The sequence below is a fragment of the Leptospira bourretii genome (assembly GCF_004770145.1).
Classification (GTDB): Bacteria; Spirochaetota; Leptospiria; order Leptospirales; family Leptospiraceae; genus Leptospira_A; species Leptospira_A bourretii.
Window position 1 is genome coordinate 114,219 of record NZ_RQFW01000001.1, and the last position, 57,671, is coordinate 171,889.

The 57,671-nt window shown below is 38.2% G+C and carries 55 protein-coding genes (2 of these 55 cut by a window edge); 23 read left to right on the forward strand and 32 right to left on the reverse strand.

Annotated elements, in window-relative coordinates:
- Positions 1–954 carry the 5' portion of a methyl-accepting chemotaxis protein gene (locus EHQ47_RS00565; RefSeq protein WP_135749352.1) on the reverse strand. 627 nt of this gene lie to the left of the window's left edge, so only the first 954 of its 1,581 coding nucleotides appear in the window; its start codon is at positions 952–954; its stop codon lies off the left edge, out of view.
- Positions 955–1,061: 107 nt separating this feature from the next.
- On the opposite strand from EHQ47_RS00565, the gene EHQ47_RS00570 reads away from it, so the two are divergent.
- Entirely contained in the window at positions 1,062–1,799 is a 738-nt protein-coding gene (locus EHQ47_RS00570) for a pirin family protein (protein WP_135776316.1), read from the forward strand.
- Positions 1,800–1,932: 133 nt separating this feature from the next.
- On the forward strand, positions 1,933–3,633 hold the full coding sequence (locus EHQ47_RS00575; protein ID WP_135776317.1) for a S41 family peptidase: 1,701 nt from the start codon (positions 1,933–1,935) through the stop codon (positions 3,631–3,633).
- 112 nt (positions 3,634–3,745) lie between these two features.
- Here EHQ47_RS00575 and omp85 read toward each other — a convergent pair whose 3' ends face one another.
- From omp85 to EHQ47_RS00605, 6 genes are read right to left on the reverse strand one after another with little or no spacing between them, the layout of a single operon-like run.
- Positions 3,746–5,119, reverse strand: a complete 1,374-nt coding sequence (gene omp85, locus EHQ47_RS00580; RefSeq protein ID WP_244290159.1) for an Omp85 family outer membrane protein — start codon at positions 5,117–5,119, stop codon at positions 3,746–3,748.
- A gap of 59 nt (positions 5,120–5,178) precedes the next feature.
- A complete protein-coding gene (gene pyk / locus EHQ47_RS00585) occupies positions 5,179–6,612 on the reverse strand; it encodes a pyruvate kinase (RefSeq protein ID WP_135749356.1) in 1,434 nt (477 codons plus the stop codon).
- Between the two features lie 4 nt (positions 6,613–6,616).
- Positions 6,617–8,617, reverse strand: a complete 2,001-nt coding sequence (locus EHQ47_RS00590; RefSeq protein WP_135776318.1) for a hypothetical protein — start codon at positions 8,615–8,617, stop codon at positions 6,617–6,619.
- A gap of 16 nt (positions 8,618–8,633) precedes the next feature.
- On the reverse strand, positions 8,634–9,683 hold the full coding sequence (gene asd, locus EHQ47_RS00595) for an aspartate-semialdehyde dehydrogenase (RefSeq protein ID WP_135749358.1): 1,050 nt from the start codon (positions 9,681–9,683) through the stop codon (positions 8,634–8,636).
- A 36-nt stretch (positions 9,684–9,719) separates the two neighbouring features.
- Positions 9,720–11,240: a hypothetical protein gene (locus EHQ47_RS00600; protein WP_135749359.1), complete on the reverse strand. Its 1,521-nt coding sequence runs from the start codon at positions 11,238–11,240 to the stop codon at positions 9,720–9,722.
- A gap of 8 nt (positions 11,241–11,248) precedes the next feature.
- The gene (locus EHQ47_RS00605) at positions 11,249–12,274 is read right to left on the reverse strand and encodes an MBOAT family O-acyltransferase (RefSeq protein ID WP_279638196.1); all 1,026 of its coding nucleotides are present in this window, start codon (positions 12,272–12,274) and stop codon (positions 11,249–11,251) included.
- A 12-nt stretch (positions 12,275–12,286) separates the two neighbouring features.
- On the opposite strand from EHQ47_RS00605, the gene EHQ47_RS19900 reads away from it, so the two are divergent.
- On the forward strand, positions 12,287–12,568 hold the full coding sequence (locus tag EHQ47_RS19900) for a hypothetical protein (RefSeq protein ID WP_279638197.1): 282 nt from the start codon (positions 12,287–12,289) through the stop codon (positions 12,566–12,568).
- A gap of 181 nt (positions 12,569–12,749) precedes the next feature.
- On the opposite strand, the gene EHQ47_RS00610 is transcribed toward EHQ47_RS19900, so the two are convergent.
- Together EHQ47_RS00610 and EHQ47_RS19790 are read right to left on the reverse strand one after the other, a co-directional pair.
- Complete coding sequence (locus tag EHQ47_RS00610) at positions 12,750–12,965, reverse strand: hypothetical protein (protein WP_040917529.1); 216 nt, start codon at positions 12,963–12,965, stop codon at positions 12,750–12,752.
- Between the two features lie 878 nt (positions 12,966–13,843).
- The gene (locus EHQ47_RS19790) at positions 13,844–14,269 is read right to left on the reverse strand and encodes a phosphatidylinositol phospholipase (protein ID WP_135749361.1); all 426 of its coding nucleotides are present in this window, start codon (positions 14,267–14,269) and stop codon (positions 13,844–13,846) included.
- A gap of 138 nt (positions 14,270–14,407) precedes the next feature.
- Between EHQ47_RS19790 and EHQ47_RS19795 the strand changes: the two genes are divergently transcribed.
- Positions 14,408–14,554, forward strand: a complete 147-nt coding sequence (locus EHQ47_RS19795; protein ID WP_167483244.1) for a hypothetical protein — start codon at positions 14,408–14,410, stop codon at positions 14,552–14,554.
- Between the two features lie 244 nt (positions 14,555–14,798).
- On the opposite strand, the gene EHQ47_RS00620 is transcribed toward EHQ47_RS19795, so the two are convergent.
- Together EHQ47_RS00620 and EHQ47_RS00625 are read right to left on the reverse strand one after the other, a co-directional pair.
- Entirely contained in the window at positions 14,799–15,797 is a 999-nt protein-coding gene (locus EHQ47_RS00620; protein ID WP_135776320.1) for a hypothetical protein, read from the reverse strand.
- 2 nt (positions 15,798–15,799) lie between these two features.
- Positions 15,800–17,116 carry a helix-turn-helix domain-containing protein gene (locus EHQ47_RS00625; protein WP_135776389.1) on the reverse strand — a complete coding sequence of 439 codons (1,317 nt, stop codon included), beginning with the start codon at positions 17,114–17,116 and terminating at the stop codon, positions 15,800–15,802.
- A 228-nt stretch (positions 17,117–17,344) separates the two neighbouring features.
- On the opposite strand from EHQ47_RS00625, the gene EHQ47_RS00630 reads away from it, so the two are divergent.
- The 4 genes from EHQ47_RS00630 to EHQ47_RS00645 all read left to right on the forward strand — a co-directional run bounded on the left by EHQ47_RS00630 (position 17,345) and on the right by EHQ47_RS00645 (position 22,723).
- The gene (locus tag EHQ47_RS00630; RefSeq protein WP_004788002.1) at positions 17,345–18,097 is read left to right on the forward strand and encodes a ParA family protein; all 753 of its coding nucleotides are present in this window, start codon (positions 17,345–17,347) and stop codon (positions 18,095–18,097) included.
- On the forward strand, positions 18,081–18,899 hold the full coding sequence (locus tag EHQ47_RS00635; protein ID WP_135776321.1) for a ParB/RepB/Spo0J family partition protein: 819 nt from the start codon (positions 18,081–18,083) through the stop codon (positions 18,897–18,899). Before EHQ47_RS00630 ends, EHQ47_RS00635 begins: the two co-directional genes overlap by 17 nt.
- 375 nt (positions 18,900–19,274) lie before the next feature.
- Entirely contained in the window at positions 19,275–20,162 is an 888-nt protein-coding gene (locus tag EHQ47_RS00640) for a helix-turn-helix domain-containing protein (protein WP_167483245.1), read from the forward strand.
- A 50-nt stretch (positions 20,163–20,212) separates the two neighbouring features.
- Positions 20,213–22,723 (forward strand): discoidin domain-containing protein, encoded by a 2,511-nt coding sequence (locus tag EHQ47_RS00645; protein WP_135776324.1) that lies wholly within the window; start codon positions 20,213–20,215, stop codon positions 22,721–22,723.
- Here EHQ47_RS00645 and EHQ47_RS00650 read toward each other — a convergent pair.
- Positions 22,709–23,533 carry a 1,4-dihydroxy-6-naphtoate synthase gene (locus tag EHQ47_RS00650; protein ID WP_135776325.1) on the reverse strand — a complete coding sequence of 275 codons (825 nt, stop codon included), beginning with the start codon at positions 23,531–23,533 and terminating at the stop codon, positions 22,709–22,711. The genes EHQ47_RS00645 and EHQ47_RS00650 overlap by 15 nt on opposite strands.
- Positions 23,530–24,708, reverse strand: coding sequence for an AZOBR_p60025 family cell surface glycopolymer formation protein (locus EHQ47_RS00655; RefSeq protein ID WP_135776327.1), 1,179 nt, complete (start codon positions 24,706–24,708; stop codon positions 23,530–23,532). Before EHQ47_RS00655 ends, EHQ47_RS00650 begins: the two co-directional genes overlap by 4 nt.
- A 76-nt stretch (positions 24,709–24,784) precedes the next feature.
- On the opposite strand from EHQ47_RS00655, the gene EHQ47_RS00660 reads away from it, so the two are divergent.
- A complete protein-coding gene (locus EHQ47_RS00660) occupies positions 24,785–25,588 on the forward strand; it encodes a hypothetical protein (protein ID WP_244290161.1) in 804 nt (267 codons plus the stop codon).
- Here the strand turns inward: EHQ47_RS00660 and EHQ47_RS00665 are convergent.
- From EHQ47_RS00665 to EHQ47_RS00715, 11 genes are read right to left on the reverse strand one after another with little or no spacing between them, the layout of a single operon-like run.
- Positions 25,578–27,902, reverse strand: coding sequence for a sensor histidine kinase (locus tag EHQ47_RS00665; protein ID WP_135776331.1), 2,325 nt, complete (start codon positions 27,900–27,902; stop codon positions 25,578–25,580). The two genes, EHQ47_RS00660 and EHQ47_RS00665, sit on opposite strands and share 11 nt — an antisense overlap.
- 57 nt (positions 27,903–27,959) lie before the next feature.
- Positions 27,960–29,792: a molecular chaperone HtpG gene (gene htpG / locus EHQ47_RS00670; protein ID WP_135776332.1), complete on the reverse strand. Its 1,833-nt coding sequence runs from the start codon at positions 29,790–29,792 to the stop codon at positions 27,960–27,962.
- A 3-nt stretch (positions 29,793–29,795) separates the two neighbouring features.
- Positions 29,796–31,367: a BatD family protein gene (locus EHQ47_RS00675; protein ID WP_135776334.1), complete on the reverse strand. Its 1,572-nt coding sequence runs from the start codon at positions 31,365–31,367 to the stop codon at positions 29,796–29,798.
- Positions 31,351–32,979, reverse strand: a complete 1,629-nt coding sequence (gene batB / locus EHQ47_RS00680; RefSeq protein WP_135776336.1) for a VWA domain-containing protein BatB — start codon at positions 32,977–32,979, stop codon at positions 31,351–31,353. The genes EHQ47_RS00675 and batB overlap by 17 nt, the downstream gene beginning before the upstream one ends.
- A complete protein-coding gene (batA, locus tag EHQ47_RS00685; protein ID WP_135776338.1) occupies positions 32,976–33,932 on the reverse strand; it encodes a VWA domain-containing protein BatA in 957 nt (318 codons plus the stop codon). Before batA ends, batB begins: the two co-directional genes overlap by 4 nt.
- Positions 33,932–34,771, reverse strand: coding sequence for an LB_053 family protein (locus tag EHQ47_RS00690; RefSeq protein ID WP_135776339.1), 840 nt, complete (start codon positions 34,769–34,771; stop codon positions 33,932–33,934). The genes batA and EHQ47_RS00690 overlap by 1 nt, the downstream gene beginning before the upstream one ends.
- Complete coding sequence (locus EHQ47_RS00695) at positions 34,764–35,582, reverse strand: DUF58 domain-containing protein (RefSeq protein ID WP_135749376.1); 819 nt, start codon at positions 35,580–35,582, stop codon at positions 34,764–34,766. The genes EHQ47_RS00690 and EHQ47_RS00695 overlap by 8 nt, the downstream gene beginning before the upstream one ends.
- The gene (locus EHQ47_RS00700; RefSeq protein WP_135749377.1) at positions 35,583–36,563 is read right to left on the reverse strand and encodes an AAA family ATPase; all 981 of its coding nucleotides are present in this window, start codon (positions 36,561–36,563) and stop codon (positions 35,583–35,585) included.
- Positions 36,554–37,873 (reverse strand): LIC20035 family adhesin, encoded by a 1,320-nt coding sequence (locus EHQ47_RS00705; protein ID WP_135776341.1) that lies wholly within the window; start codon positions 37,871–37,873, stop codon positions 36,554–36,556. The genes EHQ47_RS00700 and EHQ47_RS00705 overlap by 10 nt, the downstream gene beginning before the upstream one ends.
- On the reverse strand, positions 37,870–38,412 hold the full coding sequence (locus tag EHQ47_RS00710) for a PaaI family thioesterase (RefSeq protein WP_135694262.1): 543 nt from the start codon (positions 38,410–38,412) through the stop codon (positions 37,870–37,872). The genes EHQ47_RS00705 and EHQ47_RS00710 overlap by 4 nt, the downstream gene beginning before the upstream one ends.
- A 17-nt stretch (positions 38,413–38,429) precedes the next feature.
- Entirely contained in the window at positions 38,430–39,290 is an 861-nt protein-coding gene (locus tag EHQ47_RS00715) for an alpha/beta fold hydrolase (protein WP_135776343.1), read from the reverse strand.
- A gap of 68 nt (positions 39,291–39,358) precedes the next feature.
- Between EHQ47_RS00715 and EHQ47_RS00720 the strand changes: the two genes are divergently transcribed.
- Together EHQ47_RS00720 and EHQ47_RS00725 are read left to right on the forward strand one after the other, a co-directional pair.
- Positions 39,359–39,787 carry a hypothetical protein gene (locus EHQ47_RS00720; protein ID WP_135749380.1) on the forward strand — a complete coding sequence of 143 codons (429 nt, stop codon included), beginning with the start codon at positions 39,359–39,361 and terminating at the stop codon, positions 39,785–39,787.
- Positions 39,788–40,042, forward strand: coding sequence for a hypothetical protein (locus EHQ47_RS00725; RefSeq protein WP_135776345.1), 255 nt, complete (start codon positions 39,788–39,790; stop codon positions 40,040–40,042).
- Here the strand turns inward: EHQ47_RS00725 and EHQ47_RS00730 are convergent.
- From EHQ47_RS00730 to EHQ47_RS00745, 4 genes are read right to left on the reverse strand one after another with little or no spacing between them, the layout of a single operon-like run.
- A complete protein-coding gene (locus EHQ47_RS00730; protein ID WP_135749382.1) occupies positions 40,028–41,299 on the reverse strand; it encodes an NAD(P)/FAD-dependent oxidoreductase in 1,272 nt (423 codons plus the stop codon). The two genes, EHQ47_RS00725 and EHQ47_RS00730, sit on opposite strands and share 15 nt — an antisense overlap.
- Positions 41,287–41,775, reverse strand: a complete 489-nt coding sequence (locus tag EHQ47_RS00735) for a low molecular weight protein-tyrosine-phosphatase (RefSeq protein WP_135749383.1) — start codon at positions 41,773–41,775, stop codon at positions 41,287–41,289. The genes EHQ47_RS00730 and EHQ47_RS00735 overlap by 13 nt, the downstream gene beginning before the upstream one ends.
- Entirely contained in the window at positions 41,776–42,450 is a 675-nt protein-coding gene (locus tag EHQ47_RS00740) for a M48 family metallopeptidase (protein WP_135776347.1), read from the reverse strand.
- 33 nt (positions 42,451–42,483) lie between these two features.
- The gene (locus tag EHQ47_RS00745; RefSeq protein WP_135749384.1) at positions 42,484–43,506 is read right to left on the reverse strand and encodes a putative porin; all 1,023 of its coding nucleotides are present in this window, start codon (positions 43,504–43,506) and stop codon (positions 42,484–42,486) included.
- Between the two features lie 185 nt (positions 43,507–43,691).
- On the opposite strand from EHQ47_RS00745, the gene EHQ47_RS00750 reads away from it, so the two are divergent.
- Genes EHQ47_RS00750 through EHQ47_RS00765 form a run of 4 tightly spaced genes read left to right on the forward strand, consistent with a single transcriptional unit; the run spans position 43,692 to position 46,557 of the window.
- A complete protein-coding gene (locus EHQ47_RS00750; RefSeq protein ID WP_135749450.1) occupies positions 43,692–44,618 on the forward strand; it encodes a ParA family protein in 927 nt (308 codons plus the stop codon).
- Positions 44,602–45,312, forward strand: coding sequence for a ParB/RepB/Spo0J family partition protein (locus EHQ47_RS00755; protein WP_135776349.1), 711 nt, complete (start codon positions 44,602–44,604; stop codon positions 45,310–45,312). The genes EHQ47_RS00750 and EHQ47_RS00755 overlap by 17 nt, the downstream gene beginning before the upstream one ends.
- Before the next feature lie 7 nt (positions 45,313–45,319).
- Positions 45,320–45,958, forward strand: coding sequence for a DUF1569 domain-containing protein (locus EHQ47_RS00760; RefSeq protein ID WP_135749385.1), 639 nt, complete (start codon positions 45,320–45,322; stop codon positions 45,956–45,958).
- On the forward strand, positions 45,955–46,557 hold the full coding sequence (locus EHQ47_RS00765; protein ID WP_135749386.1) for an NADPH-dependent FMN reductase: 603 nt from the start codon (positions 45,955–45,957) through the stop codon (positions 46,555–46,557). The genes EHQ47_RS00760 and EHQ47_RS00765 overlap by 4 nt, the downstream gene beginning before the upstream one ends.
- Here EHQ47_RS00765 and EHQ47_RS00770 read toward each other — a convergent pair.
- Positions 46,499–47,578, reverse strand: coding sequence for an acyltransferase family protein (locus tag EHQ47_RS00770; RefSeq protein ID WP_135776350.1), 1,080 nt, complete (start codon positions 47,576–47,578; stop codon positions 46,499–46,501). The genes EHQ47_RS00765 and EHQ47_RS00770 overlap by 59 nt on opposite strands.
- Positions 47,579–47,687: 109 nt before the next feature.
- Between EHQ47_RS00770 and EHQ47_RS00775 the strand changes: the two genes are divergently transcribed.
- Positions 47,688–48,128, forward strand: coding sequence for a Crp/Fnr family transcriptional regulator (locus EHQ47_RS00775; RefSeq protein ID WP_004787909.1), 441 nt, complete (start codon positions 47,688–47,690; stop codon positions 48,126–48,128).
- Here the strand turns inward: EHQ47_RS00775 and EHQ47_RS00780 are convergent, their stop codons facing one another.
- Together EHQ47_RS00780 and EHQ47_RS00785 are read right to left on the reverse strand one after the other, a co-directional pair.
- On the reverse strand, positions 48,129–48,380 hold the full coding sequence (locus EHQ47_RS00780; RefSeq protein ID WP_135776352.1) for a hypothetical protein: 252 nt from the start codon (positions 48,378–48,380) through the stop codon (positions 48,129–48,131). It abuts the gene before it with no gap.
- A 2-nt stretch (positions 48,381–48,382) separates the two neighbouring features.
- Complete coding sequence (locus EHQ47_RS00785; RefSeq protein WP_135749389.1) at positions 48,383–49,885, reverse strand: HDOD domain-containing protein; 1,503 nt, start codon at positions 49,883–49,885, stop codon at positions 48,383–48,385.
- Between the two features lie 87 nt (positions 49,886–49,972).
- On the opposite strand from EHQ47_RS00785, the gene EHQ47_RS00790 reads away from it, so the two are divergent.
- On the forward strand, positions 49,973–50,500 hold the full coding sequence (locus EHQ47_RS00790) for a hypothetical protein (RefSeq protein ID WP_238839179.1): 528 nt from the start codon (positions 49,973–49,975) through the stop codon (positions 50,498–50,500).
- A 457-nt stretch (positions 50,501–50,957) separates the two neighbouring features.
- Here EHQ47_RS00790 and EHQ47_RS00800 read toward each other — a convergent pair whose 3' ends face one another.
- Positions 50,958–52,235, reverse strand: coding sequence for an STAS domain-containing protein (locus EHQ47_RS00800; RefSeq protein ID WP_135749392.1), 1,278 nt, complete (start codon positions 52,233–52,235; stop codon positions 50,958–50,960).
- A 177-nt stretch (positions 52,236–52,412) separates the two neighbouring features.
- Between EHQ47_RS00800 and EHQ47_RS00805 the strand changes: the two genes are divergently transcribed.
- The 6 genes from EHQ47_RS00805 to EHQ47_RS00830 form a co-directional block, all read left to right on the forward strand.
- Positions 52,413–52,718 carry an HU family DNA-binding protein gene (locus EHQ47_RS00805; protein ID WP_004788037.1) on the forward strand — a complete coding sequence of 102 codons (306 nt, stop codon included), beginning with the start codon at positions 52,413–52,415 and terminating at the stop codon, positions 52,716–52,718.
- Between the two features lie 41 nt (positions 52,719–52,759).
- Complete coding sequence (locus tag EHQ47_RS00810; protein ID WP_135776356.1) at positions 52,760–53,212, forward strand: VanZ family protein; 453 nt, start codon at positions 52,760–52,762, stop codon at positions 53,210–53,212.
- 85 nt (positions 53,213–53,297) lie between these two features.
- Positions 53,298–54,914 carry an FAD-binding oxidoreductase gene (locus EHQ47_RS00815; RefSeq protein WP_135776358.1) on the forward strand — a complete coding sequence of 539 codons (1,617 nt, stop codon included), beginning with the start codon at positions 53,298–53,300 and terminating at the stop codon, positions 54,912–54,914.
- The gene (locus EHQ47_RS00820) at positions 54,914–55,552 is read left to right on the forward strand and encodes a TetR/AcrR family transcriptional regulator (protein ID WP_135749395.1); all 639 of its coding nucleotides are present in this window, start codon (positions 54,914–54,916) and stop codon (positions 55,550–55,552) included. The genes EHQ47_RS00815 and EHQ47_RS00820 overlap by 1 nt, the downstream gene beginning before the upstream one ends.
- The gene (locus EHQ47_RS00825) at positions 55,552–56,478 is read left to right on the forward strand and encodes a diacylglycerol/lipid kinase family protein (protein ID WP_135749396.1); all 927 of its coding nucleotides are present in this window, start codon (positions 55,552–55,554) and stop codon (positions 56,476–56,478) included. The genes EHQ47_RS00820 and EHQ47_RS00825 overlap by 1 nt, the downstream gene beginning before the upstream one ends.
- Positions 56,479–56,482: 4 nt before the next feature.
- Positions 56,483–57,671: the 5' portion of a glycerol-3-phosphate dehydrogenase/oxidase gene (locus EHQ47_RS00830; RefSeq protein ID WP_135776360.1), read on the forward strand. 452 nt of this gene lie beyond the right edge of the window; the window shows 1,189 of its 1,641 coding nt (coding positions 1–1,189); the start codon lies at positions 56,483–56,485; its stop codon lies off the right edge, out of view.

Consider the following 57,671-nt stretch of genomic DNA (forward strand, 5'->3'; position numbering starts at 1 on the left):
GTCACTCATATTCAAGTTCAATTCTTCAACAACTGTTCCAATTTCAGAAATGCTCAGTTTCAAAGTATCCGATTTATGATTCAACAAAGTGATTTGGTTGTGTTGTTTTCCAATATTATCTACGGAAGATTGAATGCTTTCCGAAAAAGAAGAAACAAAATCTGTTAGTTCATGGATCGATTTATCTTGTGATTCAATTTGAAAATTAAAATCTGTAGTGATTTCACGAATTGATTTTAAAGTTTTAAACAGTTCGGAACCAACTTGAACCAAGTCTCGATTTAGTTCGTCAGCGGTGGCCCGTTCCGACTCCGCAATTTTTTGTCTTTCTTCAGATTCATTTTTGATTTCGTTTAACAGATTCAAAACAGCAGAAGTTAAATATCCGAAACAAATCAAAAATAGTATCTTAAAAACTTCATTCGAAATACCAATTGTATCCTTTTGACTCTGAAATCCTTCTGTTTCTTTAAATTGGACGCCTTGTCCATAACCAATCACAAGAAGTAAGATCAAACAAAAGGCAGAATAAAAAGTACTCATAAGGAGAGTTCGTTTTGAAAACAAAAACGCTGAATACACTACATAAAAATAATATAACACATAAAGTGTAGGAGACTTGATTAAATCGGCAGCAACCCCACTTCCTCCGAGTAACCCTGAAGCTGTCACTGCAAACAATACCGTAATGTCCATAAGGATCAATACTTTCGGGAAGAACGAATTTAACTTTTCCTTCTTAAATAAATAAGCTTGAAGGCTCCCATACAGAAACATACAGGAGATCCCCACTAAATAACTTGTTGTTTGTAATGTAGTGGAGGTTTTATAAGAGCCAAGAGTTGCTATGATATAGAATCCAGCCAAAAGAAACCTGACTCGATTCACATACACAGGACCCAATTCCACCCAGTTTTTTTTTGTTTTTATAGATTCCAAACTAGTTCTCGACATAGGATGATGATCGGGAAACGAAAACGAATGGGAAGTGATTTTCTTTTTTTACTCGCTGAAAACAAAAGTCCGTTGACAAATTATAGTTTAATATTAAACTATTCAATATGGAAACAATAAAACCCAACAACAACTCCTTAGGAAAAAAAATCCATCCTGCGACAGAACGTGGGCATGTTAATTTCGGTTGGTTGGACAGCCATCACTCCTTTAGTTTTGGCCATTGGTACAATCCCGAAAAAACTAACTTTGGTGCCCTCCGTGTACTCAATGACGACATCGTAGAACCAAGTATGGGATTTGGCACACACCCTCATCAAAACATGGAGATCGTTTCGATCCCTCTCTTTGGAGAGTTGGCCCATAAAGATAGTACAGGTACGAATGGTATCATCCGTACGGGAGACGTACAAATCATGTCTGCAGGATCAGGAATCCAACATTCGGAATTCAATCATAGCAGCGAAAAGAAAGTAAATTTTTTACAAATCTGGATCCTTCCAAAAGTGGGTGGGATTGAACCAAGGTATGCGCAAAAAACTTTTTCGGAGGCAGGTCGTGTGAATCGATTTCAGACGGTCGTTTCCCCCATTGACGAAGAAGCGGTCTGGATCAATCAGGATGCTTATTTTTCTTTGGCAACACTTGATCCAGGAAAAGAACTCTCTTATTCCGTCCATGCACCAGGACAAGGGATCTTTACTTTTCTCATCAGTGGCAAATTAAGGGTGGAAGACAGTTTACTGGAACGACGAGATGCCGTTGGGTATTGGGGAAAGGAAGATTACAAATTTCATGCGGAAGTGAAATCGGAATTACTCGTGATTGAAGTTCCAATGAAATGATAAAGTGCCTTTGGCGAGCCGATTGAATGCAGTCGGCTCGTCTATTTCTTCCATTGACAACCATCTTTTTCTTTGTAGTCATAGTCAGAATCTTACAAACAAAACAATTTCACTAAGTTAGGGTTTGGTATCGATGAAAACTATTTTCACTTTCTTTCAAATTGTATTCTCATTTCTATTTTTATTCATCTTCTCATTTTGCCAAAGTCCAAAACAAAGCCCTAATCCAGAAATACTACCTGCGACAGTGGAAAAAAAATACCATTACTCCAAACAAATTTCTGAGATCAAAAAACAAATGGCAAAAACATATCTTTATCCAGAAGAATTAAACAAACCCAAAGCTTTTCAAAAAGCTGCCATCATAGCTACGGAGTCCTTTGGCCACCAGATCCTATTACCAAAATCTTTTTATACCAAATTCCAAGATTCCATCCAAGGGGATATCATTCACGACGGGGAGTTATCTGATTTAATCATCATTCGAAATCCAAATTTCGAAAACACAACAATGCAATCTGATTCTGTTGCCTCACAACTAGAGGAAGAATTTACAAAAATACCTTTTTCACAAGACCTTTTAGAATCCGTTATGGAAATTCTATATTTACAAAATGAAGCATTAAGCTTAACGAATACAGATACGATCAAATGGGAAGAAATTCAATTTGTTGCATCGGAAGGATATGTTTCTTCTTTTTTAGGTTCTAGTTTAATGATTTATGAGAAATACGAAGACCTATTACGACCAAAAACAGTGATATCGATTGAAATCCCACTCAAAGAGACAAAGTCCAAAAGAAAGATCATCACTACCTTACAAGAAACTTCTTTTTTGAAAAAGATTGGCCTTCAAAATGAAGACGAACTTATTACCATCAATGGGAACCCTATTCGCTACTTATCAACCGAAACTGTAAATCGAATGTTTAAAGGTAAAGTTGGCGAAAACATCGATATTTCCATACTACGAAATCAAAATGAAAAATATGGCTTCAAAGTTCCTTTAAAGGAAAACAAACCGTCAGATCAAAAAATAGCAGAAGGTCAAATCTTGACTGGGAAATATAACTTCATTTACATTAAAGTATCTGGATTTATTAAGAATAACCAATCCAGTGCCACTGAAATGATGAAAGAGAATTATTTCACCTTAATGGAAGATGCAAAAAATAAAAATATAGTCATTCATGGTTTCGTTTTAGACCTTCGCAATAATCCAGGAGGTTTTTTAGACCAAATCATTGAATGTATGAGGATGTTAATTCCAAATGGATTGTTGGTTACCACACAATCCTCTAGAACATCTCCAAGTATGGTTTATGCAAATCAATCGACGATTACAGAGTTACCGTTGGTTGTTCTGATTAATGAGAATACCGGGTCAGGTTCTGAGTTAATTGCAGGTGTAATCCAACATTACCATCGCGGAATTATACTTGGATCTAAATCTACGGGCCAAGGGCTTGTACATATTTTAAATAAAGTTTCTGGCGAAGAAAACTCACTTATCAAAATAGCTTCTAGTTTTTTATACCTTCCCAATGGTAAAAAATTTCATGAAACAGGAATTACGCCAAACGTTTGGGTTTCGGACCTAAAAGAAATGGACCTTAACCTATTTGATGCCAAGAACAATGAACAAATCAATTCAACGTCAGAATCGAAAGAAAAATATCAGAAATTAGATATCACATCCATCAGCCAATGGATCGAACAAAATGGCACATTTAGACAAAAAATCAGATCTGATAATGATAAAAATCTCCTTCCGGATTACCAATTGTATCGTTCCCTTGATTTTTTTTCAGGTTATCTCGCCACGCAAAAATAAATTTTTCTGTTGGGATCCTATGATAAACTTAATTAGTGATTTTGAAAATTCCAAACCGTGGTGGTTATGAATGGATCACTCGGCAATCTTCAACGAAACCTTGTAAGAAAATTTAAAACGTATGGCCTATATCAATATAAAACAATTGGTCTTCTCTGGAATAAGCATAGTCCAGTAAGATTACCGTTGCCTGATCCCAAATGAGTCGTAAACCAATCCCACGTGCATGTTTATAATTCAGTGTATTCACATCTCGAAGTTTGTCCCAGACTCGACCCACATCATAGAATGGAACGATACTTAGTTGGAAGAATTGATCCCAAAGAGAAAAACTTCCCACCCGGTACCGTAACTCAATATTGTAGAACCCAATCACTGGACCAAAAAAACGTTCCTGCCTATACCCACGAAGTGTGTTCTGTCCACCGAGTGCACCAAATGGACCATCGATAGAAAAAAGATAACGATATTCAAAAAAAGGGACTTCTCCTTCAATCTTTGTGAGTGCTACACGTTGGGCTATGACAAACTCTTCGAAAAGTTTCGGGAAGGGTTGGTAAAAATTTTTCGCCTGTGCAAAATGTCTGATGTAACCAAAATCAGATCCGATGACTCTTTCTGCTTTATTAATATTGTATTCAATGAGCCAACCACGATCGGGATCAGGTTCATAATCTCTCGTATCATAAGCAATCCCCGCACGAACGTAGTTTAAATTTCCACCTTGTAAACCTATGATTTTTCCAGAACTCGCATCCTCGGTGAGTTTCGAACTATCTTCAATGGCAGGAACTTTTACATTGGTTAGTGGTTCGCGTGCTTCCGTGGAAGTCCCATCATACCGCCTAACAGAATTTTTCGAAAACTCCACTCCCCCCCAAACTCGAAAAACTTGGAAAATTGTTTTGTCTAAAGAGAATTGCCCATAAGTAGTATCGAATTGATAATCGTGGTAGTGTTGATTCGATGTAAATTCTTTCCCTGGTCCACGGTTTCTTGCATACGAGTTTGCATTTTCGAAATCAGAAAAGGTGGCATTACGAGTGATGCGACTTCCGTCTACATTTCTATCTTTAAAATAAAGGGGTTCTAAACTTTCAGTTCCCACACCAAAATATTGATTATAGAAACTAGCATCATGACCTACATAAGCTTTGAGACGGTAGGCAGTATCCAAAAAGTATGGTGCGTCCCATGATAAATAATTGTTTTGGGTTCCCCGATTGGTACGATATATACCAACATTGAACATATGTTCGTAAGGAGTGTATTTAAAGGAAGAATCAGCTTTGGTACCGTTATAGAAAATATTGGCAAGGATTCCTAAACCTGATCCATTTACGGCATCATTCCCGAACAAAGGAAGACCAGTGGCATACCAACCTTCTCTTTTGTTGGTTAGTTCCTTCTCATCTAATTTTTTAAACTCGCCAATCCACTCAGGTACATCTGACTTCCTATCTTCTGCATTGAGGCTGATAGGCATCGAAATCCATGTTGATAGAATGACCAACACAGAAATCAGATTCCGAAAAAACATTAAGGTTATTTAACTTCGCGGACTTGGATGGTTTCGACTCGGTCTTCCCCAGCGATGATATCAGAAAGAATGACCACCTTTTCTCCCATTTGGAGGTATCCATTATTCACAAGAGTTTGGATGGCAAGTTTGATTGTCTTTTCTGGATCTGAAGAAAAATCCACACGATAAGGGATCACACCTCTTGTCAGCCAAAGCTTTCGTCTAACCGATGTCATATTTGTAAATGCATGGACAATCGGGTATTTAGGATGAAAGGATGCCAAATTATTGGCAGTGATTCCCCGACGAGTGATTGCAATGATAGCATGTGCTTGCATGGAATCAGCTAAATTTGCTGCCGAACGAGCCATCTCTTCTTTTTGGTCTTTTGGTTTTCGTTGGGCAGCAAGACCTAGATTAATCGACATCTCCATACGACGCGCAATTTTATCCAACATCTCCACACATCTGACAGGAAATTTTCCCATAGCGGTTTCACCGGATAACATAATGGCATCAGCTTCTTCGTACACTGCATTGGCAACATCAGTGACTTCCGCTCTAGTAGGAGAAGGATTTTGGATCATTGATTCTAATAAGTGAGTGGCAACGATGACACGTTTCCCTTCTTCTTGGCAACGTTTGATGATCCTTCTTTGGACAATCGGGAGTTCTTCGATTTCAATCTCCACTCCCAAATCCCCACGTGCCACCATAATTCCATCAGACTCTCTAATGATAGCATCAAGGTTTTTTAAACCTTCTTGGTCTTCAATTTTTGCAATGATCTGTGCATGGTGATTTTTTTCATCAATGATCCCACGTAATTGGATCACGTCTTCCTGGGAACGAACAAACGACAAAGCCACAAAATCAATATCCTCTTCCAAACCAAAAAGAATATCTTTTAAGTCTTTAGGAGTAATAGAAGGTAAATTAACTCGGATTCCAGGTAAATTGATATGTTTTCTAGACCCAAGCTTACCACCATCTAACACAGTGCAAACGAGTTCGTTCTCACGAATTTCTTGCACGGCCAAATTAATAAGCCCGTTATCAACAGTAACCTTATCACCAACTTTCAAATCTTTTACAATATCACGATAGTTCACAAAAACACTTTGTGCTTCCGCTTCCATTCCTGGAATGATATGGAATGTAAAAGTTTCCCCAACTTTTAAGTGGAGATCGTTCTGAACATCTCCCGTTCGAATTTCCGGACCTTGCGTATCCAAAAGGATGGAAATTGGTTGTTTGTGTAATTCATCTTTATTGAGAGATTTAATAATACGAATGATCTTTCTATGAAACTCATGATCTCCATGGCTCATATTGATTCGTGCAATGTTCATCCCAGCCAAAGCTAAACTTCGGATCATTTCTTTGGAGGCAGTCGCAGGACCAATGGTGCAAACGATTTTTGTTTTTCGAGCTCTTAGTTGTTCAATAGCAGGCATAATTTTATGGTTTCAACCGAGGTAAGATTCTATTCAGAAAGTCTAATTGCGATTCCGCAATGTCAAATTTCTCTTGGTTTGGAAATTTTTCGCTTCGTTGGCGGTCACTTTCAGCAGACACTTTGTCCAAAAGTTTTTTGCCATGTCTTTTTAGATACCCAGTCGATACAAGAATCGGCCAAGGGAACTTTTCCCTTTGATTTCGAATTGGGAAACTATAGATTTCTTTTCCGCCAAATTTCTTTAAGAAAAAGATCAAATTTTCTTCAGTAAACTTTCCATTTAATTTAGAAAGTACATATTCTCGATCCGGATACACGCCGAACTCCCAGGCTTCATCCAAAATACGAATGATAGACTCAATGGACTCTTTCCATTTTTTTTCTTCTTCTGGGCTTCCTTGTTTGACCGGTTCAGAATCTTCTTCTCCACCGTTAAAACCAGAAGTAGAAGCAGCAACCTGCTGCGATTGTTTGGATTTTTTTTCAGCATCTTTCTCAGCTTCTTCTCGGTCTTTCAAACGAGCCTTTACCAAACGTTCTTTTTCTTGTGATATTTTCTTGGCTTTTTGGCTCGCCAAATCCTTGTTTAATTGTTGCTGCAAACGTGCTTTGATGGGCGGAATTTCAAATTTATGAACCGTCATACTGCCCATGATCATACGCCAAATCCTTGTAAAAAATGGGAGGAATTGAAATAGGCTTTGTGCTTCGATTTCTTCCAATAAACGTTTCGGGCTTTCATCATTCAAATGAAGAGTCACATTCATTTGATTTAAAACTCGAATTTCTAAATCAGAATGTTTGATTTGGAATGTTCTTTTTGCCGACTCAATGGCCTGCGGAATACAGGATTTGTGCAAGATAAATTCATTATAAATTTTGTTATCCGCATACTCAGTATACAAAAGTTCTGGTTGCGAAAGAAGTGATGCCCGAAATTCATCTGTCAACGGTTCCCCGCTGACACGAAGCAAATTCACCTCAACAATTCGACCAGCTTCAGCAAGGAAAGCCATCAAATCATCGATTTGTTGTTTGCGTTTTTGTTTTTCTTCTCTTTCTTTATCTTTTTCAATAATTTCATTTAATACCAAACACTCTTCTATCAGAGTTTTTTGGTCTCCATAAGAATCATTCATATACCCTTTAATTTCCATTAAAAGGTTACGAGGAGAATTCCAAGAATCTTCAGTGACCTCACCCATAACTCCTAAATTTTTTAGGGCAGGATAAATTGTATTTTTTGTATAATCAATGTAACCATCATAACGATCTGCAATCTCAGACGGTTTGTTATACAAAAATACACTTTTGTTTGCAGGTCTAGATGCAGAATCATTTCGAAAAAAAAACAAAATCTTATCATCCACCAATTGTTTCAAAATTGGTTTCAAATGGATGATAATCGTTGCATCCTTTTGTACTTTTGTTTTATCATAAGGGCATTGGAATAAGTTTCCAATCTCTGTAGATGCATAGGTATCAAACAAACGGTTGGAATCAACAGCCGCCTTGATGACTTTCCGCATTTTTTCTTTTCCAACATACTTTCTTTTTTCATTGAACCATCCTTTGATGGCAGCGGTAGAAAGTTCATTGAGCCCAAGTGCATAACGAAAAGCAGTTCCCCCATCAGAGGTCGTTGGCCTTGCAAATACTGTGTTGTGTTTGATAAAGGTCTTTGGATTTTCAGGATCCCCTGGTTCATTCGGGTGAAATTCCAAAACATTTAATTTTCTGATGATTGCAGGGTTTTGTTTGTAACTAAGATCGATCACATAGTTTTCTGTTCGATCACGATCAATGGAACTATCACGTTCAATTTGTTCCACATTAGGCAAAACTTTGTTTTGTAAAAACTTATCAGTCCACTCAAAGATCACCAGTAGAACTTTATAGATCCCTTTGTAGGAAAAGTCCCCCCGCGAATCCATAGCCTGTACTTTTTGCAGACAGGCAGTGTAATCCATTACTTTTAATTCCGGGAGGTTTGGATCTAACATTTACGTAGTAAATTCCTTAGTTAAAAAATCCTTTTTTATACAATAACTCTGCATTCAAGATGGCAGCTCCAGCAGCACCTCGAATCGTGTTATGCGAAAGTACTACCCATTTCCAATCCAAAATTGGATCTTCCCTTAGCCTTCCGACAACCGTTGTCATCCCTCTCCCAGTCTCTAAATCCAGACGTGGTTGAGGCCTATCATTTTCTTCGCGATAGAGAATAGCCGGGTTTGGTGCAAACGGCAATCCCAATTTCTGTGGTTCCCCTTGAAAATCGGCCCAAACCTTAAGAATCTCTTCTTTTTTTGGTTTTTTATCAAAAGAAACAGAAACACAAACCGTATGTCCGTCAAAAACGGGAACACGATTGCAATGAGCTGAAATTTTAAAATCGGCCGATTGGATGATTCCATCTTTTACAGATCCCAAACATTTTTGTGGTTCGATTTCCGCTTTGTCTTCTTCACCACCAATATAAGGAACCACATTTCCAAGAATGTCCATAGTCGGAACTCCAGGATATCCAGCACCGGAAATGGCCTGCATGGAAAATAACATAACAGACTTTAAACCAAAAGCATCCATGAGAGGTTTTAAGGAAATCGTAACACCCATAATCGTACAATTGGAATTGGTAATGATTTTACCTTTTGTCTTTTGGAATTGTAAAACATCCAAATGATGGGCATTCACTTCCGCAGAAAGAATCGGGACATTCGGGTCCATTCTATGGTTCTTTGAATTGGAAAGAACCATCACTCCCGCTTCTGCATAAGCAGTTTCCACTTCTCCTGCGATCGATGCATCCAGACCACTGAACACAAGTTGCACGCCCTTGGTCACTTCGGGATTTGGTAACGTAATGATAATGTCTTTTGCGTAAGCAGGGATATCGGATGAAATCTTCCAACGAGATTTCATTACCTCACCATAAGTTTGGCCGGCACTTTTTTCTGAAGCTGCCAAATGAGTCACCGTGAAATAAGGGTGATTCTCCAAAAGTTGAATGAATCTTTGACCGACGGAACCTGTTGCTCCCAGGACTCCAACTTTGATTTTTTCCATAAAATTCCTTAACTAATGTAAGGATTGAAAAACATCCTATTTCGGAAAGAGATTTCCAATTCTTTTAGCATAAATCGGATTCATTTGTTCCATTCCGATATATGTAAAGTGGTGGAAGTCTGAAAAACCCTGCATTGGCAAACTTCGGTGAATGTCCCAATAATGGACAGACCCACCTTCTAAAGATTGTAAGTAACGAAGGTGATCCCTGTACCAATCGGAATCCTCATACCACTCCAAGGAAATGGGATTTTCAGGATTGTTGATGAGGAGAAAAGGGACATTTCGATCTCGAAAATGGTCTGCAATTTTTTTGAGATAACGAAAGTGGAAATACGGCCGAAATGTTTCTTCTCGAATCCTTTCTTTTGCTACTTTTAAGGCAACGAGGTATCCGATCCCTGGTCTTTTTTCCAAACCCTCAAGCAACCGGTATTGGAAATATTTTCGGTATTCTTCGTCTTTCATACCCAAATAACGGAAGTCTTCTGTTCTTGGTTCCCTTTTGTATTGTATTCCTGATTTAGCTTCCTCAAGCCCAAAGGTCTGTTCAAGCCGAACCCCCATAGGATCAAAATGATAATCCAAATATGCACCGGTCGCTTGGTTGGCAAACCACACTCGCTCTAGTTTGACAGTGACTAACTTTTTCTCTTGGAAAAATTGAGGATCCAAGTACAACCTGACCCAACCTTCGCGGGAGAGGGTGATTTCTTGGTGAATGGTCCCGTTGGATATTTCCATCCGGCAAGGTTTGCCTGCCAAAAGAAATTGTGTTACCTCAACCCAAAATCCTTTCTCTTTGATTTTTTCGGTGGGAAAAAAACTAAATTTTTGCCCCGTCCAACCCAGTCCGTTGATACCTTCCGGGATCTCGGCACCGGCATAGGCATGATAACTCGTGTTGCGTCCAAAACGGTGTTGGATTAAATTCTGTAAATTTTGGAGATAAATATCTTTATAACGATAGAAAGAAAATCCTGAGGAAACAACATATCGAGACCAAGTGTCCCAGTCCATCGATGTTCCCACTTCCTTTAAGGTTTCCCAAGGAAAGACCCATAAAGACTGGGGCGCTTCCCCGAAGGTAAGTGCATCTCTGACTACGACCGACTCATCCACAGAATCGTTCCTACCTTCCGGAAATATAACGTAGGTTCGGTGAAGCCTATAATCGATAAAATTAACAGGGTAAACAACAAGATCCGGCTCCAAAGGATCAAGCCAATTGAGTAGTAAGTACACATACAATGGGCTATTCCCAGCATAGGCTAAATAAAAAACATCTACATCCAACCCGAAGTCTCGCAAAAGCGATTCCTTTAGCTTTTGAGAATCAATAGAATAATAGGCAACAGAACTACCAACAACGATGATTCTTTTTTTTGTTTTGGGTAGGTTCCTAATTCTCTCGTATTCATACAAAAAATTAAAAAAATGGTTCGTGTTCCAAGGAGATTCATTGGGTAACAAAAACTGAATTTTTTTAAAAAATAAAAAATCAAAACCGAAGAGCGAAACAAAAAAGAGGCATATTAAAAGAATCCGCTGTTTCATATCCCTTCCTAAAAAACAAAATACACAAACGGTTTGCTATCGGCTGAAAATAAAACAATCAGAATGAGGGAAATCGAAGCCAAAACCCCAAAAAAAAGCGTTTTTTCTAAGGAATTTTCCCATTTTTTAAAACCAACTAACAACTGCTTATTGTCCTTAAAGTAAAAACTTCCCCAAATATGACCAATGGCAATGACTAAAAAGCAGTAAAGAAAATTCATTTCATAAGTATAAGGTAGCGAAAAACCCTCTTTTTTTGAAAAAAGGCCCTGTAGGTAGCACAGAGCAGTGGCGAAATTTGGACTTCGGAAGAAAACCCAAAGCAAACTCACCAAAATAAAAGTTCCAAAAATTCGGATCGGCCGTAGCCAAAAGAAAGAAAGGTCTACGAAGTGCTGCGAGGACCATCTTTCAATGATCAATAAAATTCCGTGACAGGAGCCCCAGATGACAAAGTTCCAAGATGCCCCGTGCCAAAGGCCACCAATGGCCATCACCAAAAAAAGATTTCTATAGGTGAATAAAGTCCCGATGCGATTCCCACCTAAGGAAAAGTAGATATATTTTTTAAGCCATTGGGAAAGAGAAATATGCCAACGAGTCCAGAATTCAGAAAACCCAGAAGCAAGATAAGGCATTCGAAAATTCTCAGGCAGTCGAAACCCAAAAAGAAGTGCCGTGCCCTGGGCAATATCAGTATAACCAGAAAAATCACAATATATTTGCATCGAATAAGCAAACATCCCCACCCACAAAGATTTGGTAGAAACTTCTTGTGGTCGCAAAAAAACAAAGTCAGATGTCTCTCCCAGATGGTCTGCCAAAACCATTTTTTTGAAAAGCCCTAATAGGATTAAAAATATGGCGAAAAGAATAGGGATCCGAACAAAGGAGAAAGGCCTGCGAATTTGTGGCAAAAAAGACTTCGCCGTCACAATAGGCCCCGCCACTAACTGCGGGAAAAAAGAAAGAAATAGCAAATAAGAGAAAAATTTACGTTCTGCCTTTAGCTCTCGGTTGAATACATCAACCACGTAGGAAACGGATTGGAAGGTGTAAAAGGAGATGCCAACAGGCAGGAGCCATTGCCCCCAAAAAGAATGGGAAGTATCGAAACCGCCGACCAAATATGCCCAATTTTCAGCAATAAACTGCCCATACTTAAAAAAGAAAAGAATTCCCAGGCTATTCCCGAGAGAAACCAAGAGCAAAACCGTACGAATCCGCCTGGATACCGAAAAATCAAGGCTTCGAGCGATCCAAAAATCAATAACAGCAACCCAAACCAACAAGAAAAAATAAAAGGGATTCCAAAAGCAGTAGAATAAAGCACTAACAAAAATCAAATAAAGGACTAAAATTAGCACATTAATTGACCAATAAAAAGCAAATTTGCGATTAATAGCTCGCATAGAGTGGCGGAGGCCCCACCAGAACACCAGCCCAGATACAAAAAACAAGCCAAAAACTGAAGAATTAAAGAGCATAAATATGCTTATATTTAGTCATTTATACATTGTACTTGCATTTAACCCCACAATTGGGGCAAGTGCAAGTGACTTCTGCCTTCACGCGACGGCCCTGCGCCCCTTCCACCTTACCAACTGCAACAAAATCAAACACAACCCCTTCTGGCACAAAGTGCCCGGAGCCGTATTTTGCCGTCCCTTCAATCAAATTAGAACATGCGTGACATTTTACTCTTAACCGAATCGTTTCCGCCATATAAAAAAGAACAGTGGATGCAGAAACAGGAAGTGGCAACCACTATTCCAATCACTGCCAATTTTGCATGCGCATGTATTTTTGATACACATGACATTTTGGCATCTTTTCCGCGAAATTACACCTATTCCTTTGCCTTGTTCAAGGTTCCTTTTCCCTCGTGAGAAAATCCGTTACGCTAGGGAATTTAGTCCCTTTTGATTCCATAAATGCCTGATTTTGGTCACTTGATGGCCTGTTATTGCCAACTTCTACCCAAACTGATCCCTCGCCAGGTGCCAGAATCATCTTCTAGGCCTTCTGTGCTACCCACAGGAGACATCATAAGAAAACACCAGTTTATGGCTAGAACCCAGAAAACCCCAACATTTAGGATCTGACCGCTCCTGGTCAGATCCTCAGATTCCACTTTTTGCCTCTAGATTGTCCTTTGCCGATCGGTCAAATCGGACTTAAGTTAGTTTGCGAAATCTTAAGGTACTCGTCATCGGGACCCCTGCCCAAAGGAAGGCACCCTTAGGAAATGCCTACTTTTAGCCCGCCGGCAGAAGAACGTGTTCCCGATTTGACGCCGAAACGGGAACAGTCGCCGCCCAAATTCGGTCTCAACGAAGAGACCTAACATTCATTAGACGCCAGAGGATAGGCATTTAGAGGATGAAGCTCGAATTTAGATAAATGCCTATTTTTAGGCAAGATTAATGGATTGAGGTGAATTTGCGCAGTCGCAGTTTGGTCAGATAGGACAAGTATGCAGAAAGTGATTAAAAATGGTCACTTTTCTTGGTTTTCCCACCATTCAGGAAGTAGGATTCATTTCATGAATTCGTCCTGTGCTGCGCACAGGACAACCCTCCCGCTAGAGAATTTTCGAGAATCTAGGCTTTTTTAGAAGTGGGTTTAGAGGAAGACTTCCCCTTTTTTACAGGAGTTGTGGATTTTGCGGAGGTTCGTTTGCCTTTTGTGCCATTTGCAAGTGTAGGCTTTCTAGAGGACTTTGCACCAGAGCGGTCTGAGGCTCTGTCGTCTTCTCCAGATAAAAGATCACTGGGTACTCGGCCATTGCGTTTGACCATGTAGATGAAGTGTCGGACATACTGGGTGTATGGCTCTGGGATGGTTTTGGGATCGAAGTTTTTTGCATCCTGGAGGAGCTGGTTGACATGCGCCAGAGGGAGGTCATCCTTACTGGTTGCCATAAGAATTTCCAATCGTTTGCAGATCTCCGAGTCATTGACTTCGGTAGAGAGTTTTCGCATGGCGTTGAGAAATTTTTGGAAGGCAACTCGCTTCGGCTGAGACATATCCCCAGAAAACCAAAAAGTCCTGGGCTGGCAATCGATTTTACGGAGAAATGCTCTGGGCCTCTCTCAAAAACCGAATTGCGTTGAAGGAGGTTCTTTTCTGCATTTTTTAACAAAACATTCCTGTTTGGGAAAAGAATGACTCCCTCAGTTTTCAGCGAAAAGTCCGCCTGCTCACCAAGACCCAAAGTAAAAGATGGATTCAATAAAACTGCTGACTTGTTTTCTAGAAACAATGAGTCATTTGTCACTGCTTCTGTCTCAGGTGTTACCACCACTTCATAAACCAATCCATCCCGAAGCTCTATCGGAGTGAGAAGTTCATCATTCGGAATGATGACAGGAATATCTAAAACATCTGCCATAAGACCCGAAGCAGGAAAAATAAAAAACAAAGTCAGCAGTGCCAAGAAAGCACCGCTTTGCAACTTTTGTGCCAGTTTTTTTATTTTTCCCAAGAAAACCATAGTATTTCCCTCAGTTTCCACCGAAATCAGAGAAAAATAAAGCATTTTTTAAGGAATTTTGACTATTTTTTGATGATCTGAGATCGAACCCGGAGTTTCCATTCCCAGAGCACAATTTCATGTTCTAGGTCTTGGGCGGTCTCTTGTTCCTTCGCAAGTAGGGCATAAATCATATGTGAGATCTCTTTGGAAAACCCTGAATCCAATTCCTTTTCAAAATCTTCTACTCGGAATTCCAAAATCAAAACCGCTAAGCGGAAAGCTTCGTTCATGGCAATGAGCTGTGGTTTCACCGTGTCTAGTTCTGGTTTTTTTAATTCGTTTTTGATCATCACATCTAAAAAAGTCCGGATGAACATAACATCGTCTGAAGATAAATGGAAGTCCAAAAGTAGCTGTTTTACTTTATCCAGCTCCATGGCACGGAGATGGATCCTTGCTAAAAAAACTGGGTTTTCGCTATAGGTATTTAAGTTCTGATTTTTGGCAACATCAGTCGCCCTCACCTTGTCGTAATCGACCACACCCTTATCTTTGGATTCATCCTTTTTTGGAGACTGAGATTCCGCAGAGGTATTGATTCTTTTTTTGATCACAAGGATGTTCATACTTGGATATCGAATCTTAAAAGAAACCATATCCGAACGGGGAATCTCTTCATCCACTACGAGAAATTGTGCCTGCTCTCCCCGCTCCCAGGCAGCCATCAAATCTTCTTTATTTTTATAGTGGTAGATGACTACAGGCAAAACATCACTCAGACTCCCGGTGCCCAAATAGATTGTTTTGATTTCGTTGGAAAATCCATGTTGGTAAGGGATGACCAGTTTTCCTGCCTTGACGTTGACAAAAGAAAGTTCACCTAAATGGAAGTGGGAAACATCAAAGTCGTCCCCAAAAAACCCAACCCGAGGGACGTTGACGACGATGGAATTGTTCCTGGCACCTTTTGGGACTTCTGGCCCAGAATCAGTAAAAACAACGTAAGTCAGCTTGGAAAGTCTTACTTTGACGAGAAAACCGGCAGGGGTTTTCCGTTCTTCGTATACAGTATCATCCATCTTTACATTAATCCAAGCTGTTTCATTTTATACTGGAGGGAGCCCCTCGAAATACCCAAAGCCTTTGCCATCCGGATTTGGTTGCCCGAAAATATCCGCATCGCCAGAAGAATCTTCTGCCTTTCTAAGGCCTCAGTTCCACGCCGCAAGTCTAAATCTTCGGCATCTGGAATCTCCAAATCCATCTTCGATCTTCCAGGCTCCAAATCGGAAAGTTCCACCTGGTTCGACCTGCAAGTCAGAATCCCAGTCAAAATAGCATTTCTTAAATCGGTGAAATTTTCTGAATACGATCTAGATACCAATTCTTGCAAACTCGTCGCCCCCAACTGCAACCCCGATCGGTTTTGAGAACCACTCAGTTCTTCAAATATGGACTGAACCAAAATCTGCAATTTCGCTTTTGGAAGGAACCTTAGGGATGGTAGTACCAACGAATTTTTTCGTAAAAATCTTTCAAATTCAGGTAATAATTCTTGGCCCATTTCTTCCGGTCCGAGTAAAAATAAGGACCCCGAATGGCCTGACTTAAACCACCAATCGGAGAGAATTTGTTGTTGTCCCAAATTCCAAGTATGAACTCCAACTAAGACCAAACTTCCATTCCGAGACTCACTCCCCCAAACAGAAAGGGCCTTTTCCAGTTTCCCGAAATGTTCAGGCAAAGATTCGACTACCAAAAAAGGTGCACCTGGCAGCTGGTTTTGGTGGATCCATTTGGCCAAACTTTTTTTCCCCGCTCCAGAAGGGCCAAGGATGGTAAGGATTTTTTGTTTCGAAAACTCTGAAATTGCCAGATCCAAATTTGGAATTTCCTTACGGTATAAGGCATGCGAATTTTCTTCTACATTGGCCAGAGAGAGTTTACCTTGGGGTTTTGTTCTCCCCCATTCCATCCCGATTTTTTCTGCAAAAAGAGAAATGAAGATACCTGTCGGTACCGCGGAAGGGTTCTCTATTTCAACCAGAAGAAACCCGATTTTCTTTTCCCCGAAGCGAATCGAAACTGCCATGGCATTTGTCTTTTTCCCAAACAATTCAAACTCTGTTCCCGAAAAAAATACCGGTTCCTGGGAGTGCATCAACTCTTCCCAATGCAAAGAATCCCGATTCAAAAAAGAATAATAAAACCCATCTTCACCGTACCCAAAACTAGAAGATTCATAAAACGAATCTTCATTCTCTGCTTTCAAAACGACGACACCTGCAGAGAATCCAAGCTCAGTACATAACCCTCCCCATAGATTGGGAAGGACAGATTCCATCCAATCCTTGCCCGTTTTCTCAGAGGCAAGTAGGGAAATGGCTTGGGAAGGCATGCTATGAAACTGTTTAAATTTAATCACTTTGTCAAGTACGTAACTATTTGAATGTCGGACGTCCGACCAAAAGAGAGGAGAGAGTTTTTGCTAATTTTCAGTATGTCGGATGTCCGACAATGAAGGAAGAAACTGCGTAAAAATCCTTTTTTTGGCGGTTTCTAAAAATACAATTGATCCCAAATTTTCAACAGGAAAGCATACCATTTGGGAAGGGAAAAGAGATAGATGATCACCATTGCAGTTGCAAACCAAAAAGGCGGAGAAGGAAAAACAACGACTTCTTTGAATCTTGCCATGGGATTGGCACGTCGAAATCTTAAGACCTTACTCATCGATATGGACCCGCAGGCAAATTCCACAGGGATTTTTCTGAACCCAGAAACTGTAGAAAAGGATTTGGCTCACCTATTCCAGAACTCAGCCAACCTAAAAGAAATCATCGCACCGGCGTATAACGAGCATTTGTGGATTGCGCCATCTAGCATGCGTTTGGCGGAAATGGAAACGGTGTCTGTCAACTCCGTTGAGGCTCCTTACATCCTAAGAGATTCCCTTTCTGGGATTAAGGATTTTGAATTTGTCATCATTGACTGCCCCCCCTCTCTTTCTATTTTTACCGTGAACAGTCTGGTTGCCGCCAACTACGTCCTCATCCCTCTCCAAGCAGAGAAATTCTCGATGGACGGAATTATGGGATTACAACAAACGATATCTTCGATCAAAAAAAGAATCAACCCTGACTTGGAAATTTTGGGAGCCCTCATCACCCAACTCAAACCCCAGACCTTACTCACAAAAACCATCCTACCGGTTTTGACAAAATACTTTCGAATCTTCGAACATACCATCTCCGACGGAGTGGCCATCGGAGAAAGCCACCTGGCAAAAAAATCTGTTTTCGATTATAACAAAACTTCTCGGCAGTCCCAGGAGTATGAAGGTTTTATTGAGGAGGTCTTAAATGAGCTCAAAAAGTAAACGCCTAGGAACACTTGCTGATATCTACCAGGCAGAAAATTTAGACGGGACCATCCGGACCATTCGGATGGACAGAATTGAACCCTCAGAATACCAACCAAGACAGGAACGTAAAAAGGGGATTGAAGAACTTGCCCAAACCTTAAAGGTCGATGGACTTTTGCAACCGATCATCGTATCCAGAGGTGAGAGGGAAGGTAACTACAAAATCATTGCAGGAGAGCGCAGGTACCACGCTGCCAAATCCTTGGGTTGGTCCGAAATCGAATGCAAAATCTTAAACCGCCCAGACAAAGAAATTTATAAACTGGCCGTCATTGAAAACCTACAAAGGGAAAACCTATCCCCTTACGAAGAAGTAGATGCCCTACTGTTCCTAAAAAATTCACACAATTACACGGACCAAGAATTAGGGGATCTTTTTGGGAAAAGTCGAAGTTATATGACGGAAGTGCTCTCGATCACATCCATGTCAAAAGAAGATCTAGAGAAATGCAAAAAGAACGAAATCTACAATAAGAACCTTTTGGTCCAAGCTGCCCAAGCCGCTAAAAAAGGAAGCCTGGATGAATTTTTAACTCTCTTTCACAAGGGAGCTTTAAAAACAGTCCGAGATGCAAAAGACTTCAACAAACAGGCCAAAACAAATGAATCCTCCCCAAAAACTTCCCTATTGTCTGGATACAAAATTCGCAGATCTGGCAATGGGATCCAAATTCTGTCGGATGACGAAATCCTACTAGGAGACATCTACAAATTCATCCGGAAAGAATTGGTCAAAAAATACGGCGACTCGGCATAACCCAAACAAGTACTTAGCAGTCAAGTACTTAGGAAAAAAATTTCAGACCGGGGGAGGAAAAAAGCTGTACGAACTTGACATCTGCCGGAATCCGACAATAATGTGACATAATAAAAGTGATTTGAGTTTGAGCAAACGTTTCTTCTTGAACCAAGAGACGTGGGGGATCTAGTATCCCAACCCGAAAAATAAAAAAATTCCCCTGGTGTTCCAGGGGGTCGGGGTTTCCCGAAGGAATGTTGTTGGATGAGACATAATTAACATTATGTCAGATAATGTCAACTCCTTCGTAAAATTTGCTTAAATTTAGTTTAATTTTTGCAGAAAAGCGGAGGAGCTTTTGTGAGCGACCAGCGGCATCCCTATATCCGACTGATGACCGACATCATAGATTCTGGTGTTTGGGCAGGCCTATCCCATGCCGCCAAAACCCTTTACCCGGTTCTATTGAAATTCAGTGACTATAACTTTAAACCCGTTTGGCCCAATACCGAAACTTTGATGAGGCTCACGGGTTTCAAAACCAAAAAATCCATTGTCTCCGCCAAAAAGGAGCTCACTCAGGCAGGCCTACTCTACCAAGTCCCGGGAAGCGGAAGAACCTCGACCCGATACCATTTTTCCTTCCACTATGAGGGTTCCAAAATTACCCCCCTGGGGGATACGAACATCACCCCCAGGGATTTCGAAACGGGATCCTCTGAGGGGGCAAAACCGTCGCTTAAGGGGGGTGCAGATGGGACCCCTAACCATATTAATATAACTATATCTAATACAAACAATGCTCCGGCAGTGCCGGCTCTTTCGGAGATGGCGAAGGAAAAGGGAGAAAAAATTGGGTTCGAGAATTTGGTCACTTTATTCGGCCCGGACATTGCTTTAGAAGCATATAAGAAAGCTGTTTCTTTGCATATGGAATCCGATAGCTCCTATCTCCAATCCCTCTGTCGCGAACTGGTTTCCTTGCAACGACAAGAAGTGATTAAAACTGGGCAGAAATCTTCAAATGAAGATATTCTTTCCCATCCTGCTTCTTGGGCAGGGTTTCTTACTTGGGCGAGCAAAGAGCTGACCCAATCTTCTTGGAACCAATTGGAGCGGATGCAAGTGCAAATCGATGGAAATGTCATTGTGGTTGGCTCACCCCTCCAAGGACATTTACGCCAAATTGTTCAAATGTATTTTACGGAGCGAGTGAAACCAAGCGTCCTTGTTGTGTTTTCCGAAAAAGAAGAAGGATCTCGCCTCAGTGAAATTCGATAGACTGGATAGAAAAACGGTATTTTTTGGAAGGAATCAGCATCAATAAGCGCATGAAAGATCATTTAATTCGCACAAGCCACCCCTACTCTTTGCCCATCAAATCAGTGTCCACCTCTGGAACCTTTGAAATCAAAAACGAAGAATTTTTATCCTTTTTCGAAGAAAAGGAACAGTCTTCTCTTTCCTCCATCATCTTTAAGTTTGATGATGTTGTGTATTTTAATGGGATCGAACTTCTACCTGGCAAAGACGGGTTGGATTTTTTCCCCGATTCTTTCCGATTTGAGTTATCACATGATGGGAAGTATTGGGAGCCGATTTTACAAGAATCTTCTTTTCGAAAATCCTTTAAAACTTCTGCCAAATGGCTGTTTTCTCTCACTAGCGCTCGTTATGTGAAGTTTGTTTCCAAAATTTCAAGAAAGGCAAGTAACGGAAAAAATCGGATCAGTTTTGGGCAATTGAAAATCCTCATCACGGGAGTTCAGTCCATCCAGGCGAGTTCGGAATTGGATCGTTTGGCTGTAAAAGAAAATCTTTTTGATACAAGACCTGATTATGGATGGTCTTCTAAAAAGAAGGAAGAACCAGAAGAAGAGTATTTAATTTTGGATATGGGCTCAGTGAATCGTATTGAAGAAATGCGAATGCTCACAAAAAACGATCCAACCACAAATTTTCCAGAACGTTTTGTTACTTATTATAGTGAAGATGATATCACTTGGCACCAGTTGCATGAAGAAAACTTCTTTTTGTCTGAACCTGGGACTTGGTATAAATGGAGATTTTCACCTGTTAACTTAAGGTATTTGAAACTAGTTTTTTTCCAAGAGAAACAGCAGAATAAAAAAGATTATGTGACGGAAGTCATTGAGCTTGAATTGTATTCTAGTCCAGATAAAAAAGATTACGGTGGGCCTGCAAGAGAACCTCTGCCTTATGCATCCGTCCTGCGATCGGGTATTATCCGTTTGGCGGTGGATGGAGAGGTAAAAGAAGGTGTTGTGGTCCAGGCAAACGATAGACGTCTACGTGATGCCACTACCGAATACCGAGGAATCGTCGAATTGGCTTCTGATGGGGAAGAAAAACCTGGTGTCGCTGTCCAAGGAAATGATAAACGCCTAAAAATTGCCACTGAACTCACTCATGGATTGGTAAGATTGTCTCGGAGTGGAGAAGCAAGGCCAGGACTTGTGGTCCAGTCAGATGATGAACGTTTGCGGAGTGCTTCCACGGATCATCCTGGGATCGTGGAGCTTGCGTTAGACGGAGAGACTCGGCCTGGAGTTGTTGTCCAAGGGAATGATTCCCGGTTGCGAGTGGCCACAAAAAAATCAGTTGGTTTGGTGCAACTGGCGGATGCGGGTGAAGTTGCCGTTGATAAAGTGGTTACTGGTGATGACCCTCGATTGAGAGATGCAACAACAACTGCAAAAGGGATTGTGCAACTTGCATCTAACGGTGGGGAAGAGCCAAACACTGTTGTCCAAGGAAATGATAAACGTTTGAAACATGCTAGTACGGAACTTCATGGGATTGTGCAGCTTGCGCACTCCGGTGAAACTAAACCAGGTGCTGTTGTCCAAGGGAATGACAAACGTTTGGCGAAGGCAGGGTTCCAAGATGCAGGGATTGTCCTTCTTGCAAACCACGGTGAAGCAGTTCCTGGTAAGGTGGTGCTTTCAGATGATCCTCGTTTGTCTGACAAAAGAGATCCAAAACCGCATACACATCCTTATGCAGAAAAAGAACATGATTACAATTCCCATACCGGGTTATTAAAAATCACCGGGGAAGCAGCAGCTTCTTCTAAGGGTTTTGTCCCTCCACAAGCAAACGATGCGATCATTTTTGGAAAAAATACCAAGGTGGGAACAGGTGTTGTCGGTGTTTCTATCGGAACAGGTGTATCTGGGTTTGGTGATTCTGTTGGTGTATTTGGGATTTCCAAAGGGCAGACACCAAAACAGTCTGCAGGGATTTTAGGTGCCGGCACTACGGCACCAGGCGGACGATTTGTATCACAATCCGATTTTGCATTGATTGTTGACGGGAAAGGTATTCCCGAAATTGAACTTTCTGGTTCTGGAAAAGCAATTTATGCTAACGGAGAATCTTTGTTTGAAGGAAATCTTCGCATCACAAAAGAAGGTGGTGAGGAATGTATTGCTAGATACTTCCGTCTGGATGGCAAAGATGTGGTGACAGCAGGAGATCTATTGACTGCCACCGAAGAACCTGGTGTGCTTGGAAGGTCCAAACATCCCTACTCCACCAATGTCATTGGTGTTTCTGTGGCCAATGCCCATGTTGTTTTTGGAAAACAAGAAAAAGCAGTGGAATATGTACTTGTTGCTTTGCTTGGAATGACTAAGATCCATGTGGATGCGACACAAGTGCCAATTTATCCAGGGGATCTTTTGGTATCAGGTTTATCTTCAGGTCATGCTGTTAAAGCAGACCCGGCAAAATTGAAACCGGGAATGCTTGTGGCAAAAGCCATTGAAGCCTGTAAACGAGACAAAGGAAGTATCCTTTGTATGTTAACTTTCTCCTAAAAACAAAGGTTGTGAGGTGGGTTTTTTAATAAAACCTGCCTCAATGGCTCTTTTGAGTAGATATTCTACTGCACCATGCCCTTCATTTCCTAAGTTTTTTGTAAAATCATTCACGTATAGATTGATATGTGATTTGATGACCGCATCATCCTTGTTTTGCGAGTTAGAGCGGATATAATCCATCATTTCTTTTGGTTCTAAGTAGGCTGCTTTTAAGCTTTCTCTCAGATTCGATTGGAATTGGAGGGCTACCTCACGTGGAATGTCTCTTCGGACTGCAATTGCACCTAAGGGAATTGGGTATCCGGTTGATTCTTCCCACCATTCCCCAAGATCGACGACTTTTTCCATTCCTCGTTCTTCGTAAGTAAATCGTTCTTCATGGATGATGACACCTAGACTTCCTTCTTCACTGAGTACCTTCGGAATAATTTCGTCATAACGAAGGGCAGTTGGTTTTTGTGTTCCGTTTGTATATAGGGATAATAAGAGATTCGCAGTGGTAAACATCCCTGGGATATATAGTTGTTTATAATTGGTTAGGTCTGTTTTGGAATTTTTTTTTCTAACAAGAATGGGACCACAGCCCCTACCTAAAGCTGATCCCGTTTCTAATAAAATGTATTTTTCGATAATATGGAAATAGGCTGCAAATGAAAGTTTTGTGACAGGAAATTTCCCTTGGAAAGCAAACTCGTTTAAGTTTTCCACATCATATAATTCTTCTTTTACTGGATAGTTTGTGTTTCGGATCAAATGGTAAAAAAGAAATGTATCGTTTGGACAAGGTGAATAGGCTAAAGAAATCATAGGCTAAAAAAGAACTCCTTTGTTGGTGTGATCCAGAGGATCCTGATCATTAAAAATACAAACAAACTGAAAGATATGCCTAGGAAAAAACGCAAAAAAAGATTTTTGAAGGTATTTTCTAGCAACAATGAAAAAGGTAAAATGAGTGTAAACATACGACTCAAGTTATCAAAAGATCTCCAATAACCTTGTTCCGCAATGAGGATGACAAACAAACTTCCAAATATAGATACAAGTACATTGATATTCTTCGAAAAATTGTTTTTTAGAGATTGGACAGAGACGACGGTAATGGAAATGAGTGAGATAAAAAACAGGATTTTTGGAAATTCTTTTGGTTTGAACTGAAAAGAGCCATTCTCTTGAAAACTTTTAAAAAATCCAAACAAAGGAAAGTCTGTCATATCTTTGAACCCTAGCGGGTTTGTTCCCAAATGGTTTGGTGGATGGATGAGTCCAAAAATCACCAAACAAAGAAATGCGAATCCTGGAATAGAATAGGCAAACATCTGTCCCCATTTTTTTTCTTCCAACGCTTTGAAAATGATAGGAATTAAAAATAATACTCCTAGTTCTCGAGTGATCACCATCATGAAAAAAAAGAATATAGCCAAAAAATCTTTTTTGTTTTTAAAAAAATAAAATGCAATGATTCCGAAACTTACAAAAAGCGAATCGGCAACCAAAAGTAAATTTGCATTTAATGAAAAAGGAGAAAACAAATAAAAGATAACATACCATTTTTGGGATTCTGGTAGTAAGGAATACAAACAAAAGACAGAAATTAAAAAAGTGGAGAATAGGATAGCGAGTGTCACCATCGGGTAATAAGAAAACCCGACTAGATTTGAAATGCTCCCTGCTAAAAGAGAAAGACCTAGACGATGAAAGCGGAAGTGGTAAGAGTCAACAATGAGATCCCAATCTGAGGAAACAAACAGATCTTTTGCGAGAAGGTAGAAGAATTGACCATCATACCCGCCTGATTTGTAGATTACAAAATTTGAATCGACCAGATTGGGGTTGATTTCGTAAAATCCTTCCCAAATTCCGATCAATGCGGAGAGGGAGTGGTCATAGGGAGCTGTCTTAAAAAATATGAGCCCCCCTACTCCCAAAATGTAAAAAACCAAAAGAAAACAAAGTTGGTAGAGCTTCACACTTCCATTTTGCAAATTTTAACAGATTCGAAAAGGAATTTCTCTGGAATTTTATAAAGATTCTGACAGTTTGTATCCAAAGTTGGGGCAAATGAAAGAAGTTCTCGTTACGATCCAAAGTGTGTATCAATATTTAGAAAAACTTGGCCCCAAAAAATCCTTCCAGATTTTGAAGAATCTTGGTTATGAGAAGTTACTTTCTTTAACGGGGAAAGTTCCTAAGGAGAGGTTGATCGTTCTCACACAAAAATTAAGTGAAGATACGGTTGTGGAATTGGTCAAACAAATTCCAGAGAAGGTCCTTGTGGAGATGATCCGCGAAAATGAGGATGAAGATTTGGTTTATTTCATTCACTCCTTGCCCATGGCCGATTTGGCTCTTGTTTCTCGGAGTATCCCTCCGCATGATGTGGGGTTACTTGCAAAAACATTAGGACGTGAAACCAGCGTGGAGATCCTTAAAACATTAGGAATTGAAAAATCAATAACCTTACTCAAAGAAATTCCAATGAAAGATTTTCTTTGGCTTGTAGATGAAGTTCATGTCGGTCCTGTCATTCAGCTTGTGAACGAACTCTCAGTTGCGGATTGTAAAAAATGGATCAAACAACGTGGATTGGAAGAATTGCCTGTACTGATTCAGTTTTTTGGTGTTTCCAATGCGATTCAGATTTTTAAAAAATTGGGTATGAGTAAAGCATTGGAGATGATGCATTTATTAGGAACCAGAGAAATGTTGGAGTTATCCCTTCTTCTTTCAGGAATGCAGTTGGAAGAAAAAAATATGCCAGCAATTGCCATGTTGAAACCAAACGATTTTTCACCTAAAAACAAAACAAAATCGGCTCCAAAGAAAAAACAAATTCCCAAAAAGAAAAAAGTATCTAAACGCTAACGTTTACTTTGGGGAAGTAAATTGTAAATTTGCTTCCTTCTCCCATTGTGCTTTCTACAAAAATTTCGCCGGACATTTTGTCCACGAGTGACTTAACAATAGATAAACCAAGCCCTGTCCCTCCGATTTTTTTGTTATCGGAAGAAGGAATTCGAAAGAAACGATCGAAGATTTGATTTTTGTAATTTGGATCGATGCCAATGCCTGTATCTTCCACTGTGATTTCAATTTTGCCATTGGTTTCGCGAATTGAGATTCCAATTTTCCCTTTGGAAGTATATTTTAAGGCGTTTACGTATAGATTTGTAATGATTTGAGAGAATTCAAATTTGATCCCTCGTAGAAAAAAACCTTTTTTGAGTGATAAGTCCCATTCGATAGGTTTCCCTTTTGCAAGATGAGAATTCATATGAATGACATCTTCGATCACTGGTACTGGATCAAAAATTTCGATGACTTCATCTTCCTTGTCTTTTTCTCTTGAAGTGGTGAGTTTCAGTAGGTTTTCGATTAAAAAACTAAGTCTTTTTGCATTTTTATCAATCACTTCTAACATATTTTTATGTTCGGTGTTAAATGGTAATGAAGGATCGGATTTAAAAAACTCCAAATACCCTCGGATATTTGTCATTGGGCTTCTGAGTTCGTGGCTTACATTGGAGATAAATTCGTGTTGTAATCGTTCTTGTTCTTTTTTTTCTGAATTTGGTCGGAACTGAACTTGGTAGCGTTTTTTTGGAGAAAGAAGGATGGAGGTGAAGCTGATATCCACTTCTAATTTGGATCCATCTTTTAGCATAATCTCTGCATCAGGTAAGGATAACATTGTATCGGAAGAAAGGTCTGAGCCAAAGCGAAGTTGGTTTGAAACCTGGTTTCCTAGAATGATATCTTCAATGCTCAGCTTTGTGATGTCACCGCGAGTATATCCCGTGAGAGATCGGAATTGGTTGTTTGCTTCGAGAATGCTACCTGTATCGGCATCAACTAGTGCAATTGCCTCTCTTGAAAATTCGAATAAGTATCTGTATTTTTCTTCTGAATATTGTAAATCGACAGCTGATCTATCTAGTTTGATTTCTAGGATTGAGATTAAATTTTCGAGTTCAGTAATTTCTTCTCTTTGTAATTCCAACTTGGCGTTGAAGGAATCTAACATCGAGTTGACGAGAACTTTCACCCGGTTGTCTAGTTGCAAGGTTTCGTCGGAGTTAAGTCTTGAATTGTAATTTCCTTGTAGGATATCTAAAACAACTGAGTTAACATCCACAATGAGGTGACGTACGGCATTGAGTTTTCTGTAGTTGATTTGTGAAGGTGCATGAAGTTTTGTTTCTGTCGGTTCTTGGAAACTGTTGAGTTTACGAACATCAAATACTTTTTTTGGTTCTAATGCCGATAGGATTTCATCAAAGTCGAATGCAGATCGAACAGCATCGGGTTGGATGACCCTTCGGATGAGTCGAAAATATACATCTTTTAGGAGAGGGAACAGTGTGTCCGCATCTCCTTTGTAAGAAAAAATACCTTTTTGGATGAGAGGGTTGGAGTTTAGAAGATTTTTTGTCTCCCCTACTCTAAGGTGTGGGTAAAAATGAGAAAGCTGTAGGTCATCCCATAAATTTCCATTACTGAGTTGGTTTGTATTTTGCAAAAGATCAATTGCTTTTTTAACAGCAAGAAGAACACCCGAAATTTCTCTTCCCGTTTTTAACACTGCATCTCCACTAAACGCAAGTAAGGTGGAAGGAAAAAAGGATTTTGTTTCGAGGATTGGTAGTTCTAAGCTATTGGCAAAGTCTTGGAAGTTTCGAAGGAATGGGCTAGAAAATGGATCTGAAACTAGTCCCAAACATGTAGGTTTTAAAAATTCTTTTTCTTCTAAAAATCCCGGAGTGTCTATGTAACGAACCTTGACTGGATTTTTTGGGGCATATTCTTCTAAAAATTTTTCTGCATACAATCTCTCGACTGAGTATTGGTGAGGGACAGGGAGTATATAGGCTTTATTTCTAGTGAGATCTTCTGGTTTGAATTGGAATCGTGAATAAAATGATAAAGGAGAATGATAAAGATAGATCCCCTTGTAAATTCGTTTGAGTTTTGATTTTTTGAGAAAACTATCCTGAAGGTAGGCGATGGTTGGGACCTCACCTGCCTCCACTCGACCGGCGTCCAGTAATGGCATAATGGCCTTGTGATGGGTGTTGACGTGAAGAGTGACTTTGACACCGAATTCTTCAAAGTATCCCTTTTTGTAAGCAACGACAACGGGTAGAGAACTAAGGCGACTTGTTATACAAATCTGGATCACATGGCAACAATCCCAAAAATAGGGATCGTTGCCAAATCTTTCTATAGGGATTTATCGTTAGGAAGAAAAAATCTCTTGGAGGAATTCCGTTGTCCTTTTGGTATATTCGGATACTTCCTTTTCATCCATAACCTTCGCTGAGAGCAAAGCAAGGTCATAAATGACTCTAGCTAATTTTTTACCTTTTTCATGGCTCACTCCTTCGAACGCTTGTAAGGCGGACTTTACAAGTGGGGACTTTGAGTTAACCATGAGAGTGTGAGACTTGAGAATGTTTTTCATATCTTCCCTGTTTAACATGGAGTTCATTTCGGACATTCTTCTCATAAACTCTGGTAAAAGAATTACACCAGGAACTTCTAGTGATTTTAAGGCTTCTACCTTTATTTCCACACCTTCATTTGGTAAGGAAGATTGAAATAAATTTTGAATTCGATCGGATTCCGTTTTGTTTTCTTCGTTTACTAGATCTTTCGGAGCATCTTTATCCACAACTTGATCAGCAATTTCAGAATCGACTCTTTGGAACTTCCAATCTGGATTTTTCATTTCTAAGTGTTGGATGAGGTGAGAATCAATTTTGGAATCAACAAGTAATGCTTCTAAACCTTGTGATTTTAGAAGTTCCATATAAACGGACCCCATTTCTGTTTCATTGGCGTAAAAAATTTTGTTGTGGTTTTTTTCCTTATTTTTTTCCCAATATTCGGAAGTAGTTGAGTATCCACCTTCTGAATTCTTAAAAATCAGATGGTCCTTCATCGCGTCATAAAATTTTTCATCGGTCAGGACTCCATACTTTACAAATAAAGAGATATCGTTCCAGTTTGATTCGTATTTTGTTCTATCTTTTTTGAAGTCTTCGATCAAACGATCAGCTACTTTTTTAATGATATGGTTTGATATTTTTTTTACTAATGGATCGTTTTGTAAGTAAGATCTGGAAACATTTAGCGGAAGATCTGGAATGTCTATGGTTCCTTTGAGAATTGTGAGAAATTGTGGGATTAACTCACTTGCATTATCACTTACAAATACATGATTACAAAAAAGTTTGATTCCATTTTTTGATGCTTCTAACTCGTGAGTTAACTTTGGAAAATACAAAATGCCTTGTAAACGAAATGGATAATCAACGTTTAGATGAATATGGAAAAGAGATTCTCCTGAGAAAGGAAACAAATAAGAATAAAAATCTTTATATTCTTCTTGAGAGATTTTAGCTGGTTCTTCAGACCAAAGAGGTTTTTCTCGATTTGCCTTTTCGCCTTGGACATAGATCCCTACGGGTAAAAAATCACAGTATTTTTTGATTAGTTCTTTCAGTTTCCATTTGTCTAGATACTCGCCAGACTCACTATCCAAATAAAGAGAAATTTTAGTACCCCTTGTTTCCCTTTCAATGGGTGAAATAGTAAAATCGGTACCGGACTCACTTGACCATAGAACAGCTGTTTGTCCCTTTTTGTATGATTTTGTTTCTATTGTAACTTTTTTGGAAACCATAAAAGAGGAATAGAATCCAAGTCCAAAGTGGCCAATGATTTCGGCTTTGTTTTCTGCATTTTGGTATTGTTTTGCAAAGTCTGTGGCACCGGAAAAGGCAATTTGGTTGATGTATTTTTTGACTTCTTCTGTCGTCATACCAACCCCATTGTCTTCAATGCTGAGGATTCGGGTATCCACATCAAAATTTAAATCGATTTTGTAATCGTTCCCGCCTTCAAACTCTTCCGATAAAGAGATTTTTTTTAGTTTGGTGATTGCATCGCTTGCATTGGAAACTAATTCTCTTAAGAAAATATCTTTCTCAGAATATAACCATTTTTTTATGATAGGAAAGATATTCTCTGTTTCTACACTAATTTTTCCTGATTCTTCAGCTGACATATATTACTCCTTTGTTTTTAATTGTTTTGTTAATTTTAAGACTTTTGTTTTTTCGAATTTAGATAAAGATAAGAATGTTTTTTTTGGGGTTTCTTTATCTCCTCTTTCAATTAAATTTGAAAGGAGTTGGATGTTTTCTTCGGTGATCCCTTTTTTTTCTAAATAATCAACAAGGAATACATTCCTTTTTTTTCCAAAGTTTTTAACCATATCTACAAACTCATTTGCCTGGAGATTCAATCGATACTTTCTATATCCTAGGTATGAAAGAGTGCCAAAAACAGCAAGAAAAACTAAAGTGAAAATGGAAGGTGCTTTTGAATTTGTCGTATGATCCAATTTTTGTTTCGGTTCTTTTTTCTTTTCCGAAAGGATGGGTAAGGTTGGAAATTGTAGCGAGAGTGTTTTGTATTTTGAGTCTTTTAAGGAAAAGTAAGTAAATTGGTATGGTCCTATTTGGAGTTTTTCTTCATCTGTGATTTGGTGGCCATACAAAAAATGAACAACAGAATAAAATCCATATTCGCCAGATTCTAACTTTCGAAATGTTTTATTTCTGGTTTGTGAGATTAATTGGTATTTCGTTTTCGAATCTTCCGAAGGTTTAATGCCCTCATGGCCTCCTTCCCCTTCTATTGTGATTTCGAAATAAACAGTTTCTCCTCTATGGACTTCTTTTGGAAAATTGGTAAGGTTGAGTTGGAAGTTTCCGATAGCACCGGTAAATGTTTCCGGTTGATTTGTGGGAAGATTTAATACTGTTACAGTGGCTGGAGTTGTGTCTACAGTTTCTTGTAGTGAGTTAAAACGTAAACTATCTCCAGAAATAAATTTTGTTTTTCCAATTTGGAATCTTCCTGATTTAATCGGTGTTAATCCATATATTTCTTTATCATACACTAATGTTTTTTTAAGGGTATTGTTTCTTTGGACTTCTGGTTCAATTTGAACGGAAACTTGTCTTAATGTTTCCGCGAGAAAATATGGAAACGAGATGGATTGGTTTGGATCTCTCTCTAGAAAAGGTTGTCTGTATCCATTGTAATAGAGTACAAAATACCCAACAATAGGTTCCCCTTTATAAAATATAGATTTATTGGTGTGGAATGCAACTTCAGGTGATCCTTCCGAAGGCGTTTCAAAATCTTCAAATGGGAATGGATTGAAAAACTGATTTTGTGAATGCCTACTTTTTTTACTAACTTTGAATTGAATGGGGGGTGATTTATAAATCTGGTTGTCATACTCCACAGTTATTTCTGGGAGAGAGAATGTACCTTCAGATTCTGTATCTACATAGAAATTGAGTATTTGAGATTTTGAAACTTTAAAGTTGATGATTTGTGTTTCTGTTCCGCTTCCGGAAAAACGAATTCGTACTCCATTTTGTTTTATGTTTGTTTGGATTGTTCGGAAGATTTTGTCTCCGTGGGCCCTTACTTCTAATTTGGCATGTTCTCCTAATGAAAATTCGTTAGGGAATAAATGGAATTCTACTTCAGAGGAATTTATAGCTGCCAGTGGAAGGAGGAAGAGGAATAAAACTGTAAGTTTTTTGTTACCAAAACTTTTCATTATCAAATGATCCCCCTCTTTTATTCTTCAGGATGGAATCTTGTGAAAATGGATCCAAAATTTTCTCTGCATCTGTTTTCTCTTCTTTTTTGTTCCTTTTTTCCTGTTTTGGTTTTGGTTGTTCGTTAGTTTCATCTTTTTTTGGTTTATCTTCGGCTTCTTTATCCTTTGTTAAGTGTTCTATGTTTTTCTTTGTTGGTAAATGATCCGGGTTTATCTCCAAAGTCTTTGAGTATGCTTTTAAGGCATTTTTTTTGTCACCTAATCTTGAATAAATATTGCCAAGGTTAAAATATGTTTTTGCTTTGAGGTCATCGTTCGATTTGGGATGGGTTAAGATTTTTTCAGAAATTCCAATAGCTTCTTTGTATTGTCCCAGCTGATAAGCCGTGGCAGATTCATTGTATAAAAGTCTTGGATCGTCATCAATGTATTCCTTTGCTTTTTGGAATTCTATTTGGCTTTCGTTATAATTTTTGTTATGATAGGACTTGACTCCCTTCTCAATGGAATTGCCACCTGGATCCAATTCCCATGCGGATAAATTTGGTTGCCCAAATAAAGTCAAAAGAAAGAAAGTTATTGTATAAATTCCTTTAGGTGTCTTTTGTAAAAATAAATTTAATAGACGCTCAAAAAATAAAAAGAAAAAAGCAGCAATTAAATATGGGTGAGCTCCATCTTCATTTTTGAATCTTTCTATGGTTTGAATTTTTCTTTTCTTAGCAGTTTGGACAGTATCTAACAAAGCATATACACCATCCGCCTGGAAAGAAACATCATGGTAAGTGCCATGATTTTGGTCTGCAATAGATTTTAGCTTAGAAACATTCATTTGGGAAATTGCCAAATTTGGCGAAGAAAGTGATTCGGTAATTCCAGCATCCGTTGTGACATAGCCCCCTCTTCCTGTCCCGGGATCGCGGTATTCGATGTTTCCGCCCTCTTCCGTCCCAATTCCCCAAACTATCACCTCACCAGTGATTGGCGGTATATTCTGATTTTCATGGTCTTCTCCATCAGATACAATGATGGTAATTTGAGAGGAGATGTTATTATTTTTTTTTCTGATTTGATTGACTCGATCTAAGGCGACAGACAAATCTGTCCCTTTGGCTCCCACCATCTCTACACCTAATGCCTGTATATAGTCTGCTACTGCAGCAATATCTGATGTGAGTGGGCAAAACGAAAAAGATTGGCCCGCAAAAACAATGATGCCAATTCTATTTCCTTTTAAGTTCGGTAGAATTCGTAATGCTAAGTCTTGGAATCGTTTTAATCGACTCGGTTTTACATCAATTGCATTCATTGATAAACTTACATCCACAACGAATAAAATATCAGCGGACTCGAATTCTTTTGTGGATTCGATTTCTGTTGCTTTTACTTTAAATAAAGAATAGAAGGCAAGGGTTAGAGCGATTAGAAAACAGAAAATTCGCAGAAAGTAAAATCGTGTATTTGCTGAAAAAATTCTATTTTTTAGATTGGGGTGTTTTTCTTTGAATGAATTTGTTTTTATATTTATAAAAAGTTTTCCGGAAAATAAAAATGTCCAAAAAACAATCGAAATAATCGCAACCTTCGTTACTGTTTGGATGTCAATCATAGTTTTTCTGTTAGTGGGTAAATCATTAATAGACCCGCCACTCCCAATAAAATAAAGAAAACGGATAGGGCAGAAGGGAAATGTGTTTCGTGAATTTCCATTGGTTTAGACGGAAGTTCTACGACTTCTAGTCCATTGATTTCATTTAATACTTCTTGTAAAACTTCGGGTGATTCTGCTCGGAAAAATCTTCCCTTGGTTCCAGTTGATATTGACTCTAGGGATTCGTAATTCACTTCATATTGACCTTGCTCTTTCCCGATACCAATGGAATAAACTTTGATCCCAAAAGCTTTGGCCGCATAGGATGCTGTTTCTGGATCCAATTTTCCGGTATTCGAAACACCATCAGTGAGTAAGATGATAATTTTGGATTTTGCTTGCGAGTCTTTTAAACGATACGTAGAAAGAACCAATGCATCGCCGACGGCAGTGCCTTGTTCGGTGATATCTTCGTCTGATGTTTCGGTGATTAATTCGTCCAAGGCATATCGATCGCTTGATAATGGGGATTGTAAGTAAGCAGCTCCTGCAAATAACACAATTCCGATTCGATCATATAATCTTTTTTGAATGAACTCTCGGAGTAGTTCTTTCGAAACAGTGAGTCTGTTTTTAGGTAAAAAATCATAGGAATTTACCATAGATCCGGAGATATCTAAGGCGATCATGATATCGATTCCACTGGTGCTATCGGGTGTTAGTTTGTATTTTTCCCCTGGTCCTGCTGCCGCAATCACCAAAAATATGCTGGCTATATAAAATAAAACCTCGGTAAGAACTAATAGAACAAATCTAAGCTTAGTAGATAAGAATGAATTTTGTTTTTGAAATCTGTCCGATTGGATGAGTAAAACTCCTCCAATTTTTTTGGATTTCCATTGATAAAGCGCAACTAATAATAATGGGATGATTAAAAATAAAAGATATGGTCTTTGAAACTGATCAAACATTACAATTCCATATCCTTTTTAATTTTTTCCCAAACAGATAGGGCTTCCTCTTTTTTTAGTTTGGTTTGGTTATTGTCGTACTTAGTATTTCTGAAATAAACTCTAAGGTTGCGAAGGATAGATTCTTCGATATGTGTTCTGTCGAAAAGTTCTGCCAAAAATTCGGAATCAGTGTTTCCTAAAAGATTTTTTTCTAATCTTTTCGAATACACTTCTTTTGCATATTCACTAATTTTAAAGGCAAGTTCTTTTTCGTAAATTGATTCCGATTCTAAATATGTTTCGATCACATGAAGGCGTTTGATTGTTTCTTCTAAAACGGGTTGTTTTTCCCATAATGCATCCACCACTTTTTGCTTTGACTTCCAGTATAAGTAAAGAGCATATAATAAATATAAGTTGATAACAGTGATTAGTAAAACAAGGAACAAACGAAAAAGATAAGGACCAGAAAAACTTATGGGAGGTTCGCTGTCTTCAATATCCTTTTCGGAACCAAGTAGTTGTGATTTGACTTTTATTTGTTTTGTTGATTTTTTTTCTTCGCCATTTTCCTTCCAAGATATAGGAAGAATAAAATTTCCCGGTTTATAAAATAAAATTATAGCGGATAGTTTTAAATTATCTTTTTTGATGTTAGAAATTTTGAAAGATGGCATTGTAGAGTCTTCGTAAAAATCTCCCTCTTCCATTTGTAAGTCATTTTCAATTCCTTCGCTGAGTTCTATTTGATAATGCACAGTATCACCTACAAAAATTTCCTCTTCTTGGATTGTTTCCTTAGGAGTGGCATATAAAGAGAAGGTAGAGATAAGAACCAGAAGTATGTATTTAGCCATTGCGTTTGATTTTGAAGAGTGGTAGAATTTGATTTGAGAGTTTGGCGTTTGGATTGACTTGGACTAAATTTGTGCCAAAAAATCTTTTTGCTGCTTTTAAATCAGCAGCATACGTAGTTTTGTTATTCCTTAAATTGGGTGTTTCTTGTGATATTTGGCGAAAAAATTTGAACCAAAATGGGAAATCCAATGTATCTAATTCATCCTGAATCCAGATCCCAATTGGTTCCCAAACTTTTGTATTTTGAATGGTGGTCAAATGATCCGCAAATTCGATAAAATCGGAAATCCAGTAACAAACAGCAAATTTGGGATAAAGTCTAAACGCAAATTGATAAGCAGAATTATAATTTGTTTTGCCACCTGCTGTTTGTTTTGTGATATTTGTAAAGGTTTTGAATACATCTGCTTCTGTTCTTAACCATTTGCTTGGAGAATGAGAATGATTGGAAAAGGTAACGAGTAAAATTCGATTCCCCAGTTTAATATGAAATAAGGACAAAAACAAAGCAATTTGAAAAGCAGTGTCTTTTTTTGAATCACTCATTGAATCACTCATATCATAGAAGATGATAATGGATGCATCTCTTTCTTCGTAATATTCTTTTGTATACAATTCCCCAGTTCTGGAAGTGACATTCCAATCAATATAACGAATGTCATCTCCGAAATGGTAGTTGCGAACTTCTTTGAAATCTAGTCCTCGGCCTTTTTCTCTCATTGGAAGAAAACCTTGCCTGGTTGAAGAAAATTTCTTTTTCGTTTCCCATTGCAAAACTTGAAGGAGACGTTTCAGTTCGTGCGACAACATCTAAGGAACTTCCGTGACAGATAGGATTCGTTTGATAATAGAATCTGTGCTGATGTCCTCGCTAATCGCATCAATGGTTAAGTGAAGTCTATGTTTGACAATTTCCGAGAAAAAACGCTGTATATCCTCTGGAATCACAAAATCTCTACCTTCTAAAAGAGCGTTGATCCGGCTAACTTTTAACATAGCAAGGCTTGCCCTGGGGCTTACTCCATGTTGGATAAAGTTTTTTAATTCGTTATCGCTTGTGGTTTGCGGTCGCGTATTGCGCGTTAAGTTAACTATGTATGATTGTAGTTTTGGTTCAACATATACATGGTTTGAAATTTCAGAAATCTTTTGGATTTCTTTTGGTTTCATAACTTTCTTTGCTTTTTTCTTAGTAAAATCCAAGTTCCCATGTTGATGTAAGATTGCTACTTCATCTTCAAAAGAGGGATAGGTGACGATTACTTTGAACAAAAAACGATCCAATTGTGCTTCTGGAAGTGGGTAGGTTCCTTCTTGATCGATTGGGTTTTGCGTGGCGATCACAAAGAATGGAGGCTCAAGATCGAAAGTTTCATCAGCAATCGACACCTGTCTTTCTTCCATACATTGGAGTAAGGCCGATTGTACTTTTGCAGGTGCTCTGTTGATTTCATCAGCTAACAGTACATTGGTGAATATGGGGCCTTTTCTAATTTCAAATGATGAGGTTTTGGGGTTAAAAATATTTGTTCCGGTAAGATCTGCTGGCAATAAATCCGGAGTGAATTGAACTCTCGAAAACTTAGCATCAATGATTGATGCTAAGTTTTTGGCAAGGAGTGTTTTGGCAAGGCCTGGCATTCCCTCTAGAAGTACGTGGCCATTTGCCACAAGTCCAACAAAAAGGGATTGGATGACATTGTCCATCCCGGAGATAGATTCTGATAGTTCCGACCTAAGTAATTTTACCTGATCGGATATTTCTGTAATTTGTTCTTTGTTTATTTGCATTGTGATGGAGTCATTTTTGGCATTGGTTTATCGATCATATAATATTCTGTTTTGCCTCCAATGGTCCAACATCCCATTTTTCTTCCTTGAGGTTCCACAGGTCCCTTCCCTAATTCTCTTCCATCTTCTGAATACTCTGTTGCATCTTCAGTAGAACGAATGACCATACGTTTTTTTCCAGATGGATAAAAGTAAGTATAAGGAATACTTGGTTTGTAGTTTAATTTTAAGTCTTGTGTTTCTTCATCAATTTTGACAAGAGAAAAGAAAAGTTTTCCTTCTCCAAGAATTTTGCCAGTATTATCATATACTTTAGCAGATTCTAACATACTTTCGTTTGCCATATTTCCATGATAACCGATTTGACCGTTTTTATAATAGAACTTCCATTCACCGGTTCTTGTATGTTTTCTCGGGCCTGTTCCAAATATTTTTCCGTCTGCGTAGTATTCTTTCCAGATTCCAGTTCTTTCGTATTTAATATCTAAGTTTTCTGAATTTTCTTTTTTAGAATAATTTCCTTCAGCCAGAATGTTCCCCTTTGCACCGAACATTTTCCATAAACCACTTCTAATATCAGATGAATATGAACCTTGTGACTCCACAGCACCATCTTTGTAATAATTGATTTCTAAACCATTCTTTAGTCCGTTTGCAAAAGAAACTTTTGTTTTGATTCCGTTTCCATCAGCACCTACGAAATAATAAGTCCATTCACCATCTTCTTCGTTATCTTTGAAAGATCCCTTTTCGACCCATTCCCCTTTGTTGTTCTTTCTATAATAGGGGCCATTTTTTTTATCATCCACATAAGTCGTCTCGGAGGTCACATTTCCTTGTTTGTCGAAAGTTTTCGCAACTCCTTCTTTTTTTCCTTCCACCCATGGTGTTTCAGCCAAAAATTTCTGCGGGCTTTCTGGATCAGGTTTTTTCCAAATTCCTATTTTTTTACCGTCAACATATTCTCCAATTTGGTCAAGAGTTGATTTGTATTTCGGATTTTCTGCGGTAGATCCAGGTTGTTCGAATTGAATGTATTCTTCCCAGGCACCATGTTTTGGAAGAGATTTGATTTTAGCAGGAGCGAATTTGGCAACTTGGTCGTCCGTACATTTTGTCCCCCCGCATTCTGCTTTTACTTCTCCGATGGCACGAATTCCGCCAGAGTTTTTAAAACGCTCTGTTCGTATCCACTTACCTTTTGTTAGTTTTAACTCAAATTCTTGGTCGCCTGATCCGTCTTTTACGGAGGCACCAGAACATTGGATAAGGAGTGTTGCAATGGTTAAGTAGAGAAGTTTGTATTTCATGTTTCTATCCTGTCAAAGAGATGTGCGCGTTTCAATTTATTTACCGATAGTAATTCATTCGCAATCGCAATTTTTCCTCCCGTCAACTTATCGGAGAAAAAACGTGGAGGGAGAATGTGGAATGCTCCCTCTCCTTTTACATATAAAGTTTCTCCGTCAAGCGAGGTGAGTTCACATTCTAGGAGAACTTTACGTTTTGCTTTTTTAATAGGCCATGCACGAATTAGTAATTCTTTTTCTACTGGCGTTGCCTTATGAAATTTGAAACTCATAGTGTCTGTCATCACAATGTATCCTAAATGAAAGCAGAGGCCTCCCATTGCTTCATCCAAAACAGTTGATAGGATCCCTCCGTGAACAAAGCCAGGGGCACCATTGTACATTCTTTTAAAACTATAAGTAAAGTTTACTTCTCCTGTTTCATCGTGAAAAGTGAAATCTGCGACGAGTCCTAATGGGTTTTCTTTCCCGCATCCGAAACAAGTATCATGATGGATTTCATAACCATGTTTGGAAGGATTTTCTATCGGTTGGTTCATTCATTGTCCTTGGGTTTTTATTTTAAAAAATCGATAATGACGGAAGAAACTTCTTCTGGAGAGTCCATATGCAAATGGTGCCCACCAGGCAAGATTACTTCTTTTAAATTTTTGACTGCTTCTTTTCTGTTTTTGTATTTTTCTGCGATTGGAAATCCGGATTGGTCACCTAGTATCAGTAAGGTTGGACATTCGATTCTTTTGCAGAAAGATTCAATTTGTTCTTCAGTATAGCGAAAGAAAGAATTATAATGGAGTCTTAAATCTCTTCTAGGTTTAAAACCTTTTGGTGTTTTTTCGATCCCTCTTTCCATAAGAATTTCAGCTGATTCTTTTTTCATATCTCCTGCTTTCATCCTCACTCCCACTGCTGACTCCATATCAGGGAAATACGTTTCTTTTTTCCCTCTTGGATGGAGGATTTGTTTAATTGCTTCTGTGAGTATATCGGGTGCAGATTCAGAGAGATTTGTCAATGGTCCGAGTGATTCGATTAATACTAATTTGCTGATTGGTAAAAGGTTTGTACCGGCAACTAACGTAGAAACGGCGGCTCCCATGGAATGTGCCATAAGAATAAAATTTTCTAATCCTAGCGTTTGTGCAATGGAGATAACTTCCAGAGTATATTCCGCAAAATAATATACTGTATTTTCAGGTTTGTGGCTAGATTTGCCATGACCTGGAAAGTCAATAGAGATAAAGCGATAGTCGGGAAAATACTTTGCAAGCGGTGCAAAACTATTCGCATTGTCTAACCAACCATGAAACGCAAGGATTGGTATCCCTTGTGGATTCCCCCACTCAACGCCCTCAATGGTATGAAATTTTGTGCGAATTGAAATCGGCAACATATACCTAAGGCTTTTTGGTTCCATCCGATTGTAAACATTTATCTTTAAGATTTGCGCTTGATTCTTTTTTACTTTTTTAATTGAATTTCATCATGAACCGTTTTCTTTTGATTCTCTTTGTTTTATTTTTTGGAATATCGCTCTTTGCAGAAAGCAAACAAAAGTCTATTTGTATAAGTTTAGAGGACTGCGAAAAAAAAGCAGATTCCACAGAGATCCATCGAAAAAAAATCACTTTCTTAACTTTTGGCATTTCTGAATTTGCGAGTGGAGCACCGATTCGTGACCAAATTCCTTTATATTTAAAACGATTGAAGTCTACCATTTTAGAGGCAAACGGTGAGACAGGTTATAAAGGCGAAATAATATTAAAAGTAACTCACAAACCTGAATATAAAATAACACAACTAAACAAAGCTTTGGATGATGTTCGATTTCTTGAGTCCAACCAAAAATCTTTATCTAAAGAAGAGTCTTACGAGTTGGAAAAATTGAAAGTTTTGTTAGGTGATTCAATATAAATGCGCAGAATTACATTTGTTTTACTATTTTCTTTTTTTGCCTGTGCTCAACTTTCTCGCGAAGAACAATTTCAAGCCGAGTGTGAAAAAACACGAAAACGAAGTTATCTTTTTATGGTACCTATTTTAGAAAAGCATACAACAAGCGGAAATACGGAACAAAATAGTCTCGTTTGGATTGGGAATACAGAGCTAGCCTATAAAAAATGTATGTCGGAAGCAGATAAAAATCAATTCAACTTACGGTCGAATTGAGAGTTCATCCATCTCTTCTTGGATTAGTCTTGATCCCGCTCGGAATGTCAAATAACTCCAGACCCAACTGAGTAGAGTGCTTACTTTGTTTTTGAAGCCAACTTGATAGACGAGATGGACAAAAAGCCAACCGAGCCATCCAAGAATTCCTTTTAAACGAATTTTACCAAATTCAGCAACAGCATCGGTTCTTCCGATGGTTGCCATGTTCCCTTTATCAAAATAATGGAATGGAGAGATAGATTTCTTTTTTTCAATTGTTTCTATAACTTTTGCAACGTATCTCCCTTGTTGCATGGCGACAGGTGAAACTCCCGGCAATGGTCTTGGCAGTCCAGAACTATAATTTGCTGCATCTCCAATTACGAATACTTCAGGAAATTCGAAGGTTCTACAGTATTCGTCTACGATAATTCTATTCGCCTTATCTTTGTTAATTGGTAAATTTTTGGCAAGTTCTGATCCTTCTACTCCAGCAGCCCAAATGACAGTTTTAGATTCGATGGTTCGGTCTTTGAGGATAACACCTGTATCTGTAATGTCTAAAACTGGGGAATTGGTTAGTACTTCAACTCCCCTACTTTCTAATTTTTCTTTAGTGAATTGGCTAGATTTTTCGTTGAAGGCAGTAAGAAGTCTTGGTCCGGCTTCTATTAAAGTTACCTTTGTCATTCCAGAATCAATATTTCTAAAGTCTTTTCTAATGATATTATGAGATAATTCAGCAATTGAGCCTGCTAGTTCAACACCTGTGGGGCCACCTCCGATGATCACATAATGCATAAAACTTTTTGCTTTTTCATAGTTCCCAATTAGCTCTGCTTGTTCAAAGGAAAGTAATATTCTTCTTCGGATTGCTAATGCATCTTTGAGATTTTTAAGACCTAATGTTTTTTCTTTCCAGGCGTTGTTTCCAAAATAACTAGTCCTTGCTCCTGTTGCTAATACTAAGTAGTCATAAGATTCGGAATTGTTTTGAAATTTTACAGTCCTATTTTTGAAATCAATTTCAGTTACATCCCCTAATAGTATTTTTACATTCTTAAATTTTGTTGTAATCGATCTAGAAGGAATGGCGATATCGGCTGGAGACAAAACTGCGGTTGCTACTTGGTACAAAAGAGGCTGAAAGAGGTGATGATTTTTTTTATCAACAACAGTGATTTCGAAGGAGTTGTTGTTCGCAAGTGATTTGATTACTTGTAATCCGCCGAATCCTGCTCCAATGATTAATATTTTTTTCTTTATTTGAGACATTTTTCTATTCCTAAAAAATTTAGAAATCCATAGGAACAATCCTCTACAAGATCCTGTACTTTTTCAAAAGCGGTTTCGTTTTGATAATACGGATCAGGAACGATAGGTTGTCCCTTATCACTTCTAAATTGACCAAAGAGAAATATTTTCTCTCGGATTTTAATATCATTTGTTAGACTGATTACATCTTGGAAGTTGTTCTCATCCATGACCAATAAATAATCGAAATAAGTTAGGTCGGTCCGAGACAATTTTCTGGACCTATGTGTTAAATCGATTCCTCTTTTTGCAGCTACTTTTCGTGTTCTTGGATCTGCTAATTCACCATCATGGTACCCGGAAGTTCCACAGGAATCAATTTCAAAGAATTCGTTGAGGTTTTTTGTTTTGATTAAATTCTTAAATGCACCTTCTGCTGCGGGAGAACGACAAATATTTCCTAAACAAATAAAAAGGACTTTGGTTTTTTGTTTCATTTAATTAAGATAATAGATATATTTTTTCCCAATATCTTTTAGCCACTTCTCTGCAATTTTGTAATTTGGGTTCTGTGATTCAACAATCTTCCAGAATTTTGAGGAATGGTTGTGTTCGATTGTATGTGCAATTTCATGTAAGATTATATATTCAATGATCTGTTCTGGGCAATGTATCAAACTAAGATTTAACGAAATCTGATTTTTTGAATTACAACTTCCCCAAAGTGATCTCATGGGTTTGATCGAAATTTTTGCCACTTCCGTGTTAAGGGCAAACGAGGTAGTTTGCACCATCGGTTCAATTTTTTTTAATAACAAGTCGCGAAAAACTAGTTTTCCTTTTTGGATTTGCGACTTCTCGCTTTTTGTTTTTGGAATTTGAATTCTCTCTCCTGATAAGTTACATTTCCCTTTTGGTATGAGTTGGATCGTTGTCAAATTCCCGAAAATATGAGTTTTCTCTTCATTTTCAAATTTCAATTTTTTCGGGATATCTTTGGGAAGTTGTTTCAGTTTTGATAGAATCCATTCTCTTTTTTCAAAAAGAAATTCATCCAATTGTTTTTTGGGAACTTTTGCTGGGTGTTTTAAAACAACTTTTCCATTTTGATAAACGACTAGTGAGATATTCCTACCTTTACTAGGTTTTCGTTCTATTGTGAAGTCTTCCATCATTTGTTAGATTTATTTTATGATTCTGTATTTTTAATCTAAGTTTTCTTTTTTTTGAGGCCAATCAATTTTATTTAAGGCCCCAATCTCGATACTAAAATCTTTGATATTGATATGCGACTTAAATCCGCTTACCAAATTGGATGCGATGTCTTCCATTGTGAGTCCTCCTTGCGAAGTAAACCGTCCTTCGGAAAAAAATCTACGGTGGTTGACTCTGAGGTAACTTAGCCACGTAGAATTAAATTTATAACCAACTTCTGCTTTTGATGCCCAACCAAGGCCGTAGTTTTCTGAGAAAAAATTGATGGAACGTTGGACATGAAAATCTCTGGTTTTGATTCTTCCGATTGATGGCATAAAACTGAGATCTAAATAAAAATCTCCCGAAGAATACCGATAACCACCTCCGAAAAAAAACTCCCATAGGTCATTAGAGAAACTAAGTCCATTACCAATTGGACCATAAAAAACTGGGCTCGAATCGATATACTGGTTCACATCATAAAATAGATATTTGAAGTATGAGTATCTTGCTCCAGTCGAGAGAAAAAATCCGGAACCATTTACCCAGTAGTTTGGATTTGCATCTTGGAAATAATATCTACCATAAACTTCTGCTCTATTTTCGAAAACCGTAGATTTCCCTTTTCCGTCCGCAAAGTTACGGCTGCCAGAATAAATGGTAGCAGAATCTCTATAACTCCATTCTCGCGTTGCGATTTTTGTTCCATTTTCCGTTGATACAGATCCAAGCACGAAGTCTTCATCTCTGGCTTGTCCTGATTTTTGGTACCAACCTGAAGTTTTGAGTGAACCGCTAATTTCCCATCTATCTTGGGTAAAGATTCCCTGTATGCCGAATAGCGGAAATGTCCTTGGAAAGGTGATTCTTGACCCACCACGAATCCCCGATAGATTGGGATACTTATTTCCAGTTTCAAAAATATATTCTCCGCCGGATTTTTCTACCGATGGACCCCAGATGACTTCTGCAGAAATCGAAGTAAGGCCAAGGAATAAAAATAATAGAGGTAAGTTGGAATATTTAGGCACCAACGTAAGTTCTATTTCACCTATAAGTTGTAAATTCCTAAATTATAAGTTCAGGATAGGGTGGAGGTAGTTCTATTGGTGTGTCCGCAAAAAATTTCGTTTTTCTTAGGGGTGAAATGATTTCACCCCTAAGAGACATAATTAAATTGACACTCCAAGTGGACCTAACATCATTTATGCAGGTTATGGGCAAATCAGATTCAATATTGACTGAAGAAGGAGCGGCAAAGTTCGTTGGGCTGAGCACTGAAGAGTTCTCTGCTAAAGCGTCTGCTCTAAAGATTCCTGGATGGAAATCGGGAGAATTTAAAGAATCGGTTCTTCTTAAATATTTTGAACCGACCCTTTCTGATGGTTTCGATAGTCATGTGATCGCTATATCGAATCAGAAAGGAGGGGAGGGGAAAACAACGATCAGTTTATATTTAGCAGAGGCCCTGGCTGAAAATCATAAAGTGCTCTTGATCGATTGGGATCCACAAGCAAATGCAACACAACTTTTTTTAAAAGACGATGTTCCTTCCGTGATGGATTATCTCGGTTACCGGGGTAAAAAAGCTAAAAATATTGAGCCTGCTATCAGGACAATTAGTGAGAATTTTGATTTGCTTCCATCTACTTTGGAGCTCGCAAACTTAACAACGCCATATGAGAGAGATGACTTTGAATTATTAAACGAAGCAATTCTACCTTTACGTTCTCGTTATGAATATATAATTATTGATTGCCCACCTTCTCTTGGTCTGATTTTGGAAAATGCATTGATCTGCGCTGATTATATTCTTGTCCCGATACAAACGCGGGCGTTTAGTCTGCAAGGGATTAGAGATTTATATGAAACAATTCAGAAAATACAAAGAAAGGCTAACCAGAGATTAAAGTTATTGGGGGCCGTATTAAATCAATACGAAGGACAGAAAGCACTTGCTGGATTGGCAGAAGGAGTGAAAAAATACTTCCCCGTCTTTGAGACAGTTGTTCAAAGGAGAGAGGCAATCCCTCAAGCTCAAGCAAAGATGTCTCTTTTAGCTAAAATTGATTTAGCAACAATGAAAAATTTTAGAGAACTTGCAATAGAGGTTAAAAACAAAATCGATGTCCAAAAAAACTGAGTTCCAAGCTTTAGATTTAATCTCTGCATACTCCGAAAAGAAGAAGAATCCTTCACATTTGGAGTTAAACCAAATTTTCCCAAATCCAACCCAGCCTAGGTTGATAGGGCGAGAAGATACAACTGATTTGTTACCTTCGATGGAAAGATTGGGCCTAATAGAACCAATTCTTGTCAGGAAAGACAAAGGAAAATATCTAATCGTTGCAGGAGAACGTAGGTATCGTGCGGCAATAAAGCTTGGATGGAAAGAAATTCCAGCAATCATCACCGATGCGAATGAAGACGTATGTTATGAGATGTCACTTGCTGAAAACGAAAAGAGAAAAAATTTAAACCCTTGGGAAGTGGGGAAAGCAATACAGTTTCTGCGCAAAGAAAAAAGGAAAACTGCCGAAGAAGTGTCTGAATTGTTGGGTTACAGCGGAAGGTATGTAAAACAACTTAGCAGTATCGCTCGATTGGATCAAAAATCTGTGATGGAACTTATGATTAGTGGGAAGCCACTTTCAGTAAAGAATTTGGAAGAACTGCTAAAACGTAAAGAAAACAGAGGGGGTGAAATGATTTCACCCCGGGCAGGAGCAAGTTCAGGCCGTATTAGTATTAATGTAGGTAAACTTAGCGGTAAGACAAGGGATAACTTTCTAAAAGAATTAAGTTTACTTAAAAAAAAATACGGAATCAACGAATAGAGGAAAAATGAAATCAATTTTAAAGCTTAAAACGATAGATGATATCGAAAGAGAATTATCAATTATAGTTGCTTGTGAAAAAAAGCAGAAGGCTGACATCAGCCTAAGCCAAATCTATGATTTTTTAGCAGAATCGATAGAGTTATCTATTCAAAGAATAGGTTCAACGAACAAAAGAAATACAATCAATAAATTATTGGGTAAGTATAAGTTTGCCAAACTCATATCAAAAGGGAATTATACCAAAGCCAATCAAATTCCAGGGTTCCCACCAAAAGATTTAGGTGATGCGGACTCGGCCTTATTGAGACTAAAAACATCCCTGACCGCATTTAAATTACACTCGGGCCCATTTGCTGAACATTCTGTTTTTGGAGAATTAGATAAAAAACAGTGGGAACGAATTCATGGAATTCTTGCAGTTTTTTTGTTTGGTTATATCCAATTGTTCGGAGACGAAAAATTAAGATTTGCCAAAGACAGAGAACAAAGAAAAGAAAAAACATTTTCTGAGAAAAAACATAATCACCCTCAAAAGAAAAAAGATGATCGTGATTCAAAACCAAATGGTCATAACAATCGGAAATGGAAAAACAAAAAAAAATCTCACCACAAAGGGAATAAAAACCAAGGTGGTACTCGATGAAAATTTGTTTAGTTGCGGGAAGTCACCGAAAGAATTCCCAATCCTTAAAAGTAGGAAAATTTTTAGCTAAGACATTGGAAACAAAAGGAATTGAAACAGTTCTTTTTGATTTGGGCGGGAACCCACTTCCTCTTTGGGAACCTGCGATGTGGGAAAAAGAATCAGAAATTAAAAAGTTTTGGTTAGAGTATAGTAATGGGTTTGGAACTGCGGATGCTTTTGTTTTTCTATCACCTGAATATGCAGGTATGGCGAGTCCTGCGTTAAAAAACTTCTTCCTCTATTTATCTAGTGGGGATCTTTCCCACAAACCTGGATTAATTATAACTGTATCAAGTGGAATGGGAGGAAGTTATCCAAACGCCGAACTTAGAATGTCTAGTTATAAAAACACTCGCATTGTTTATCTTCCTGATCATGCCATTGTTCGTCATGTAGAGTCTGTATTAAATTCAGAAACTCCGGAAGGCAAAGATGATGAATACATTAGGGCTAGATTGAATTACGTTTTAAGTGTACTCGTGGAATATGCAAAGGCGCTTAGTCAGGTACGTCAGAGTGGTGTGATCGACTTAAAAACTTACCCTTTTGGATTATAATAGCGATTAAAATCGGAATTCCGACATTTAAAATTAAAGTTACAATGTATCCCGAAAAGGGCCCACCCAGTGAATAAGGGTCTATACTGTGCATTGTATGGATGACGAAAGGGTGTAATAAAAAGATAAATAAACTTTTGTTGCCTATGTAGCTAATCCAGTTGGACAAAGTTTTGTTAAATTTTGGGATTAGTTCCCAAATGAAGAGAAAGAAAAAAATTGGGTAAACCAAGTGGTGGTTTTTAAAATCTGAATAATAAACCCCACTAAATAAAATTAACAAAAAAAGAAACACCAAAGAGAGAGTCCCCAGAAGAAGCTTTATTTCTCCTTTGGGTTTGGTTTTGTCTTCATATGAGAATCCGATTTGAATTCCCAAAACAAAAAAGAAAATGTAGTTCAAGATTGATATCGCATGGTATTCTTTTGGTAAGATCGTATCAAAAAAGCCTAAGTTAGATAATAGATTCAATATAAAAGATATGAACAATACAAGCTTGGAGATTGATTGGTTAGTAAGAGTTTTTTCTAAAACATAGAAGAGAAGATAAAACTGCAGTAAAAGTGGAACAAAGTAGTAAGGAGCAAATACTTTTCCTAAACAGTAAAATTGTAAAAATTCTAAGATATTATAATTTTGGTATTTAACTAAATAACCTGCAATTGATGCCAATGTATAGGGAAGGAGAAGGTTCTTTCCTTTTGAATTCCAGTAACCACTCTTTTTTCTTAAAAAAATTGCTGATGTTAAGATAAACAATGGAACCGAAAAACGAGATAAATTGGAAAAAAACAAAGTGGCTCTGATGACAACTGCATCATTTGGATGAAAAAACTGAAAGTAAGAATGTATATGAATTAAAACGATTCCTACCATGGCAAAACCACGAAGGAGATCAAAACGACTTTCTCTACCTTCCTTGGTAGTTCGAGGATGTGGAAGAGAATAGGGGATTTTGAAAGCCCAGAGGTACAAAGCAGCAAGTCCCGTTAGTATGATCCCTAGTAATTCCCATTCCATAAATCTTTTCTCCCTTACGGCATTTTCTTTTCAGATTTCCAGGGGGAAAGGAAAATGAATTCAGATTTTAGGCAAAATAGCCAAAAATAGATACAGGAGCTATGAATCAATGAGCAAACTCAACATTCCGCCAAATCAGAGAATCTTCAAAGAAGGGGAACTGAATAATGCGATGTACATCATCCTTCAAGGAAACGTTGAGATTTTTTTTACAGTGAATAATAGCCAAACTCGATTGGCACTCATGAAACCAGGAGATTTTTTTGGTGAAATGGCTTTGTTTAGTTCCAATCCAAGAAGTGCAACGGCAAGAACAATCACGAACTGTGAAGTTGCAGTGATCGAAAGTAAACAGCAACTTGAAAACTTTCTAGTTAAAAATCCTAAGTTTGCTGCAAAAATGGTTTCGATCATGGCAGATAGGCTTGCCCGCACCAATGAATTGCTGATCAGTAGTATGGAAAAATCAGTGGCTAAGAAAATTGAATTTAGTAACGACGTAGGCAAAGAACACCAAATTGGAATTAGTGATGTTCAGGATGTGGAGTGATTATCCGTAGATAGTCGGTAAATTCTTTTTGATTAATGTAATTTCAAGAATAGGAGCATAACTCAGTAAGTTCTTAATGTTTACCATTTGGCCTTCTGCCAAAAGAAACTCAGTTAGAATTTCTAAGGTTTCATCTGGGGGAAGAGTCGAAATACTTGGATATTCAGGATGTCCCACCAGGTTAAATTCAGGTGCAAGTTTAGGATCTAATAATTGTTCGTCTTCTAAGTTAAGTAAATCTTTCCAGTTCATAACTAAATTAAGAGATTTTGGTATTCTTCTCTATGCTCCTCGAATTGGATTTTAAACCTTTCTTGCATGTCGCGAAATTCTTTTTCTGTAGTAATTTCAAAATACTCCAAAACTTCCGGTTCCACCGTGAAGTAATTCCCCTTACCACGACCGATATTCGCCAAAATATCTGCCAGGTAAATGATCTGGCAGAGGATGTTGTTCCTACTTTTGCATTGCCATGGTTTGTGATGGTAACGTATGACATCTAAAATTTCTTCCGGGAAGTTCCATTTTTCTGACATCAAATAACCAATTTCCGAATGTGTCGTTCCTAATGTGTATTCTTCTACCCATTCAGAAATTTCATTATTGTCATCACTTCTTAAGACTCGGATTTGATTCACTTGGCTAAGGTCCAAAGAAAGTAAAACCATCCTTCCCAAGTCATGTAAAAGAGCGGAAATGACGGCAGGTTCCAAAAGTTTTAAATGTTTTTTCCGATCTTCTATCAGGAAACGAGCATACATGGAGGTTTTAAAGGAATGAGTCCATACTAATACTTGTTTCGCATAACGAGAGTTAAGTACTTTTTTCGCACCTAGTGTTAAAAAAATTGATTCCAGGTTTCGAAGGCCAATTCTTTTGACTCCCTCAAGAACTGAAATAATTGGTGTATGAGACCCAAATAACGGGGAGTTGGCGATTTTCAAAATTTCTGCTGTTATGGCAGGATCTTTTTCTACTTGGGCCGAGATCTCATGCCAATCAACGTCTTTTTTCTTTGCGATAAAAATCAATTTCTGAATTTGCGGCGGCAGCGGAGGAAGGCTATTTACCTCGCGGACCAAAAGATTTTTTATATTGGTTTGGCTTTCTTTAGGTATGAGTTGTTTCGGTATTCGTATAATCACTTCCGTAGAATCTTCAGTTGTCACCAATTGAAAGAACTGGTTGGAAATACCAGAGTTTCTAAGTAGGATATGAATTAAAACAATCCCAAGTCCTGAGCTTTCCTCGTTGTCAACAGACTCTCGGTAGGCATCATTTATATTTTTGTATTTTCCAGAAGCTTGGACTCGTTTTAAAATTCTGTTTTTTTCTTCAGGAAGAATTTTGGCATTATTCTTAACTTTGAATTCTATATAATCTTCTTTGAAAATGGTGCTTAAGGTAATTTTGTATTCGGAATGATCCAATGCTAAAAATACTCTTTTTCGATTATGGCCAAATTCGTCCTTATACATAGGAATGCCTCTGGCATAATCTTTTTCATCCCAGAGATTCAAACCCTGTTCCTTAAAAAAGACACGTTTGCCGTTAGCCTTACATCCGTTTACTAGTAGTTCACTCAGGATTGTAAAAAGAATTTCATGTAGGAATTCTAAGGAAATGCTGCGGACCACTCTGCCAATCCATACATCCAATTCCGGGCAGTCGATTTCCGAAAAGTGGACATATTCTTTGGAAATCAGTTTTCCGGAAAGAAAGTCCTCCTGAAAGGTAATGAGTGGGGGAATCGACATGATAAACCTGTTTTGAACCTTGTTTCTCTTTTTGAAAACCGAAAATTTTATTTTGAAATTTGGGTCAGGATTCCGATAATGAAGACTATGGAACTCTTAAAAAAATCCCTTCCAATTGCCCTTGTGTTATTTGTAGCAACTGTGTCTATTTCAGCTCAGGACACAAAATCACAATCTACACCCACTGATGTGAGCCAAGAAAATCACGATGCAAAAGAGGGACAAGATAAGGAGTTGTTCGAATACTATTATAAAACTCGCCCAGAAAATTTACCACCTAATAAAGCAAAATTGGAATATAACTTAATTAAGACGCTAAAAAAAGAAATTATGAGCCGAGATTATTCCAAAGAATCTGCGGAAGCGATTAAAAAAATCGATGCAACCAATATTCAATATGAGAGAGTTTATAGAGAAAGTAAATGGCTTCGTGGATTTATGACGCAGAACACTCATTTGAATTATTCAGAGTTCATGTACATTGTAAAACACGATAAATATATGTGTTTTGTGAATTTTGATGTTAATCCTGAGACTTATTTACAACAATCTCGTCAATCGCATCTGGTTTTTGCTGCGAAGGATAAGTTTGAGATAGTAATCCCAAAACCCTAATAAGGAATGTAACACCAACTAATACGAGTAAATATACAAAACCATATTGAAAGTATCTTTCTAAGTTTTCCAATAGGGGGAGTGGTTCTTCATTCCCCTTAATTCGCGAAATCGCCGTTTGTTTCCCAAAAATTCTGATTTCTTTCTTATAAACCTCGATTGTATCACCTAACCGCAGTCTTTTGTAAATGGAGTAGGGGATCCGTTCAGTGATCTCATATAAAGATCCATTACTAAGTCCGAAAGTATAATGGCATTGGTAAGCAATTGGGAATTGGTTTTTGACCCGAGAAAGTTCCTGGACTATCGCAAAACTCCTGTTTCTTTCCTCGTTTAAGGTTTTTGTTTCTAATTGTAAGTGGGAGTTTTCGAAATGAACAAGAGAATAAAATAAAGCAATAACGGCAAAAGATACGAAAACCGAGTTGGAGATCCAAACGGAAATTCGAGGAGACATCTAGGACTTAGATGGCTCCTCAAAGGACTTTAAAGCTTCTTCCCTGTCAGCATAAAATTGGAAAGCATTGGAAAGACCAAGTAAGTGAAACACTTGTAAGATGGAGCTTGTGACACCGACCAACGCCATCTCTTTATTTCTTTTTTGTAAGTTCATTTTCACATCGAGAATCATACGAATTCCTAAACTGGAAATGTATCGTAGCTCAGAAAAATCTAAAATTAAATGTTTTCTGTCGGTCCCAACCATTTCATCCAAGATTGTTTGTGTGATGCGGTCAAGCGGGCCCGATTCCATACGACCTTTGATTTGGACGATGACGGTTCCATTGATGCGCTTTTGTTCTATTTCGTATGGTAAGTCTTGCATGGATTCCCCTCTCTTTAGCGGAACAATAACAGATAATTTCTCTGGCGATAACCGGATCGTCGCCTTTGCATAAGGTGGAAATGGGTAATGTCTCTCTGTGAGAGAATCAACTGCCAATCCGCCATTCATTTCAGAAATAACTTCCACTTGATCCAAGGCCCTAAAATCTGCCAAGGAAAACTCTGTTTCTCGGGACTTCACTCGGATTTCTCGGGAATAAACATGGAAAAAAGGCTCATGTTTTGAAAATGGTGAGAATTTCTTTGGAAAACAAGAGCTAATCCAACCTGTGGATCCTGCTCCTGTGTAGACAAGCAAACCCGAGCATTTTTGCTCCTCTTTTTGTCCTTGGTAGGAAATCCAAAACCTGGAAGTGAGATCTGGACTATTGTTTCGGATGGAAAGTTCACAGATTGCCGGTACAGTTTTCAGTTTGGTTCCGTTGGGATACAAAATTTCCGTATCTAAAAGAGACCATGACTCAACTTGCGTGTGATGGAAGTTATTTTTGACAGCTGTCATTAATTCTTCGGCAGTAAAACCAAGCAACGCACCCACAGAAGATTGGGGATCGGAGTTACATCCGATTAAATGAGTATTCCCTGCCAAATGGGCCACATAAGTGAAATGATTATCACCCCCATGGGCGACGATCAAATCGTATTTGGTTCCATCTTCTGGATCAAAGTTTTCACGAAATACAAAGTCGGCATTGGGGAAAACATGGGATTTTAAAAAGTTACGGGACTCTAATTGCCTTTCATGTGATTCAAAAGTTCTTTGAAAGACTTCCGGATTTTGACGCGCCACTTCTTTATAGGCCTGGATGGAGCCATAAGTTTCCAAATCTAATTCGTATTTGGTACGTTTGAAGACCACTACGACCTTTTTATACTTGGTGGAAGCCATGAGTTTTGGAAGAAATTCCCATTTTCCTTAGGGAAATAAAGGTTTTTTTAAAAAAACTTCGTTTTTCTTAGGAAATTTGCAGAAAAATTGTATCCAAAATCAATTTAGTCTTGTACCAAATCATGTAGTTTTGTAAATAATGTGTAACCGTTAAATGGTTTAGAGGAAAATCAAAGTATGGCAACAACTCCTACCCCAATGAAGAAGTCCGAAATGCTCAGCGAACTCGCTGAAACAACTGGTATGACCAAAAAGAACGTAGCAGCGTTCCTAGACTCCTTTGTTGAACTTGCTTATAAAGAAACTAAGAAAAACGGCGCATTTGTGATCCCTGGTTTAGGAAAACTTGTTAAACGCAATCGTCCAAAACGTAAAGGCAGAAACCCTGCAACTGGTGAAGCGATTGTAATTCCTGCTAAAACTGTTGTTAAATTCACATTATCTAAGACTTGTAAAGACGCAGTTGTGCCTCCTAAAAAATAAATTAGTTTGTGAACCCAGGTGGACGACCTCCTGGGTATTATATGGATAAAAAACCTTATCCTTTTTTACCTTTCGAAGATTCTCTCGTTGGAGAGAAAATCCTTCTTGTTTGGCAAGAAAGTCATCATTCAGAAAAAAATTTAAAAGAACATTTATTAAAAGCATTGAATCTTACCGAAGATCAGATTGTTTTTACACCAAATGCCATCAAACAAAAGTTAATGGTTTCATATCCTACTGAGATTCGTAACTTCATCGAAGAGAAAAATCCTTCTCAAATCACTGAATTGTTGTTAACAATCGCTAAAGGGAAGTCAAAAGTTTATCCTACACCTGCGCTTGATATCACCTTTGAACTGATAGAATGGATTCTCACAGGATTTGATTTGGATGATGTGCTAGTGGAAACCTTATCCGCATTATTCGGAACAACCCTAACCAATGGATTTGTAGACCAAGTAAGAGCTGAATACATCAAAGAACTTCGAGGATAAAGTTTTTTTTAAAGATCCTTTATTTTGATTGTCAAACATTGAACTTGGTTCAAATTTTGGGCAAATAAGGACTTTGGTTACCAATATGCAAACTCGTGATATTTATAAATGGGGATCTCCCGATGTAGAAGAAAAACTGCCTGAACATACATTAAAATTTTTGGAAGAGCAGTTCCCTGTTGATAAAGAGTTCAAAGCTTCCCTGCCGAAAGGAGAACTTCCCCTTAACCCCTTAAAAAAATCTAAACTTTCGCAAACAACCATCACAAAACTTAAACAGATTGTTGGGAAAGACCATGTTTTGTTAGACGATCCTTCTCGTGCTAGACATTCTATTGGAAAGTTTTATACAGAAATTTATAAAGCAAGATTTGGTGAAGTGACTGATGTAGTTGATGTAGTTGTCTCTCCTAAAAATGAAGCAGAAGTCATTGAGATCATTTCACTCGCCAATGCAGGCAAAATTCCCGTGATTCCTTATGGGGCAGGCTCGACAGTCACAAAAGCATTACAAGCTCCTAAAGGTGGAATCTCTTTAGATTTATCTCGTTTGAATCGTATCATTGAATTTAATGCGATTGATTCGACTGTGACTGTAGAAGCCGGAGTTTATGGTCCTGTTTTAGAAAAACACTTAAATGAACGTGGATATACTTGTGGTCATTTCCCACAATCATTCGAATTCTCTACAGTCGGTGGTTGGATTGCAGCCAAAGGTGCTGGGCAAGCATCCACTGGTTATGGGAAAATCGAAGATATACTTCTTAGTCTAACGGCGATTACTCCATCTGGTAAGTTTGAATCAAAGGCATATCCTGCTGCATCCATTGGTCCAGATTTATTTCGATTGTTTCTTGGAACTGAAGGAAGTTTCGGTGTCATCACAAAAGCAACATTAAAAATTCGCAAATTCCATCCTGAAAATTCTGCAAAAGGTTCCTTCATTTTTAAAAACTTTGAAAAAGCTGTAGAAACAATGCGGGATGTGATGCAAGCAGGTTTTGGAAAACCTCACTTCTTTCGTATCCAAGACCCAGAAGAAACGGATATCTCGTTTCATATGAGTGGCCTTCATGGTGGAAAAGAAGATTATTTTCTTAGATTCATCGGTTACAAACCAATGGAACGGTCTCTTATGCATATCATCATTGATGGTGATCCTTCGTATGCAAAGGAAGTATTAAAAAAGATCAAAAAAATTGCGAAACGGAATGGTGGGTTTTCTACAGGAGAATCTCCGGTAAACAAATGGTTACACCAAAGGTATTCTAGTGCGTATCTTAGAGATTATTTGATGGATGAAGGGATCCGAATTGATACTTTAGAGACAGCGGTTAGTTGGTCAAACTTACATGAGTTATGGGAGAAAACCAGGGCTTATATCAAAAGTTATGAAAACACATCTTGTATGGTGCATATTTCTCATGCCTACGAAAATGGAGCCAACCTGTATTTTATATTTTTAAGTCCTATAAAAGGGAAAAATGAAATTACAGATTTTGTGAAATTTCACAAAGGAATTATCGACAGCATCCATAAACATGGAGGATCACTTTCCCACCATCACGGAATTGGAAGAATGTTATCTCCTTGGATGGAAGGGGAAGTTGGTAAAGAAGGACTTCGAATTTTATCTTCTCTTAAAAAGACTTTTGATCCAAAAGGAATCATGAATCCAGGTGGATTGTTAGGACTTAAATAATGGGTGTTTCTGAAAGGAAAAAACGCGAATTTGCACAAAGAGAAACAGACATTCTCAATTGTGCCATTGAACTCTTTAGAACCAAACATCCATCTTTAGTTAAGATGGATGACATTGCAAAACAATTGGAGATAGGGCGCGGAACCATATATCTCCATTTTAAAAGTAAAGATGACTTGATGGCGCGTATTCAATATGAAGATTATGTTCGTTTGCGTAAACGATTGGAAAAATCTTTAGAGGAACATACTGCAATCGAAATGTCTAGAAAGGCAATCAGGGCATACATTGATCATTGTTTGGGGGATCGTCATATGTATCTTGTTGCCAGACAATGTGGTGTTAATTTAAATATTAACAACGTGTCAGAAGATATGAGCCAACTGCTAACTGAAGAAAGAACCAATCGTTTGACACTTTTAGAAAAAATCTATAAACAAGCAAAACAAGAAAACCTTATCAATACAAGAGGGACTTATCCCAATGTGGCAGTTGCATGGGGGATGATTCGTGGCGCAGTAGAAGTGATTTTGGATGGGCATTTTCAAAATGAAATCAAAAGTGAAAAAGCCTATTTAGAAACGATTGAACATGTATTATTCTATGGACTTTTTTCTGGGAATAAAGGAGAGACTTGATGAGAAAGATGAAAGTGATTTTAAATCCTGTATCTGGCGGAGGTCTCTCTGCGAAAGTCTGGAAAAAAGTAGAACCGGAATTAATTAAAAAAGGAATTCCTTATGAATTCGAAGCCACAACCAAGGAAAGAGCCGCACGTGACATTGCAAAAGATGCCGTCAAACAAGGGTTCCATTGGATTGTAGGGATCGGTGGAGATGGAACCTTTTCGAATGTGATCAATGGACTTTTTGAAAATGGAAAGTTAATTCATAAAAATGTTATTTTTAGTCCTATCCCAGCAGGGCGAGGAAACGATTTTATAAAAACAGTCAAAGTTCCAAAAAATCCCATCAAGGCTTTGGAACAAATCCTTGTCGGAAAGGAAAGGATCATTGATTTGATTGCAGTCACTTATACGAAAGCCGACAAAACAAAGGGAAATTACCTATGTTTGAATTTGGCTGATTTCGGAATGGGTGGTGAGGTGGTTTATAAGGTCAATCGGTCAAAATTGGCACATATCATCGGAGGAAAGGGAGTATTTTTATTATATTCGATTCTTGGTTTATTCACCTATACGAACAAAAAGATCACTCTGACACTTTCCAAATTTGAAAAAATCACAAACAAATGTAGATTGATTGTCTGTGCTAACGGAGAGTATGCGGGCGGTGGAATGTGGTTCGCTCCAAAAGCAAAACTCGATGACGGCAAAATGGATTTACTTGCCATTCAAGATGTGACGGTGATGGAGACCCTTCGAAAATTTGGTTATTTATACCGAGGAAAATTGTCTGAAGATTCGAAAGTCATTTCCAAACAAATCACAGAACTAACTGCTGAGTCTGACGAAGATGTTTTTATCGATGTAGATGGCGAAAATATGGGACAACTTCCCGCTCATTTCAAAATTTTGCCAAACGTACTTCCAATCAAATGTTAAACCCATGAAACAAATTACAAAAAAAGAAAACAGCAGACTTGGTCATCTAAAATCGGAATATGATATTATCATTGTCGGTGGAGGGATCACCGGTGCAAATGTTCTCTGGGATGCAACCCTTCGTGGTTATAATTGCCTTCTAGTAGAAAAAAATGATTATGCTTCTGGCACAAGCCAAGCAACTTCGAAACTCATTCATGGTGGACTTAGATATTTAAAAAATCTTGAGTTTGGACTTGTACGTGAGTCACTTTCGGAAAGAAGGTATCTTGCCAAAATTTCTCCTCATGCCGTGCGGCCAATGGGGTTTATCATCCCGATTCGTTCCTGGTTCCAACGTATCCAATTATTTCTGGGGATGGAACTATACAATGCTCTTTCCTTTGATCGAAATCAGGAGATTGATGCAGATGTACAACTTCCTAGATACAGATGGAATTCGTTAGGAGAAACTATATATAAAGTATTAGGACTGGATCGAAAGTCTTTGAAGGGGAGTTTTCAATACTATGATTATGCAAATCCCAATCCAGAAAAACATACAACGGAATTTATTTTATCTGCGAAAGAAAAGGGGGCTCATGCCTTCAATTATCTTTCTGTCACAACGTTAAGAAAACAAAATAGCGGTGGTTATACGGTTGGTCTCACGGATACACTAACCGGTAAAAAGGTACTTGTTTCAAGTAAGGTAGTTGTGAATTCAGCCGGACCTTGGGCGGATGTGATTGAATCTATGACGGGTGTTACTGCAGAGAAAAAACTGGTCCGCTCCAAAGGAATTCATGCAGTGGTTCGTAATATATGTGGAAATGAATGTGTTGTTCTGTCCAAAAGAGATGGCTCTCATCTTTTTGTCATTCCTTGGCGTGGAAAAACCATTGTTGGAACGACCGATACTGCGTATGACGATGATCCAGATGCTTTTAAAGTCAAACAGTCGGAACTTGTGGATTTATTAGATGAGGTAAATTATAGTTTTGGATTTGCGAAACTCACTTTAAAAGATGTGGATTATTATTACGGTGGCCTTCGTCCACTGGTAGAAGACCCAGGCAGTACGGAAGGAACTTATTCTGCTTCTAGGAAATCGGAAATTTTTCATTATGAAAACGAAGGATTCCCCGGATTCTTTTCTGCGTTAGGTGGGAAGTACACAACAAGCCGTGCCGTTGCAGAAAATTTAGTAAATG

Excerpts from the sequence above, each read along its gene's own strand:
- EHQ47_RS00570 (WP_135776316.1), top strand. The coding sequence starts at position 1,062 with ATGGAAACAATAAAACCCAACAACAACTCCTTAGGAAAAAAAATCCAT.
- EHQ47_RS00575 (WP_135776317.1), top strand. The coding sequence starts at position 1,933 with ATGAAAACTATTTTCACTTTCTTTCAAATTGTATTCTCATTTCTATTT.
- omp85 (WP_244290159.1), bottom strand. The coding sequence starts at position 5,119 with ATGCCTATCAGCCTCAATGCAGAAGATAGGAAGTCAGATGTACCTGAG.
- pyk (WP_135749356.1), bottom strand. The coding sequence starts at position 6,612 with ATGCCTGCTATTGAACAACTAAGAGCTCGAAAAACAAAAATCGTTTGC.
- EHQ47_RS00590 (WP_135776318.1), bottom strand. The coding sequence starts at position 8,617 with ATGTTAGATCCAAACCTCCCGGAATTAAAAGTAATGGATTACACTGCC.
- asd (WP_135749358.1), bottom strand. The coding sequence starts at position 9,683 with ATGGAAAAAATCAAAGTTGGAGTCCTGGGAGCAACAGGTTCCGTCGGT.
- EHQ47_RS00600 (WP_135749359.1), bottom strand. The coding sequence starts at position 11,240 with ATGAAACAGCGGATTCTTTTAATATGCCTCTTTTTTGTTTCGCTCTTC.
- EHQ47_RS00610 (WP_040917529.1), bottom strand. The coding sequence starts at position 12,965 with ATGGCGGAAACGATTCGGTTAAGAGTAAAATGTCACGCATGTTCTAAT.
- EHQ47_RS19790 (WP_135749361.1), bottom strand. The coding sequence starts at position 14,269 with ATGTCTCAGCCGAAGCGAGTTGCCTTCCAAAAATTTCTCAACGCCATG.
- EHQ47_RS19795 (WP_167483244.1), top strand. The coding sequence starts at position 14,408 with ATGACTCCCTCAGTTTTCAGCGAAAAGTCCGCCTGCTCACCAAGACCC.
- EHQ47_RS00620 (WP_135776320.1), bottom strand. The coding sequence starts at position 15,797 with ATGGATGATACTGTATACGAAGAACGGAAAACCCCTGCCGGTTTTCTC.
- EHQ47_RS00625 (WP_135776389.1), bottom strand. The coding sequence starts at position 17,116 with ATGCCTTCCCAAGCCATTTCCCTACTTGCCTCTGAGAAAACGGGCAAG.
- EHQ47_RS00630 (WP_004788002.1), top strand. The coding sequence starts at position 17,345 with ATGATCACCATTGCAGTTGCAAACCAAAAAGGCGGAGAAGGAAAAACA.
- EHQ47_RS00635 (WP_135776321.1), top strand. The coding sequence starts at position 18,081 with ATGAGCTCAAAAAGTAAACGCCTAGGAACACTTGCTGATATCTACCAG.
- EHQ47_RS00640 (WP_167483245.1), top strand. The coding sequence starts at position 19,275 with ATGACCGACATCATAGATTCTGGTGTTTGGGCAGGCCTATCCCATGCC.
- EHQ47_RS00645 (WP_135776324.1), top strand. The coding sequence starts at position 20,213 with ATGAAAGATCATTTAATTCGCACAAGCCACCCCTACTCTTTGCCCATC.
- EHQ47_RS00650 (WP_135776325.1), bottom strand. The coding sequence starts at position 23,533 with ATGATTTCTTTAGCCTATTCACCTTGTCCAAACGATACATTTCTTTTT.
- EHQ47_RS00660 (WP_244290161.1), top strand. The coding sequence starts at position 24,785 with ATGAAAGAAGTTCTCGTTACGATCCAAAGTGTGTATCAATATTTAGAA.
- htpG (WP_135776332.1), bottom strand. The coding sequence starts at position 29,792 with ATGTCAGCTGAAGAATCAGGAAAAATTAGTGTAGAAACAGAGAATATC.
- EHQ47_RS00675 (WP_135776334.1), bottom strand. The coding sequence starts at position 31,367 with ATGAAAAGTTTTGGTAACAAAAAACTTACAGTTTTATTCCTCTTCCTC.
- batB (WP_135776336.1), bottom strand. The coding sequence starts at position 32,979 with ATGATTGACATCCAAACAGTAACGAAGGTTGCGATTATTTCGATTGTT.
- batA (WP_135776338.1), bottom strand. The coding sequence starts at position 33,932 with ATGTTTGATCAGTTTCAAAGACCATATCTTTTATTTTTAATCATCCCA.
- EHQ47_RS00690 (WP_135776339.1), bottom strand. The coding sequence starts at position 34,771 with ATGGCTAAATACATACTTCTGGTTCTTATCTCTACCTTCTCTTTATAT.
- EHQ47_RS00695 (WP_135749376.1), bottom strand. The coding sequence starts at position 35,582 with ATGTTGTCGCACGAACTGAAACGTCTCCTTCAAGTTTTGCAATGGGAA.
- EHQ47_RS00700 (WP_135749377.1), bottom strand. The coding sequence starts at position 36,563 with ATGCAAATAAACAAAGAACAAATTACAGAAATATCCGATCAGGTAAAA.
- EHQ47_RS00705 (WP_135776341.1), bottom strand. The coding sequence starts at position 37,873 with ATGAAATACAAACTTCTCTACTTAACCATTGCAACACTCCTTATCCAA.
- EHQ47_RS00710 (WP_135694262.1), bottom strand. The coding sequence starts at position 38,412 with ATGAACCAACCGATAGAAAATCCTTCCAAACATGGTTATGAAATCCAT.
- EHQ47_RS00715 (WP_135776343.1), bottom strand. The coding sequence starts at position 39,290 with ATGGAACCAAAAAGCCTTAGGTATATGTTGCCGATTTCAATTCGCACA.
- EHQ47_RS00720 (WP_135749380.1), top strand. The coding sequence starts at position 39,359 with ATGAACCGTTTTCTTTTGATTCTCTTTGTTTTATTTTTTGGAATATCG.
- EHQ47_RS00725 (WP_135776345.1), top strand. The coding sequence starts at position 39,788 with ATGCGCAGAATTACATTTGTTTTACTATTTTCTTTTTTTGCCTGTGCT.
- EHQ47_RS00730 (WP_135749382.1), bottom strand. The coding sequence starts at position 41,299 with ATGTCTCAAATAAAGAAAAAAATATTAATCATTGGAGCAGGATTCGGC.
- EHQ47_RS00735 (WP_135749383.1), bottom strand. The coding sequence starts at position 41,775 with ATGAAACAAAAAACCAAAGTCCTTTTTATTTGTTTAGGAAATATTTGT.
- EHQ47_RS00740 (WP_135776347.1), bottom strand. The coding sequence starts at position 42,450 with ATGGAAGACTTCACAATAGAACGAAAACCTAGTAAAGGTAGGAATATC.
- EHQ47_RS00750 (WP_135749450.1), top strand. The coding sequence starts at position 43,692 with ATGGGCAAATCAGATTCAATATTGACTGAAGAAGGAGCGGCAAAGTTC.
- EHQ47_RS00755 (WP_135776349.1), top strand. The coding sequence starts at position 44,602 with ATGTCCAAAAAAACTGAGTTCCAAGCTTTAGATTTAATCTCTGCATAC.
- EHQ47_RS00760 (WP_135749385.1), top strand. The coding sequence starts at position 45,320 with ATGAAATCAATTTTAAAGCTTAAAACGATAGATGATATCGAAAGAGAA.
- EHQ47_RS00765 (WP_135749386.1), top strand. The coding sequence starts at position 45,955 with ATGAAAATTTGTTTAGTTGCGGGAAGTCACCGAAAGAATTCCCAATCC.
- EHQ47_RS00770 (WP_135776350.1), bottom strand. The coding sequence starts at position 47,578 with ATGGAATGGGAATTACTAGGGATCATACTAACGGGACTTGCTGCTTTG.
- EHQ47_RS00775 (WP_004787909.1), top strand. The coding sequence starts at position 47,688 with ATGAGCAAACTCAACATTCCGCCAAATCAGAGAATCTTCAAAGAAGGG.
- EHQ47_RS00780 (WP_135776352.1), bottom strand. The coding sequence starts at position 48,380 with ATGAACTGGAAAGATTTACTTAACTTAGAAGACGAACAATTATTAGAT.
- EHQ47_RS00785 (WP_135749389.1), bottom strand. The coding sequence starts at position 49,885 with ATGTCGATTCCCCCACTCATTACCTTTCAGGAGGACTTTCTTTCCGGA.
- EHQ47_RS00790 (WP_238839179.1), top strand. The coding sequence starts at position 49,973 with ATGGAACTCTTAAAAAAATCCCTTCCAATTGCCCTTGTGTTATTTGTA.
- EHQ47_RS00800 (WP_135749392.1), bottom strand. The coding sequence starts at position 52,235 with ATGGCTTCCACCAAGTATAAAAAGGTCGTAGTGGTCTTCAAACGTACC.
- EHQ47_RS00805 (WP_004788037.1), top strand. The coding sequence starts at position 52,413 with ATGGCAACAACTCCTACCCCAATGAAGAAGTCCGAAATGCTCAGCGAA.
- EHQ47_RS00810 (WP_135776356.1), top strand. The coding sequence starts at position 52,760 with ATGGATAAAAAACCTTATCCTTTTTTACCTTTCGAAGATTCTCTCGTT.
- EHQ47_RS00815 (WP_135776358.1), top strand. The coding sequence starts at position 53,298 with ATGCAAACTCGTGATATTTATAAATGGGGATCTCCCGATGTAGAAGAA.
- EHQ47_RS00820 (WP_135749395.1), top strand. The coding sequence starts at position 54,914 with ATGGGTGTTTCTGAAAGGAAAAAACGCGAATTTGCACAAAGAGAAACA.
- EHQ47_RS00825 (WP_135749396.1), top strand. The coding sequence starts at position 55,552 with ATGAGAAAGATGAAAGTGATTTTAAATCCTGTATCTGGCGGAGGTCTC.